Below are 57,671 nucleotides of genomic sequence, written 5' to 3' on the forward strand. Positions count from 1 at the left end.
CTCACGCGTTACTCACCCGTCCGCCACTAAAGTCCGAAGACTTCCGTTCGACTTGCATGTGTTAAGCATACCGCCAGCGTTCATCCTGAGCCAGGATCAAACTCTCCATTGTAATTAAACAAATTCGAGATTTGTTAGGCTCCCGGAACTTGACTTAGTCCCGGTTTTCTAATTTTGTCTACCTTAGAATCGAAACTCTAAAGCAAACTGATTGATTTAACGGGGTATAAGTGTTATTCTGACTTTCAAACTATTAGATTTTCAAGGTTCGGGGTCGAAGCCAGTGCCTTCCGTTTCCGTTTGGCTCTCTCTCGACCGCTTAACCAATATAACGAGACATCCAAGAAACTGTCAAGCATTTCTGGAAAGTTTTTCGGGAAACGCTGGAAGTGGTGATACCGCAAGGGCTCCAGCCCCTTGGAGGGGATTGAATTAGTTCAAAGACGTTGATTTTGAGATGGGACTGTAATTTTTTCTGAGTTACTTGGCGTTAGACGACGGTACATTAGGTTAGAGAAAACCTTGAGACGCTAGGGAAGCTAAACTTCGTGAATTTTCAATCGGTCATCGCTAAGCTGAGCGAGTTTTGGGGCGATCGCGGCTGTTTGATTGTCCAGCCCTACGATACGGAGAAGGGGGCGGGTACAATGAGTCCCCACACTTTCCTACGGGCAATTGGTCCTGAACCCTGGTCGGTTGCTTACGTTGAACCTTGCCGTCGTCCGACAGATGGGCGATATGGGGAGAACCCAAATCGTTATCAGCATTACTATCAATATCAAGTGCTGATCAAACCTTCGCCAGACAACATTCAAGAGCTCTATTTGGATTCTCTGCGAGCTTTAGGCATTCGTGCAGAGGATCACGATATTCGGTTTGTGGAGGATAACTGGGAATCTCCTACATTAGGAGCCTGGGGAGTTGGTTGGGAAGTTTGGCTGGATGGAATGGAGGTAACTCAATTTACCTATTTTCAACAGTGTGGGGGAATTGATTGCCGTCCAGTTTCAATCGAGATTACCTATGGCTTAGAGCGACTAACGATGTATCTGCAGGAAGTCAATGCTTTCACTGAGATTCAGTGGAATGAAGCGGTAACTTATGGAGATGTGCATTTTCAGGGAGAAATTGAGCATTCAACCTACAACTTTGAAGCATCTAATCCTGAGTTGCTGTTTACTCTGTTTGGACTGTATGAACAAGAGGCTGGACAGCTTATTGAGAAAGGGCTAGTCTTGCCAGCACTTGACTATGTGTTGAAGTGTTCACACAGTTTCAACTTGCTAGATGCTAGAGGTGTGATTTCGGTTACTGAGCGGACGCGCTACATTGGCAGAATTCGTGGGTTGGCACGGCAGGTTGCTTATCTCTATTTGAAGCAGCGAGAGGAGCTAGATTTTCCGTTGCTGAAAGCTAATAGGGCGGAAGCAGCTTAACTTAAAATTTCGGTCAGAGTTGTTAAATCAGGATGATTTTTGGCGTGAAAGTATTACTTTCACGCCTTACGAACTTTGGTTTTCTCCTTCATCTGAGGAGAGGGAAATGTTGGCTATTCTTTATGACAAATGTAGTCGTAGATTTCTATATAATCCTTGCCAGGGTAGTTCCATGAGTAGTCGTAGCTCATGCCCTGTTGGATCAGATTTTGAAACTCTTTGGGTTCTTGGTGCCACAAATCCATAGCCCGATCCATGGCGGATTCTAAGGCAGGAAAGTCTGATTGATGGAATACGTAACCGTTACGCTGTTCGGGTAGGTGGTCTTGATCAAAGTCCCGGTCAAAGACTGTGTTTACCAGCCCTCCTACACTTCGGACGATGGGTACGGTGCCGTATTTCAGTCCGATCATTTGGGTTAAGCCGCAGGGTTCGTAGTTGCTTGGGACTACGATCATGTCTGCTCCGGCGTAGATGAGATGGGATAGTTCTTCGTTGAAGCCCAGTTCGAGGTGAACGTCTGGGTTGTCGTTTAAGAAGCGTTTTTCGTGCTGGAAGTGGGTGTTGATGCTGGCTTCAGTTGCAGAGCCTAGAAGCACGAATTGTGCACCGCGGTACAAGGCATGGTAAATGGCGTGGTGTACGAGGTGAACGCCTTTTTGGTCGTCTAGGCGACCGATGTAACAGATGATGGGTTTGTTTTCTTGGCGCAGGAGGAGGCGATCGCGCAACGCCTTTTTATTCTCTGCTTTGCCCTCCAAATTCTCTTGGTTGAAATAGTGAGGAATGTAGCGATCAACTTCTGGGTTCCAGACGTTGTAGTCAATGCCGTTGAGGACTCCTCTAAATTTGTCCTGAAAAGCGTGTAGGGTATGACCTAGACCATAGCCGGTATCAGTAAAGCGAGCCTCCCAAGCGTGGTGGGGAGAAACAGTCGTGACAAAGTTTGAGTAAGTGATGCCCCCTTTCATGAAGTTGAGGGCAAAAGGACTGAAATTGTCTTGGAGGCGATCGTATTGGAAGTAGTAGGCTTCCTGGTTTAGTCCTGTTGCCTGAAGGGTTTCAACGCCACCCATACCTTGGTGCTTGAAATTATGGATGGTGTAGCAAACACGCTGGTTTGCCATTCCGTGATGCTTGTACATCTCGAAAAGCATGACTGGAACAAGTCCAGTTTGCCAGTCATGGCAGTGAAGTATGTCAGGGCGTTTGTTGCTTTGTAGCAGAAACTCTAATGCGGCTTTGCTAAAGAATGCAAACCGCATATTGTCGTCGGAGCAACCGTAATAGCAGCCTCGGTTGAAGAAGTTGTCGTTGTCATGCGGCTCGATGAAGAAGCAGAGCCGGCCGTGAACCCAACCGCAGTATACAGAGCAGTGGACAGCAGCATCGTACCAGGGTACCCACAGATCACGGTAGGACTCGTGAAGCCCCCAGATATGGTCGTACCTCATGCAGTCGTACTTGGGCAGAATAATTTCTACTGTGTTGCCCCGAGCCTCTAGTTCGCGACTAAGACCATAGACTACGTCTCCTAGACCGCCAGCTTTGATAACTGGAGCGCACTCAGAGGCAATCTGCACAATGTACATTTCTTATCCCCCGCTGGATACATACCAATTTTTTAACTTTACAAAAGTATATTATTTTGGATGGCTAGGCAACTTGACTATCAAAAGTCAATGTAACCAGCGCAAACGGGTCAGAAGCGTCACCCTTGCGAAAGGGATTGCTGCTAACTGGTTCAATTTATGAAGCAGGTTGATATGTCGTAGGGCGTATTTGTCTTAGCTTAGGGGTTTCCTAGCTCTAGCTGATGTTAGATAAGCCTTTGAGCCAACGGTTAGAGAGGTTTTTGAGCGATCGCCCCACCTGCTGCTTTAAGCGCCAGCGTTGAAATGCCTTTTCGTAGTCCTCTCCATCAGTCTGGTAAGTCTTCCAAGCATTGAGAGCAATGAACAGTCCCCAAATCAAAGCAATGTAGAGCGACCAGTTAAGTGGACTACTGGTGAGCAAATCGAGCATCACCAAAAATGTATTGACAATGCCGTACCTGGCTACGCTTCTACGCAACCTGCTTTGCCGATACATAGCGAAGGCACGTTGCTCTCGTGCTTCTCCTTGTTGCGTCAACCATTCTTGCTCTGCGGATTGAAATTCCTCTAGCGAGATTCCCAGTTCTGCTGCAATTTCCAGGAGTTGCAGTTTGGAAATTTCTCCACGCTCAATTTGACGAGTAAACGCAATTTTGAGGATTTCTTGTGCTTCCTCTTGCTCGTAGATATCTGTCATCTAAGTTGCCTTTTCAAGGTAGACCAGTCAGGCTGCTCTAGTTTGTCTGCTTAGATGGTGCTGCTTAATTTGGGTAATGCAGACCGCTCGCAGACTATTCCTAGTTTATCGTCACCCTAATGAAAGGAATCTCACTGCCACGGGATTTGCTCTAGTAGGCTATCCCTCGGTAGGTTCGTTGGTAGGGGGCATTTGGCAAAGCTTTGGTCTCTTGAGCAGGAAGTTGTTTGGGCAGAGATTGAGTTGGAAGGGGGCGATCGCGTTGAGTGCGCGAATCTCTCTGTTTGGCTGGAGCAGTAATTAACGTTAGTACCTGTTGCCAAAATTCTTCTGCTTGTTGAGGATCAGGAATTTTAGTGGCGAGTTCGTTAATTAAGCGATGGTAGGTAATTTGGGGGAACTTATCGAGGGTTTCCTGAACGTACACGCTGGCGATCGCTCCTACGTAGTAGGACAGAGCTTGCTGACAACGTTCTACAAACCAAGGCTCAATATCAGTCAGGTTTCTAACTGGAGGTTGGCTTGAAGGTAAGGATGGGTTGAGCCTCTTCGTTCCCAAACTTTGGTTGAGTTGGTCGTGAAAGGAGGTTTCTGTAACTTGAGAATTTAATTTATTTGGCTGATTACGGATGGGCTCCAGTAGCTTTTCAGTTTGCCAGACCGTAAATAAAGTTTCATCTTCAACCAGCAAACAAAATCTGCCAGCTTTAGATTCTCTTTCACAGTAGTCAGTTGCCACTTTGTGAAAAAGTTTTCGCAGAGACAAGACTCTTTTAAACTGCTTTTCTTCAAACGTTAATTCAGCAGCGGAACCATAACCAATGCCTCTAGAACGCAGTTCTTCGGCAGCAATCACCAACACTCTGGAACTTTCCTTCATCTTTCTGCAATTTCTAGAGAGAACACAGGATCACAGCTTCGGAACAGATGAAATATGGTGTGCCTTGGAAGAATTCCAATCAGCCAATCGGTCGTTCATGTTAAGTAGTAATAAGCCATACTACTGCCCCTTGATTCTTCATCCGGACGTTTTTGGTTAAACTCACCCTGTCAGGCGATGACAATGTTGTAAAAATGTCATATACGATACATTTCTAAGCTTTTGTCAGATTTTGTAGAAGGGTGGAGGCGCTAGGAGAAAGGTTAGTGAAATGAATATAGAAGCCGGGTTCAACGTCGTTAGACTGTCCTATGACTTTGGCGTAGAGATCGCCGGGAATAGTTGTACCCTCGTGCGGGTTGAGCAAATTGAGCTTGATGTCTCTGAAGAATGGCATTGGATGAGGCGATCGCACCTCTGCCCGCTTTCCTGAAAACTTGACTAAAGTGCCCGCAACCATTTGCCCAACTAGATTTCTGCCGTCAATTAGGGCGTATCGAATGGGTACTTCTGGAACTAAGGGGACGAGAACAGTGTGGGGATCAGGAAGCGACAGGCGATAGGCACCCCCGATGCCGCCAACTTCGTACAGCTTAACGGGTGTATGAAATCCCTTCACCTCAACCTCGGTTTGGCTGAAGATGCTGAGCAAGGGTTCAACTTCAGTAAAAGTTGCTTCAGAGATTAGCACTTGCCCACCTATGCTGGAAGACTCAATCCGAGATGCTAAATTGACCTGACTGCCGATTGCGGTGTACTTTGCCCGCCTTTGGGAGCCAATATTGCCGACAATTGCTTCTCCAGTATTGATTCCTATTCCCATTTCTAGGGTTGGCAGATTGAGCTGTTGGTTCTGCTGGTTGATCTCTGTTATCGCCAACTGCATTGCTACTGCACAGGCGATCGCTCTTGCTGCATCATCTGATCTTTGAGTGGGTGCACCAAACAGGACAACAATGCCGTCGCCAATCACCTCATTAATGTTGCCGTTATATTGACTAATGACGTGAGTCATTCGTTCTAAATAGAGGTTGAGCAGTGTGACGACTTGCTCTGGCGAAAGCTGTTCAGAGATGGCAGTAAAGCCTCTCAAATCAGAAATCAAAATTGTGATTTTACGGCGTTCGCCGCCTAATCTTAGACCTTCTGGAGTTTCTAGTAAATTTGCTACTATCTCTTCAGTTAAATAGCGGCTAAAGGTATTGCGGATGACTTCAGCAGATTGAGCGATGTAGGTCGTAGTGGCGATCGCTGCCCCACCTAATGCTAGAAATGCAGGAACGATAGGAACCCACCAATTTGCCAAAAATAAGAGGTAGCTAATACCCCATATTCCACCGCCTGCTAATCCCAAGCTGAGACTAATTTTGAGGCTTTGAATCAGGGTTGTGTTGTTTGAAGTCATGCCTCTGTCGCTCGCCGAAGCCGCAACTGAGGGGTGTCGTTGCTGCCAGACTAAAAACGCTCCCACGACTGACCAGCTTAGAATCCATAGCCATTCCAGCGGCTCAGACCAGGTTTGTAGGGGAGTGCGTCCGGTTAGAGCAGAGGTGAGCAACTGGTTCGTCAGGTTGGCATGGATTTCAACCCCTGGCGTAGGCGGTAGGATCTGTAGCAGTTCATTGTTGTAGGGAGTGTAGTAAAAGTCGCGCAGGCTTTCTGCGACTGCGCCGATCATGACGATGCGATCGCTCATTAAATCTGCTGGAACGCGGTTTTCTAGCACGTCCTGCACAGACACCACTTCAAAACTGCCCGTGCCGCCTCGAAAATCTACCAAAATCTGATATCCGTCTGCTGCCGTGCGAACGTAGCCGCCATCATTGGGTTCCAGGGGTGGAAATACGGCTTGTCCTAAACGGATGTATTCTTCATCGGTGAGTTCAGGATAAATTTCTTCTGGTTCTAGATAAAGAGCGGCTAGGGTGAAGGCAAATCCTAGTACGAGTTCGTTATTGCTGTTGGAGAGGGAAAGTAATCCTCGTCGAATCTTGCCATCGGCATCCAGAATCACGTCACTGGCGCTAATCTGCCCTAATTCGGCTAACACAGGTGGAGGCGCAACAGCTCCGGCGTTGGCTGTCCCGACTACTTTTTCAACCCCGATCAGGTTAGGCGTTGTCCTAAAAACTTCGACCAGATCGGCATATCCTGAATCGACTGGCACATCGCGATAAAGGTCTAACCCAATTGCTCGGGGCTGCTGTTGCTTAATCTGGTTTAAAAGCTGGGTCAAGGTAGCATCAGAAAGCGGCCAGCCATATTCCTGTAGGTCTGGTTCTGTAATGCCAACAATGATGATGCGGGAGGTATGGGGTTCTGACGGACGCAGCCGAAAAAACTGGTCGTAAGCCGCCCATTCCAATGTTTGTAGTAGACCAGTCAGCCGAAGCAAGATCACAGCAGCAGCAGTACAAGGGGCTGCGATCGCCACACCCCGCCAATGCCAGAGGATTGGCTTCAGCTTCGTCCACATAGTCAGGTCAGTAGTAAGTTGGGCAAGGTAGACGCTTCTTGAAGGAGCGTTTGCCTTGATGCTGTGGAATTAGGGGGCTAGACCTGGCTTAGTTTATCGAGGTGCAGCAGTTGATTAGGGGGGCTTGGGCGATCGCTGCGTCTAGTCCAACAGATTGCAATAGTGCTTGCCAGTCTGCGGTCAACATAGCATCTTGAGGCTGGGACTGGTGTAAATCTGCCAAGGCTTGTAGCGCATCATACCAAATTCCGGCTTCGGCGTAGAGCCGGGGTCGATCTTGCGGATTAGCCTGCTGCAAGCTGTTGAGTAAAGCCGCACTGGGTGCAACGGTTTCAACCCAGCCTGCTATGACTGCATTTCTGGAGCGATCGTCGTTGTCGCAAACGAGAGAAACGTACCAGCGATAAAGAGTTCCCTGAGCTAATGGGGTGGATGTGTAGTCAGCTAGATTGAATTGCACAATACCAGCAGCGCTCGGAGTTTCTAGGGGCTGTCGGTAGAGAACTTCTGTGCCGTCTTCGTTTTCTAAAGTGAGTTCTAACGATGTGGCGGAGGTTTCGGGGACGTACACCATTAGAACTGGCTCTTGAGAAATGGAAAGTCCTACGGTGCTGGAAGGAATCAATGCAGTCAGGGCATCGCTGCTAGAGGTGCAGTCGCCCCAATCGCCGCGACTTGCTGCTCCAGAAGTGACGGGAGGTGCGCCTCGGTTGGGCGGGCGAAAGGTAATTCTGCTAGTTCTAGAACGGGACTGCTGAGCTACAGGACGATTAGCAGATGGGTTGGAAGTCGTCTGAGCCAGCGTTGGAAGGGGGAATGACCAAATCGCGATCGCCCCCACTATAAAAGAGAGAGAAAGGAAAGGGTGATAAAAGCATTTCCAATTCATAGTGACGCTCCCGAATCAGGAATAAACAGACTAAAGATAAATTGGCGATGCACAAGGTTGAGATAAAGCGTTTACCAGGGACTCCCGACTAGTGTGAAGCCAGACCAGAAGTAGGGATGAGTCAGGTTGACGTTGTTGCTCTCTGCCAGTTCGGGTGGCAGTGGCAAAACGCCTTCAGGGTATTGAATTTGCCCGTTAACGATGCGAACCTCTCCTCGCAGCATGGCAAGTTGTGCTTGTTGAAGTGCTTCTGCTTTGATAGGAGTTGTTCTTAACTGTCGATAAAACTCCTGCATTAGAGTCAGCGTGCCTTCATCGCTAACTGACCAGAGGCTTGCCATTGCCGATTTTGCACCCGTCTGTACGGCGAATCCGGCAAAGCCTAGTTCTGCTTCCACATCTCCTAGTGCAGTACGACAAGCACTTAAGACGACTAACTCAACCGTTGGGTTTCTCCAACCCAATTGGCTCAACTGATCAAGCCGCAGTCGAGTATCCCAGAGTTGAATAAACGAGTTGCCAGGTGCGCCAGGACGGAATTCGGCATGGGTTGCCAGGTGAATAATGTCAAACGGCTGCTGCTGCCGTTGTTGGCTCAAGGTATCTAAAGTGAAAGCTTGATTTAGAAACGATCGCCCCTGCCAGAGTCCATTTAGGGGAACGGCTAAACCTACAGGAGCAGGCGAAGATGCGCTAGAGGGCACTACCGTTCCAGTAATAATGTTGTTGTCGTAGATTACAGTGCCTTGAGTGGGTTCGCGGTTATTGTCGCTGTTATTAGAATCTTCAGGCGCATTGGGAATCAGGGTGGGTCGTCCAGCGATCGCCGCTAACTCAACGGGTACGGCAGGCAGCGGTGGAAAGTCAGTAAACTCAGAAGCTCCCATTGCCAAGACTCGCGCCTGGGCAATGTTGGAATAGCGAGTATCGGTCAGGCTAAAGCTGGGGATCAGCGAGAGGCTGTACTGTTCAATCAAAAATTGCTGACCATCCTGAAGCACTGCCAGCGGCGTTGAACGCAAGCCAGCATCCACAGAAAATAGCAGCGTATCGACTTCTGCTGCTTGCAGATTGGACTGGATGGGAGCCGTTGTCCAGGTCTGAAGCTGCTGGGCAGCAGGCAGATAGCTGGTAGAGCGAAGTTTGGTGCGATCGGTGAGTTCTCGTCTGAGCGCAGTGGTGACTTGAAGTAGAGAGTCGCGATCGGCTGCCGCAACGCTGCGGTAAACAGGTGCGCCTGCCGCCGTTACCAGAATGACATCAAGCTGCTCTGGACGACTAAATAGATAAACCAAGGCAGGCGTTCTGCCAGTCTGAACGGCAAGCTCAGCCAGACGAGACTGAATCTCTGACAGCGTCAGATTTGGCGTTTCCTGTAAACCTAGATATTGCTGAAATTCTTGACTGTATAGTCGCTCAATTAGGGTAACCGCATCGGTGAGGTTGCCACTGTCTAGCGCATCGGCAATGTCTTGACGCAGGATGTCAGTCAAAACGGGATTTGTTGGGTAGAGTCCAGGCGGCTCTGCTGTCTCAGCGACATTGACATCTGGAGGCAGAGGCAACCCGTTAACGTCAGGGATGGATGGTGGCTCTCCCGGTGGTTCTGGCGGTTCTGGCGGTTCTGGCGGTTCTGGTGGCAGAATCGCCCCTTCGGTGTTGAACACTCCAGCAGTTCCGGTTGCCTGATTTTGGTCAAAATCGACGGTAACGGGCGTAGTGTAGTCGGAGTAGTCGAGGGTGTCGAATCCTGCTGCACCGTCAATGATGCCGCTGAGCGTTGCCCCATCACTAAAGACGAAAGTATCGGCTGCATCGCCGCCTGTCAGATTATCAATGTTGGAGAACTCAACTGCGTCGTTTACCGATCCGATATCTGTGCCTGTAAGCTGCCAGGTGTTGGTTGTGTTGTCGCCAATTAAGGTATTGCTTCCTGCTGCACCATCAATCTGGTCAACACGACCGCCATTAAGCCGGAAACTGTCGTTGAGAGTGCCGCCGCGCAAGATTTGAAATCCAGAAAACGTGGCACCGTTCAACGTGCCGCTATTGGTGCCTGTGACTGTCCAAGTGTTTGCTAGGTTTTGACCGACCAGGGTGTTCGTACCGCTGCCCGCCACGATTTCCTGGATATTTTCGGGTTGAATTGCTTCTAGGTCGAGGGTGAGGGAAGTGGCGATCGCCGAGTAATCCAACCGATTCGTGCCGCCGCCGCCATCGATCGCCCCTTCAAAGCTGGTATCGGGAAATTGGAAAATGTCGTTGCCGCTGCCGCCTTGCAGATTTTCGATATTGCTGAAGCTCAGCCCGTTAGCATATCCGCTGATTGTCCCCTGGTTAGCTCCGATTAGTTGCCACGTGGTGTTTTGGTCAGCGCCAATCAGGGTTGAACCTCCAGCGATCGCTACCGGATCGTTAAACGTAAACGGATTCAGGCTCACCGTGCCGCTGCCATTAGTTCTGCCAATCGTGATGCTGCTAAATCCTGGCTGCAAAAAATCTAGATCAGCTGCGGTCAAGTCCAGCGCAGCAGAGTCAGCTGCACCTGCGATCGCCACATCCTGAGCCGGATCAGTAGGCTGTAGCACCAGTTCTCCCGATCCCTGGACAGCTCCAGTGAAGTCGATCTCGCTAGCGGTGAGGGTTTGATTGCCGCTACCTGCTTGCCCTGTACTGTTGATGCTGCCTGCTTCCAGTCTATTAACTGCATCCAGGCTGACTGCCCCTGCATTCCCGGTTGAAGAGGTATTCAAATCCCCAATTTGGATGTTGTTTGCAGCATTGAGGGCGATCGCTCCCCCTGCGGTAGTTCCAGAGGTGGTTAGGTTTGCGCCAACAATATTTCCTGCGGTTGCGGTAATGCTAATTGAGCCGCTGGTTCCGCCCGTCAAGCTGTTAGTTTCAATATTAGTCAACCCGACGATAGCACCTGAAATAGTGATGTCACGCCCTCTGGCGATGATGGTGTTTGGCGTATCAAATCTACCAACGCCATCCTCATCTGAGTCTGCCGTCAGTCGAATCGAGCCGCCTGGGCCGTCGGCAAATACAAAATCGCCAAAAACATTGATGTTAATGTCTTCTGTGGCCTCTAGCACAACATTGGCAGTTGCGGGTAGCCCTTCCAGTGCCGTTCGTGAAATGGTGATGGGTTCCCCAACAAATTCGTCATCAAAAATGTCGGGCAGCGTTGCATCGACTCCAGGAGAGTTTGGTCCAAGGTCATCGATCAAGATATCAGTGGGGTCAAGCAGTAAGGTACCCAAGCGACCATCGGTTGCTGTAAGGTCGGCCGTTCCATCGAAAATCAGAGATTGACGACCCGATACTTCTGCAAAACCGCCGTTGCCAGTGCGATCGCCCCCCCTAGCGCTGATTTCCCCATAAAATGCGGTCGTATCGTCTGCCCAAACGATTACCCTGCCCCCATTACCTCCACCCAGTGCGTCTGCTCGAAAAGTCGAATTTTCATCGACCAGCGTTCGAGACGCAGCAGGCAATGTATCTCGTCCTCCAATATCTCCGCCAATTCGCACGGTACCACCGCCACCATTGCCTGAAGCATTCAGGTTGGCGTTAAGGATAGCAACGCGATCGCCCAGGATGTTGATTTGGGAGGTTGGGAACTGGGGGTTAGAGGTTGGGGATCGGCGGGAGGTGTTAAGGGTGCCGGAAGCGATCGCCGTTCCAGGTTGAGGAGAAATAGCAATCCCGGAGCCCGTCAGTTGCACAGAGCCATCTGACTCAACCGTTACCCCCGTTGCGCTGGTAATATTTCCTCCAGTCAAAAGAGCGGGCAAGGACAGCGGCGTAAATGGCACTAATCCCCGATTTCCATTCCCTAGTGCCCGTCTCCCAATCGCTTCCAGATCAAGGCTTAGCAGCCGTCCTTCCTGGCTAATTCGTACCCAGCTTTCTCCTGGAACAGCAGCAATTGTAATGTTGCCGCCTGGTGCAGTTAGGGTGCCTGTATTGATAACTGCGCCGCCGATCAGGAAGAGATTTTGCCCTTCTGAAACCGCTAGATTTCCGGCGTTGAAGACAGAACCAGGCTGGCTGTTGCTGAAGGCAAAGGCATCCGGATTGCCGACCAGGGAGGAGTAATCGTTTCTGCCGATCGCATTCAGCCAGCGATCGCCAAACCCGATTCCGCTGGCAGTCGTTGCCGTAAAAGAACCCGGCAAATCTAATCGGGCATTTGTACCCAACAAAATTCCGGCTGGGTTGAGTAGAAATAGATTAGAGTCGCCTCCGCTAACGCGCAGCAGTCCGTCAATATAAGACGCATCACCCCCAACTACACGACTAATGATGTTGCGGATCTGGTCATTTGAGAGAAAGTTGGCGATCTCGCCTGTACCTAAGCCAAATTCTTCAAAGCTGTGAAACAGGTTGGCTCCATCTTCAGAGAGAGTTCCGCCGCTAATGTTGGTGCGTCGTCCTTGTTCAGTAACCCGTGTGTTGGTACCGTCGGCTGCGGGAGTAATGTTTTGCGCGACAAGCTGTGGGCTTGTTGAGGTGGGTGCTGGAGAGGAAGCGATCGCCCTATCAACGTCCCCTGCAAACTGAACTGCAAACGTCTCTGGCGGAGTCGGGGTAGCTAAACCAGCCGGTAAACCAACAGCAGCAGTGCGATCGCTCTCCACACCGGCGATCGCCTCTCCCGCAGCCTCTAACGTCGGCACATAAGCCTGCGTCTGTTCTTCACCGAGTAAGCCAGCGATCGAAACAGAGACGAGCAACAGACCTGCTTTCTCAAAAAGGTTTGACATAAGGTAACTGCACCGAAAAGAGTAACAATCAGCAAAACAGCCATCTATGCAACAGCCAGATTAGCATTAGTAGTTTTGCTTGCTGAGACAGTCACCGATTCAAAGTGATAAATCTGTTTCACTATCCTGGATACTCCTCAATAGTTGCCAGCCCTAGACACCCAAGTTCAGCCTCTGCACCCTCTGAAGACTGATGCAGTTGGATAATTTCGAATTTTTTTTGATTACAAATTAGTCATCCTGGACATACATTCCAAACTGGGAAGGGTGATCCGGATAGGTTTAACCATTAAGTTGCTAGTTCTGACTCAAGGACAGCTTGCAAAATCCTCCTGTTCCCAGAATTTGAAGGATATTGACTGGTCTCGAGAATGTCTGAAGAGTCAGAGGATGTTGCATGAATTTTATTGATAGAAGCTATTCAAACTACCTTTTGAATATCAAGTGAGAAAACCGTAGATTGAATCCATCGACGAAAGAAGTTTTTCTCTTTATCCATCGTCACCCTACCAGGAAGCAATAAGCTATGAAATCTACACTTAATTTCTCCACTTCGAAGATATCTAATCTTGACCGTGGTCTGGCACAAAAGAACAGACGTGAATCTAAGTTTCTAGCTGGTTTAGGTCAGATTTTATCGTCCATTCTAAGTATATTGGCTGGCAATGAAGAACCACAAATTAGCCAAAAGCGCGATCGCTCTGGTGAAGTCTTCTGGCGGGTTTACGATCCGACCACTGGCGAATCTGCTCGCTTCAATTCTGAGTTAGAAGTTCGATTTTGGTTAGAGCAGCGCTATTACCGCTAAGCTATGCTTCAAAGTCTTTTGATCCTCCTTGCTCTTCTTGAAAAAGAGAAAGCTAATCTACTTAAAGTCTCCCTTAGCAAGGGAGACTTAGAGATTTTTAAGAGTACTTGGCTAATATGAAAGAATATTTGAAAGCAACTGAAGTAATTGATTGGCAACATCCTGAAGTCATTGAGCTTGCTAAACAAATTGCATCAGGTCATCAAACATCAACAGCGATCGCAAAGGCGTGTTTTGAGTGGGTGCGAGATCAAATTTGTCATAGCGTTGACTATCAGATGAATCCTGTCACTTGTCGCGCTTCTGATGTTCTCAAATACAAAACAGGTTATTGCTACGCTAAGAGCCATTTGCTGGCAGCATTGCTACGAGCAAATCAGATTCCAACAGGGTTCTGTTACCAGCGATTGAGCATTGATGATCAAGGTGCACCTTATAGTTTGCATGGTTTCAATGCCATTCATTTATCTGAAATAGGCTGGTATAGGGTTGATGCCAGGGGCAACAAAACCGGAATCAATGCTCAATTTACTCCGCCTCAGGAGCAGTTAGCATACGAGATACGGTTCCCCAAAGAGGCAGATTTTCAGACCATTTTTGCTGAACCGCTTCAAGTTGTGATAGAAGCGCTGCAAGCTCAAACCAAGTGGGATGCAATGCATCGCAATCTTCCGGATATTTGTTTAAATTCCGCGAAGGAACACGGTCTTATGAAAGATGCCAAGTATGTATAAGCTTTCTTCTCTAATAAATTGGTGAGCGACTCGACATACAGCTGCCGGGCAATGGACAGGTCACCTTTGCTAGAAAGACTAGTGTGACGGCAATCACCTATCACTTGCAGCAACCGACCCGGACGCGGATTAAGAGAAATACAAATCGTATGTTCTACCGAGTTTTGATATTTTTCGTAGCTTGCAGGCTGACAAAACTCTTCAACTAAATTTTGTCCCAGCCACAAGATTTGCTAGAAAAAGTTGGGGGTTGAAGACCCTTACTAAGCAGATAAACTATTTCTGAATCGGTAGACCGGTTGACTACTGTACTCATCTCATTGCCCAACTTTTGTACGCTAACTAATCCCTCAAATTGCTTGGGTAGAAGTGGGTTTGTAATTGCAGCGATCGCCAGAAAGTAGCAACTTCTATTCTGTAATCTTAAACACTAACCAATCACATTTATAGATTTTTCTTCAAAGCTTTCTTTAATTAAGCAACATGCATTTTAATTGAGCAAAAAGAAACCGTAAAGTCTCGACCCTAGTCGTATTATTAGTGACTTATCGCGACTATTACTAAAGTAAGGGGCAATGAGATTGAACTGTTCCTTTTCCCTGATTTTGAAGCTGGGCTAGCGCGTTATTCCTATCATCCGCAGCTTTTGTCAGGAAAGGATCTACAGGTAGTGTTGCGATCCGACTTTGAGATTTTGTCACGTTCATAGTTCTCAGAGGATGCCTGAGAAGTAAGAAAGTTTCTAACCTTCATCTCCTATCTTTCCAGTGAAGGGAGGCTAGTTCCTGGTTTCCTTTGCACTCGAAGATAACCAAAGTGAAGGGGATTCAAACTTCGGTTTCATACTTTTCCAACAACCTCTCACACGATAACTTTGTTGGTACTTTATGCTGCAAAAAATCCACACAATTTTTCCTAAGTCCTCAGTTGAGCGAGTTTACGCCGCAATCCTTTCCAGGCGAAGGCGAGAAGTAAACTCCCTCTCCGAAAAAGACAGCCAAATTGTCGATACCCTTCGCCATGAGGGAACTTGTATTACGTCTTTGAATGATCTGTCGTTTCCTGCTAACTCACGCTTACTAGACGCAACTAATCGCATTCTGACTAAAACCAAGTCAGAGAATGGTAAAACCTTTCCTTTACGAGTAGGCAAACGCCAAATTGTGACTGAATATCCTGAGATATTTCTATGGGGATTAGAAGAGCGGCTCCTATGCATCATTGAGAGTTACTTTGGCTACCCCGCAGCCTTTTTGGGGGTATCACATCGGGTAGAAGTGCCAGACGGGCAGCAAACTGGGACAAGACTATGGCACTTAGATGGTGAAGATCACTGCATGATTCGAGTTATTGTCTACCTGACTGATGTTGGGATAGAAGGTGGCCCGTTTGAGTACATTCCTCGCTCTATTCGTCCTACTCAAGCTCCTTTACATCGCCTTTATTGCCAAATTTTTGATCAGGAAAAGTTCGATCGCATCTACCGCAAAATCAGCGATGCAGACATGCAAAACATGGTGCCAAGTAAATATTGGATACCTTGCACAGGTGTGCAGGGCACAGTCGTGTTTACCGATACGGCGAACGTGTTTCATCGGGGTAAAGTGCCTCAACCCAACCATCCTGCTCGTTCGGCTTTGTTTTTTACCTACACTTCCAGGCACCCTAAGCGCCTTAAGCTTTCCAAGCAAGTGTTTCCTGAAGAACTATTGTTGCTGATGGCAGATCGTTTCACACAGCGGCAACGGGAATGCGTTTTGGACTGGCGGTAACCGGAACTAGCAGTAACAAGGCGCGCAACATTACCCTACTCCAAGGCGATACATTAGGTAGAGATAAATGAGACTTCACCCTGTAGTTGGTGCTTGTGAGCAAAATTCTTTTGATTGTGCATCAGGAAACGTCTGAGCCGGGTCTAGTTGGGCAAATATTGCAGGCTAGAGGCTATGAGCTAGATATTCGCTGTCTAGCTGGGGGCGATCGCCTCCCAACCGGAACCGATGAGCATCAGGGCACCATAATTTTTGGTGGACCTATGAGTGCAAACGACGACAACACTTTGCCTTTCATTCGAGCTGAGATGGATTGGATTTCCGTCGTTCTCAATGCAGGAAAACCATTTTTAGGAATTTGTTTAGGGGCACAGCTTTTAGCCCGAGTGTTGGGTGCTACAGTTGCTCCCCATCCTGATGGCATTGCTGAAATTGGTTATTTCCCGGTGCGACCAACATCAGTTGAGCAAACTGAATTGCCTCTACCTAACTACGTTTATCACTGGCATCGAGAGGGATTTGAATTGCCTCAAGGGGCAACTTTGCTAGCTCAGGGAGAAACGTTTACTAATCAAGCATTCTGTTATGGAAACGCCTACGGGCTACAGTTTCACCCAGAAATGACTCCGGAAATGATTGATAAGTGGACGACCTTGGGAGCCGAACAATTAACTCTGGTAGGTGCCCAAACCCGACAGCAGCAGCTTGAAAAATATCCTGTTTATACTCCTGCGATCGCCACCTGGTTAGAAAAATTCCTCTCTCAGTGGCTTGCTAGCTCAAATAATCGCTTCTAGCTACTCGTTTCTAACTGCTAGAAATACTGGTATTCTGCTGATCTTTGCACTTCTCTAGATTCTTGGTGGATGTGCCCTCTCATGGCGGCCTGCTGCAAATGAATGAAGGCGTTTAGGTCTTCCCAGTCGTATTGAGTCTTTTGGAGAAGGTGTCTTAGCTGGTCTTCTGCCGACACGCTCAGATATCCCGTCTCCAAGGCACAGTGGACAATTTCACGAATAGAAGTCATATCAGCACCTCTAGTAGAGCAACGGAACTACTGTCTAATTATCAACAAATCTTAAAGAATTTGAAAAAATATAAATATTTGACCAAGAGAATACTACTTCTAAAATCGAATGGGAATCCCCCTTCCAGGTGAGGATTTTCTACTTATAAATTTATTACTTAAACTCTTCCTCTAGGGGGATGACGAATTGCTAGTGTTATTGCAACTCTGGGCTCCAATAATAAAACCCGGCAGCGAGTGCCGGGTGTCGTGCTGAGTGCTGTCAGTGTGGGTACATCTTCACAGCATCTTGGAGTTAATTCATCTCTCGATAGGTAGGCCATCGCAAACTAAACTTTTCAAACGGATGAAGGAGCGATCGCCTGTTCGCTGAGAGTGGCGATCGCTTGCAGCAGTTCTGTTGCCTCAACGGGTTTAGAGACATGCATCTGAAAGCCTGCGGATAATACTTGCTTGCGGTCTTCTTCACGAGAATAGGCCGTCAGCGCTACCGCTGGAATAGACCCACCTTCCGCTGGCGACAGCCGCCTCACCTGCCGAATGAGACTATAACCATCTTCTCCGGGCATTCCGATATCACTGACCAACAGCTTAGGCTGCCAAGATTTCAGTAATTTTAGGGCTTCCTGGGCTGAAGCAGCCGTCGTCACCTCAATTCCAGATTCTGCTAACGTCACCGCGAGCACTTCCCGCGTGTCGGCTTCATCATCAACGACCAATACTTTGATGCCGTCAAAGGCATCAGGCAAGGATGAGGCATGAAGAATGAAGGATGAAGGATGAAGGTTTTCTTCTAAGGGGTCTGAAGCTAGGGCATGAGCTGAGTTGAGTGGTTTTGCGTGGTCCTCTTGCCCTTCGCTCTGGCGCAATAGGGGAATCTGAACGGTAAAGGAAGCTCCTCGCCCTTCACCCTCACTTGCTGCCTGCACGGTGCCGCTGTGTAGCTCAATGAGGTGACGGACGATTGCCAGCCCCAGTCCCAAACCGCTATGGGGACGGGTTGTAGTTCCGTCTGCCTGGCGAAAGCGATCAAACACATGAGGCAAAAATTCAGGCTCGATGCCAATTCCAGAATCTGTTACGCGTAGTTGGGCTTGCTCCTGCTGCTGGGTTAACTCCACCACGATGCGTCCTTGCTCTGGAGTAAATTTGATCGCGTTGGTTAGCAGATTCCAGACGATCTGCTGAAGTCGAGTTGGATCACCACAGACTGGGATTGCAGAGTTCGCCACGCTCATTTCTAGCTGAAGTGCCTTGGCTTCAATCAGGGGACGCACTGATTCGACCGCCTGCTCCACGACGGAAGCAAAATTAATGGGGCACAGGTTGAGCCGCAGCTTGCCTCGCACAATCAGCGAAACGTCAAGAATGTCTTCGATCAGTTGGGCTTGAGAGCGGGCATTGCGTTCAATTGTTTCCAAGGCACGAGCGGTGGTTTCTTCGTCAAACTTTTTGGTTCGCAATAGCCGTGCCCAGCCCATCATCGAGTTGAGCGGCGTTCTCAATTCGTGTGAGAGCACTGCCAAAAACTCATCTTTCATTCGGTTGGCAGCTTCGGCTTGCTGGCGGGCTGCCTGTTCGTGAATGATTTGGACGCGGGCAGCTTCGGCGTTTTTGCGTCCGGTGATATCTTCGACGGTGCCAACGTGCCCCATCAATTCACCGGTGTTAGAAAACATGGGTGATGAGCGAACGTGAGTCCAGCGGACTTCACCCGACCGAGTTTGAAACCGAAATTCATTAGAATATTCTCGAATTTCTCGCGTGTAGGCGAACCAGTCGGCTATGACCTGCTGCCGATCTTCAGGATGAACGGCTTGTAGCCATCCGTCCCCTAGCGCGTCAGGTAGCGTCAAGTCGCAGATTGCCTGAAATCGAGGGTTGGTGTAAGTGCAAGAACCATTCACATCGGTCAAAAAAATGCCGACCGGAGAGCAAGCGCTGAGCAACCGAAACCGTTCTTCACTTTCTCGCAGTTCGGTGTTGATGCTAGCAAGCTGCCTGGCCTGTCGTTTTACCTCTTCGGTTTTCTTGAATAGCTCGATAAATACGCCGACTTTTGAGGTGAGAATGTCGGCTTCAATGGGTTTAAGCAGATAGTCCACTGCGCCGAGGGAGTAGCCTCGAAATACTAAACTGTCGTTGGTGTTAAAAGCAGTCAGAAAAATGATCGGGGTGTGGCGCGATCGCTCTCGACTGCGGATCAACGTTGCGGTTTCAAACCCATCCATCCCTGGCATCTGCACGTCTAGTAAAATCACCGCAAAATCCTGATGCAGCAAGGATCGCAAAGCTTCTTCACCAGAATGAGCCTTGACCAAGTTTCCTCCCAATGGATCTAAGATGGCTTCCAGAGCCAGAAGATTTTCTGGATGGTCATCCACTAGGAGAATGTTAACGGTGAGTTCAGACAGCATGAGTTTACTTCCACATGGGCTGGCAAAGGTTGATCAAATGTGGGGCAATTTTTGGAAGCGGTAAAATCCAGTCTACGACAGCAGTGGCGATCGCTGCTGCTGGCATGGTCGCACTTTCGGCCGTTGCTGGTTCTTGAACGATCGTTGACCCACCCTGAGCCTTGATTGCAGCTAACCCTTTTGCCCCATCCTGGTTAGCGCCCGTCAAAATTATTCCGATGACAAACTCGCCATATACATCTGCCGCCGATTCAAACAATACATCAATAGACGGGCGAGCATAGGATACGGGTTCGTCAATAGAGAGCGTGAAATAGCCTACATCAACCAGCATGTGATAATCTGCTGGGGCGACATACACTGTTCCGGGCAGTAAGTCGTCTTTGTCCACTACTTCTCTAATGGGTAGGGTGACGTAAGGTTGTAAGAACGAACTCATCATATCTTCGGAGTCTTTGTGTCGGTGCTGTACGACGGCGATCGCTACGGGAAAATTGGAGGGTAGCCCAGATAGCAACACCTTTAGAGCTGATAGCCCGCCCAGCGAGGTACCGATGACAACCAGCTTGAACACCGCTAGTGAATCCTCCGATAAAGCTTTTCACTTCCTGCTAGCTCTTCATAGTAGGCTTCGTAGGGTGTAAATTTCAGCGTTTCCTGTCGCCCCAACCCTAGGATGCCAAACGGACACAGGCTGGCGTGAAATAGCTCATAAACTCGCTTTTGAAGAGCTTTATTGAAATAGATTAAAACGTTGCGGCAGAGAATTACGTTGAATTCGTTAAAGGAGCTATCTGTTGCCAAGTTGTGCTGCGAGAAGACAATATTCTCTTTTAGGGAAGTGCGAAAGATTGCACTATCGTAAGCTGCTGTATAGTATTCGGAAAACGAGCGTTTTCCCCCTGCCTTGAGATAGAGTTGCGTGTATTCTTGCATCAATTGCAGCGAAAAAATTCCGCCTTTTGCCTGTTTCAATACCATCTCGTTCATGTCGGTCGCGTAGATGCGGCAGCGCGGGTAAAGCCCCTCTTCTTCTAACAAGATTGCCATTGAATAAACCTCTTGCCCGGTTGAGCAGCCTGCGTGCCAAATCCGAATAAAGGGATAGGTCCGTAAAATTGGTACGACTTTTTCTCGAAACGCCAGGAAAAAGTTGGGGTTACGAAACATCGCGGTGACATTAACCGAAAGCCCCAGTAAAAAGCGATCGAGGCAAGCCGGATCGTGCAGCACTTTCTCTTGGAGTGCCGAAACGTTGGGCAATTTTTCAGAGCAAAGGATGTTCCAGATACGTCGTTTGAGGGAAGAGGGCGCATAGTTACGAAAATCAAAGCCGTAATAGCGATACACCCCTTCAAGGAGTAACTGAACTTCAATATCCTCCAGTTTGGGTCTTGCTAAAGTCATAATCGGTTAATCGCTACAGAACTGAGGACTGAGACAAAACTGAGAACTTCAGAGCTGGAGCAAGTTTTTTAAACAAATTGAATCGTCGTTCATAAATGAGGTCGCGATCGCACCCCTACAAGCGCTAAGGGTTGCAAACTCAACCTATACACTTGTTTACATGATGCCGTACGACGAGTCATTAGTCCTCAGTCTTAGGCTAGGAATAGACCTCAGGATAGATAGAGGGTTGGAGATGAAGGGGAAGATGCAGCTGTAGGGTTAGATCTCTTGAAGTTAAAAGCGATCGCTTTTGTTCCAGTTCCCCAGATTTCAAGTTTAAAAGGCAAAGTTTCAGGTTGAAATGACACAGTTGTGGGTTGAAACAGCAACGTTGTGCGTTGAAACACCAAAGTTCCGATCTGAAACGGCAACGTTGTAGGTTCAAACGACAACGTTCTAGTTTGAAACAGCAAAATTCTAGGTTCAAACAGCAACGTTCCAGTTTGAAACGACACAGTTCCGATCCGAAATGGCAATGTTCCAGGTTGAAACAGCAACGTTCCAGGTTGAAACAGCAACGTTCCAGGTTTAGGGGGCGATCGCTCCTACTCCAACCTAGAAAATTCTAATCGCGGTGGCGCGGCAGGTCTAAAGCGTTGGGTTTTGCTCTGCTCCACCCAACCTACAGTTCTACTATCCGTAATTTGTGTAGGTTGGGTGAAGTGCAACGGAACCCAACACCCCAAGCTTGAGATCCTAGTGGGACAGACAAAGCCAAGCGTGCCCATCTTTCATCCCTCATCCCTATTGATATAGCCAAACCCGCAGCAGGGAAAGCAATTGCTCGGTATCAATCGGTTTGCTGATGTAGTCAGAAGCTCCGGCTTCGATGCAGCGATCGCGATCGCCCTGCATTGCTTTTGCGGTGAGGGCGATGATCGGCAAATCTCGAAAGGCATCCTGTTCTCGAACTGCACGGGTTGCATCGTACCCATCCATTTCAGGCATCATCACGTCCATTAAGACGACATCAACATCAGAATGGGTTTGCAGAACCTCAAGTCCTTCTCGACCGTTTTCGGCATATAGCACTTCTATGTCGTAGCGCTCTAGTAGTCCGGTGAGGGCAAAGATATTTCGCACGTCGTCGTCTACAATCAGCACCTTTTTGCCTGCCAAAATTGGGTCACTTTGGTGAAGCTGTTCTAGTATTTGCTGCTTGGGCTGTGGCAGGTTTGCCTGAACGCGATGTAAGAAAAGGGCGGTTTCGTCGAGCAGGCGTTCTGGCGATCGCACATCTTTAATGATGATTGTTTCTGCCATTCGCTTGAGCTGAGTCTCTTCCTGCTTGGTCAACTCCTTGCCGGTGTAGACAATGATTGGCAAGTTTGCCAGGCTGTCTTGCTGTTTGATCTGCTCAATTAGCTCAAAGCCACTCATGTCAGGTAGTCCCAGGTCTAGCACGACGCATTCAAAGTGCCCTTGACGCAAAGTTTCCAGTGCTGCGGCTCCGGTGGCAACCGTTGTGGTTTGCACGTCGCCATTGCCGATTAGCTCTCGAATGCTTTCAGCCTGAGTGATGTCATCTTCAACGACGAGCAGGTTTCTCACCTGTCGTTCGACAAAGCCTTTGATGTCGGTGAGCGCCCGAGTCAGCGTTTCGGGGGAAACGGGCTTTTGCAGATAGGCGATCGCGCCCAGTTGCAGTCCACGCTGCTGGGACTCCTCCACTGAGAGCAGGTGAACCGGAATGTGGCGAGTGGTTGGGTCATGTTTCAGTCGGTCAAGCAGCGTCAACCCATCCATATCGGGCAGGTGAATGTCTAGCATAATCGCGTCAGGCTTAAACTCTCGCGCCATTGCCAACCCTGGATTGCTGCGGAGTGCCACTAATCCCTTAAAGCCTTGTTCTCGCGCCATTTCTAGCAGGATTCGAGCAAAGTTGATGTCGTCTTCGATGATTAGCAGGGTGCGATCGCCCGGTTGAAGGTTGTGGCGATCGTCGGGGAGGAGGGGGTTGGGGGTTGGAGAAGGGGCTGGGGGCTGGGGGCTGGGGGCTGGGGGTTCGGAAGTGGGATGGGATGGGAGAGTGGGTTTTGGAGTTTGGGTCTTGGAGATTGGAGTTTGGGCGACTGGAGCGGGAGCAGTTTGGGGCAGGTAGAGGGTGAAGGTGCTGCCTTGCTCGACTTGGCTGGTCAGGTGAATTTTGCCGCCTAGCAGTCGAGCGAGTTCGCGGCTGATCGAGAGCCCTAAGCCAGTGCCGCCATATTTGCGGCTAGTGGTACCGTCTGCTTGCTGGAAGGCTTCAAAAATGATTTGCTGTTTTTCGGGTGAGACGCCAATGCCTGTGTCGCTGACGGCAAAGGCGATCGCATCCACTGTTTTGCCATCCTCCTGCTTTAGTCCCTGGGCAATCGACGTGATTCGCAGTGTCACCCGTCCATGCTCAGTGAACTTCAACGCATTAGAGAGTAGGTTTTTGAGCACTTGTTGCAGGCGCTTTGAATCGGTGGCGATCGCTCCTGGCAGCGATTCATCCAGTTCAACGGTAAAGCCCAGTCCTTTACTCTCAGCAATTTGTTGGAAAGTTCGTTCAATGTAGCCTTTCAAATCATCAAACTGAACGGGCTCAAACTCTAGCGAAATCGTGCCCGACTCGATTTTTGCCAAGTCAAGAATGTCGTTGATTAACTCCAGCAAGTCCGTTCCGGCAGAGTGAATTGTTTTGGCGTACTCAACTTGTTTGCTGGTGAGGTTGCCATTGATGTTGTCCGTTAGCAGCCGCGCCAAAATTAGCAAACTGTTGAGCGGCGTTCGCAATTCGTGCGACATATTGGCCAAAAACTCGGACTTGTAGCGCGAACTTAAAGCCAGTTGCTCTGCCTTCTCCTCTAATTCTTGACGGGCGTATTCAATTTCCTGATTTTTGCGCTCTACCTCACGATTCTGAGAGGACAAAAGCTTAGCTTTTTCTTCCAGTTCCTCATTGAGTTGCTGCAATTCCTCGTTGGTTTGCTGCAATTCTTCCTGCTGTTGCTTCAGCATTATCTCTGATTCGCGCAAGGTCTCAGCCTGTTCTTCAAGCTGCTGGTTGCTGGCTTTTAGCTCCTCTTGCTGGTTCTGTAGCTCTTCGGTCAGGGTTTGTGATTGTTGCAGCAGTTTAGCCGTTCGCATATCAGCGGCGATCGTGTTTAATACAATTCCCAAGCCTTCTGTCACCTGGTCGAGCAACGTCAGGTGAATCGACCTAAATTGCTGAAAAGACGCTAGCTCAATTACTGCGATCACTTCCTGCTCAAACAGAACGGGCTGCACCAAAATATTCAGCGGCGGCGCTTGCCCCAGTCCAGAGCTAATGCGAATGTAGTCACTGGGAACCTCCGTCAGCAGAATTTTTTGCTTTTCCAAGGCACATTGCCCGACCAGCCCTTCACCCAGTCGAAACCGATTCGCCAGATGTTTTCGTTCCTGATAGGCATAGGTGCCCAATAGCTTTAGGGTCGGCTGCTCATCTTCGACCTGCATTAAATAAAACAGCGCTTGACTTGCCCCAACCAGCGGTGCCAGATCAGACAAAATCATTCTGGAAACCGTTGCCATGCTGCGCTGACCCTGCAACATGCGGGTGAACTCTGTCAGGTTAGATTTGAGCCAACTCTGTTCTTCGTTTTCGCGAGTGGTGTCTCGCAGGTTGGCGATCATCTGGTTAAAGGTCTGGGTCAGCACGCCGATTTCGTCGTGGCGATCGCTCTCTGGCAAACTAACCGCTAAATTTCCATCGGTCAGGTCCTCTGCTGCATCTGAAATTTGCTTCAGCGGTCGAGAAATATTTTTCGCCAGGAAAAAACCCAGTAACGCCAACAAAAGGGAATAGAGCGGAATGCCAAAAGCCACACCGTAGAGCATTTGCCGGGTGGCTAAATCTGCCTGGGCGGTGCGCTGGTCCAGCAGTTCTGTCTCTGTGGCTTCCATCTCTTCAATCAGGTCCCGAATCTCATTCATAACCTGCCTGCCCTGGTCAACCTGAACCACTTCCAAAGCGGTATCAAATCCCTGGGTACGCCGAATATCAATGACCCGCTGCATTACTTCAAGACGATTTGCTACCAGTGGCACAAGCCGATCAAGCTGTTGCTGCTGAACTGGATTGTCCTGCGTTAAGTCTCGAATCTGCTCAATTCTTCCATCCAGCGTGCTGATTGCCGCAGTGTAAGGCTCCAGATAACTCTCCTGCCCTGTGATGATGTAGCCTCGCTGTCCCGTTTCAGCATCTTTGATAGTAGAAATTAACCCCTCAAGCTCATTGAGAACCTGGTAAGTATGGCTTTCCATCCGAGAGGCTGTTCTAACCTGAAGCGCACCTCGATAGGAAAACCAACCCAATGCTGCAAAAATCGCTACACCTGTTGCAAAACTGATGCCTATCTTGGTGCCAATTCTTAACCTGTTCAGCATTTGTAGCGTTTACTCACCTGTATTCATGAACGATCTTGCCATCTTTAGCAAGACCTTTGCTGGGAATGGATGGAGAACTCACCTTCGGGCAGATGAGCAAATTCGAGTCCGAGTAGTGACACGTTTATTCACAATGCTTTACATTACATAACATCACCGTATCTGTAGGTAGCAAGCGCGATGGTAGGTTTCATCAAAGGGTTTTTCGGTTCTAAGAAAAAGAAGCAAAGTGAGGAACAGGTGGATTTAACTCCATCAGAAAAGGCTGCTAAGGCGCAAGCGTATTTTTTGGATGCGGACTCAGCAAAGACATTTGGCGATCTGGAGTATATGCGGACTGCTAAAGCTGTGAGACGCACGTTTCCTAAGACATTGGCTAATCCAAAAGGGTTTGAGAAGATCAACCAGATTTCCTCTATTGCACAACTAGAAGCAATGAAGGAAGTTGCTGCCTCTGTTGCACCAGAAGCGATCGCCAAAATTGATGCTCAAATCGAAGCCGTCAAGCAAGACAACGCTTCTCAAAACGGTCAGGCACCCAGCAGCCAAACCGGTTCTAGCGATCGCCGTAGTGCTGACACCAGCATGGATATTTTCCGCAACATGGCGCGTGATATCAAAAAGCCATGATTGCGTAATGTAACGTCGCAGAAAAACTTAAGAACTGGCAAGCAGGGCATCCATCTACGGGTAGATGTCGGAAGTAGTAGAGCAGAAATAAGACTGGGAGGATTATGCCCCCTATTCTCTCGCTACTGGAGCCTAGAAGATGAAAGCCCTGCTGCTCTATCCCCAGTTCCCAAAAACTTTTTGGTCATACGATCGCTTCATGGAAATGGCCAGCCTGAAGGCGACCATTCCTCCTCTAGGCATTCTTACCGTCGCTGCGCTGCTGCCTCAAGACTGGGAAATTCGGTTTCGCGATCGCAATGTTACTCCCGAAACGGATGCTGATTGGGAATGGTGCGACATCGTCATTCTGTCGGCCATGCTGGCGCAAAAGCCAGACTTTCACGCGATGATTTGCAAAGCGGTGCAGTTGGGCAAAAAGGTTGCGGTGGGCGGCCCATACCCAACCTCCGTGCCGCAGGACGCGCTGGACTCCGGAGCCGATTATCTGATTTTGGATGAGGGCGAAATTACGGTGCCGATGTTTTTGGAGGCGATCGCCCAAAACCAGTCCCACGGAGTTTTTCGCGCCACAGAGAAACCCGATGTCACCCTCAGTCCCATTCCCCGGTTTGACTTACTCCAGCGCGATCAATACCTGATGATGGCAATCCAGTTTTCGCGCGGCTGTCCGTTTAACTGCGAATTCTGCGACATCATCAGCCTCTACGGTCGCAAACCCCGCACCAAGTCCCCAGAGCAAACCCTGGCAGAGCTACAAACCCTCTATGACCTGGGCTGGCGCGGCTCCATCTTCGTTGTAGATGACAACTTCATTGGTAATCAGCGCAACGTCAAGCTCATGTTGCGGGAACTCATTCCCTGGATGCAGCAGCGGCAATATCCCTTCACTTTCCTCACTGAAGCCTCTGTCAACTTAGCCGAAGATGCCGAACTGCTGGACTTGATGGCAAAAGCAGGCTTTTATGGCGTGTTCCTGGGAATTGAAACGCCTGATCAAGACAGCCTCCAGGTGACTCGCAAAGTACAAAACACGCGCAATCCATTGGTTGAAGCCTGTCGCACGATTAACCGGGCAGGACTGATGATTTATGCCGGATTTATTCTTGGGTTCGATGGGGAACGGACGGGGGCGGGCGATCGCATCCAGGCATTTGTCGAAGCCACCAGCATTCCTCAGCCGATGCTAGGCATCCTTCAGGCACTTCCCAACACTGCCCTCTGGGATCGACTCAAGCAAGAACAGCGGCTATTCCAAAATCAAGGCGTCACCGAAGTAGGCGATCAAAACTGTCTGATGAACTTTACGCCAACTCGACCCTTAGCAGAAGTCGCCAAAGAATATGTCCAAGCACTCTGGACAATGTACGAACCCTCAAATTACCTCAAGCGCTGCTTCCAGCACTGTTTGAGCATCACCCCTAACCCTCAACTCCAGCAAAACGTATACTTCCCCCCTGGCAAAAGCTTCAAGCTGGTAGCGCGTTTACTCTGGCTACAAGGCATCAAGCGGGCTGGAAATCGAGTTCAGTTCTGGCAGCAACTCTGGACAATTTTTAGAACAAAACCTCAATTCCTCAACATGTACCTCGGCTTGTGTGCCGCTGGCGAACATTTTTTGGAATACCGCACCATTGCCCGCCAGCGAATTGTGCAACAGCTAGGCTATGACCCTCTGGTTACGACTCCTCCAGAGAAAGTATTGGTCATGAGTAATGGGTGATGGGGGTTAGGGGGTTAGGGGGTTAGGGGGTTAGGGATTGGGGGTTGAAGATTGAATGATAGATAATGAAGTATCCGATTTCATTCTCGTTTGAGGGGGAAGTTGGGGCGATCGCCCTCACCAGGATAAAACCCTTCTCCAAAACCTCCCGTCAAAACTCCTAAGCTAAAAGCAGACTTCCCTTCCCCCAACCCCCACCTCCCGCCATGCTATCTACCTCCCAATCCTCACCATCGCTGCAGCAGGGAATGTTGCGTCGAGTTCACCACATTGCCTTGAATGTCAAAGACATGCAGGCGTCTCGCTACTTTTATGGCACCATCTTGGGACTTCGTGAACTCCAGGGAGAGGAAGTTCCAGAAACGCTAAAGGCTTTGTTTGAAGCAGGTGAAGCAGCGAACTTCGTCACGCCTGACGGCACAGTGATAGACCTCTTTTGGAAGCCTCACCTAGAACCTCCTCACCCTGACCCCGACAAAACCTTTACTCGCACTGGACATCTAGCGTTCGACATTGAGCCACATCTATTTGACCAGGCAGTTGAAGTAATTCGCCAAAACCAGATTCCGATTGATCACGGACCAGTTAGCCGCCCCACAGGACGAGGAATTTACTTCTACGACCCAGACGGTTTGCTAGTTGAAATTCGTTGTGATCCAGTACTTTAAGTAAAAGGCTTCGATGTAGGGCAACAATGACAACTAATGAATCTTCTGTCTCTCTCTCTATTCCTGACGAATTGCAGCAGGCTTTAGAGAAATATCGGCAGGAAAACAGAATTGAATCTACTTCGGACGCAATCAGGGATGTGCTTCAAAAGTTTTTTGAAGGGAAGTCCAACATTCCAACCTATGCCTCTGTTAAACAGGTTGAAGCATTAGAAAACTGGGTGAAGAATCTAGCGGAGCAGGTTACTGCGATTAATCAATCAGTCAAGTATTTGTCTGTAACACGTTCTATAGCCAGTTCTGTTATTCCTTTAAATTCTGTTGATTTAGAGGAAGACGAGATTGAGGATGAGCCTGACGAAATCCTATTTGATTTTTTGCCTGATGCAGATAGGTATTGAGCAACAAGTTAGGGCTTTCCTGCATTCTCTAAATTTCCTAATCTAGTCGGACTGGCGATCGCCCCCTCCCTCACTACGCCTCAGACTTCAAATCCCGTTCCATCAGAGCTTCTACTGCTTGCCGAGGTGTAATTTTGCCGTTGAGTAAGCGATAAACTTGCAGCGAAACGGGAACTGGAATATTTTCTCGTCTAGCAATATCAATTAGAACATTAGCAGTATTCACGCCTTCGGCCGTGCCTTGCAGTTCTGCCAAAATTTGCTCTAGAGAATTGCCTTGAGACAGCCTGAAACCCACTTGATAGTTTCGGCTGAGTGGACTGCTACAGGTTGCTAGTAAATCGCCCAAACCTGATAAGCCAAAAAATGTTTCGGTTTGTCCACCAAGGTGAGTGCCGACACGAATAATTTCAGTTAAGGCGCGGGTAATTAGGGCAGATTTGGCGTTGGTGCCAAGCTGAAGCCCATCACATACTCCAACGGCGATCGCAATTACATTCTTTAGCGTTCCGCCCAGCTCAGTTCCAATCGGATCGGTGTTTGTGTAGACCCGAAAGCGATCGGACGAGAAAACAGTTTGCACCGTTTCGGCAGCAGCTTTGTTTGCGCTGGATACTACTGTGGCAGCAGGAAGCCCTTGCCCAATTTCTTTGGATAGATTTGGCCCAGACAGCACCACTACTGAGTTTTGTGGAAAACCTTCCTGCCAGATTTGCGAAGGGGTGCGACTGGTGGTAGCGTCCAACCCTTTTGTTGCAGTCACCAAAATTGTGTGAGCAGGAAGCTGACTAGCCTTGACCTGCTTCGCAACTTCTGACACCCCTTTCATGGAAATCGCAGAAATTACGATGTCTGCTTCTGTTAGACAATCTGCCAAAGATACCTCACCTTGACGCGTCCACAGATTCACCTGATGTTCCTTCTGACTGGCTAGCTTTGCCAGTATGGAACCCCAGGCACCCGCGCCCAGAACAGCAATTTGGTAGATGTGATGATTAGACAAGGGGAAAGGATGGGGAATAAGGAATGAAGCTAACTCGTAGGTTGGGTGAAGCAAAGCGGAACCCAGCAGGATCTTTGCAAATGTTGGGTTTCACGTTGTTCCACCCAACCTACAGCGGACGATGCCTCTGTCTCTCAGGGCGAGAGGGGTGAGGAGCTTGAAGCTGGTTGAACTAACGCAGGTTGAGAGCCATCAACCTCAGACAGATCAACCGGAGCAGGCAACATTTCGCCGCGAAAGTCAAGGAGTTGCACCATGACTAGGTAGGCGATGCCCAGGAGGAGGGCGATCGCCCCCGTAATCACAGCCACAATCTTTGAGCGGTCCATAGTCCTGACATCCTCAATGGGTGATTTCAAACGCTATTTGAGATGTTGTTCCAGGAAGGCAGTCGTGCGCTCCCAGGCGTCTTCAGCCGCTTCTGGGTCATAGTTCATGCCAGAGGGGTTAGCAAAAGCATGGTCTGCACCAGGATAGACATAAATCTCAACCGACTTGTCCAGAGACTTGAGAGCAGACTCAAACTCACGCACGGTTTCAACGGGTGGGTTGTCATCGAGTGCGCCAAAAACTCCCAAAATAGGCATTTGTAGGCTGCTGAGACGAGCCGGATCAGTTTCTAGCTGTCCACCATAGTAAATGACTGCGGCATCGAGTTGATCAGGCAAAAGCAGTGCTGTGTTGAGCGACCAACTTCCCCCAAAACACCAGCCAAGGCTGGCGATCGCCGTTGCTGACTGCTCATCCAAATACTGGTAAGCCTGACGCAGATTTTCCTGAGCCAGTTGAGGATTTTGGGCAACTGCATCTACCAAACGGCGTGCGGTCTGAGGATCTTCTGCAAATTCCCCGTTGTATAGATCGACTGCCAGCGCTGTGTAGCCTTCACCAGCCAAACGCTCGGTCATCATTCTAATGTTGTCGTTTAGCCCCCACCATTCGTGGATCACAATCAGTGCAGGCAGCGGCTCGGTTGCATCAGCCGGACGAGCCAGATAGCCCGTTACAGGGGTGCCATTAATGGTGGCATAGGTGACTTCTTCAGTTTCAACGGCGGTCGCGGGAGCTTGAGCCACAGCATCCGAAGCAATGGGTAAGTCAGCCCGGTGAGACTCCATCAGCCGGCTAGCGTAATCCCGGTTTGACTCTTGGGCAACTGAAAGGCGATCGCTAAGGGGATTAAACAGCGCCCATAGCAACACCAAAAACATCGTTATGATGGCAATTCCGAATAGTTTACGCGGTTTACGCATGATAGCTCTGCTAATTCCTTCAATTTCAAGCTGCTAGTGAGACTTTGTAAACTTTTGCCTCAATCTTTAACCTAACATTGACTGCGCTGGTGTTGCTGACTGGTAGTGATTTGCGAAATGGGGACTACTATACTCAGTTAGTTACTATCAACGTGACTGCGACGATTCAATAGCTTTGCATCTCATGGATACTGCCTCTCAACCCACAGCCGAATCTGCGATTGCCAAACGTCTGGCTGTGGTGCAGATTGCCGAATTGCGAAAGGTCTATCGCACTGGTTTTTGGCTCAATCAGAAAGTGGTGCCGCTGAAAAGCTGTTCGCTTGAAGTCTTTCAAGGCGAAACGTTTGGCTTACTTGGACCGAATGGAGCAGGCAAGACGACAATACTCAAGATTCTGCTAGGAATTGTCCGACCGACTCAGGGGAAAGCCTCTCTACTGGGAAAACCATTGGGCGATCGCACCGTCAAACAGCGAGTCGGCTACCTGCCCGAAAATCCCTACTTCTACGACTACCTGACGGGTTGGGAATTCTTGCAGTACGCTGCCGGATTATTTCAAATTCCTGCCTCAGTTCAACGAAAGCGAATCCCAGAACTCTTGGAACTAGTTGGGTTAGCGCAGTCTGCCGCCCGCAAAAAACAACTGCGGCAATATTCTAAAGGCATGTTGCAGCGAATTGGACTGGCTCAGGCACTAATCAACGATCCAGAACTGGTGTTTTTGGACGAGCCAATGTCTGGACTTGACCCACTGGGACGTTACCAAATTCGCGAGATCATTCTGTCGCTCAAGGCTCAGGGCAAAACGATTTTCTTTAACAGCCACGTCTTATCGGATGTCGAAAAGATTTGCGATCGCGTCGCAATTTTGGCCCAAGGCGAACTAATCTGCATCGGTTCACTCACCGAGTTGTTGGGCACTCCCGAAATCTATCACGTCAAGGTCAATGGCGGCAGTTCAGAAGTGTTGAAGCAATGGATTTCTGACCTGGAGCTTCAGGATGGCTACTGGCAAGGGCACCTCAAAGGACATCCCCAAGACTTCATGGCAAGTCTACGTCTGATGAATGCTCAACTGGTTTCAATGAACCTGTCTCGCCCTTCGCTAGAAGAATTTTTTGTCAACCAGCTTCGGCAACGCGGCATTCACACTAGTAGCTGAAATGTAGCAGATGTCCATGTAAGGGAGTAGCATTCGGCAGGAAGTCCCTGAAATAGACCCAAAATTATTGCCCGAATGCTACGCCCCTACAAGACCTTCGGGTTACAGGTCAGTAAAAGTAGAACCGTAGGTTGGGTGGTTTGGCGAACCCAACGCCTTGAGTTCACCAAACCACTACGACTCTTGCCATCATCGTTCTAAAGAAACAACGCAATCATCAGCAATGACATAAGCGGTTGAATTGCGTTTAAATGCAACCTCGTAAGCGCCTGTAAATTCTCCAAAAGAGGGCAGAACTAAAAGATTTTGAGTGCGATCGAGATAAAAACAGGGCAGCCGTAATTGGTCTAATTTCTCCTTGAGATTGACACAAGGATGGATATGACCACAGATATTTAGGAATCTAGGCTGAGGAGAAGGCTCATGGCTCAACAGCAAGTTACCGACTTCAATAGCATGAGTTAAATATTGAATTGAAGTGTTCTTTAAGGTTTGAATTAAGCGGCGATCGTGGTTGCCAACAATCAATACAACCTCTGCATCTACAGCGGCTTGAAATCGTGACCAGCTATCTAAAACTTCATTTACCAGCGCATATTTAGAATGAAACAGATCGCCTAAGATAAACAGCTTTTGAGGTTTAAATTTAAAGCAAAGCTGTTGCAGCCGATCCAGAGTTGTTTGATTCACTCGATTCGGAATTGGGATTCCCAGGGATTGAAAAGTTTCTGATTTGCCTAAATGAATATCAGCAACTAAAAGAATTTGATCGCTTTCCAGGTAAACTGCCTTTTCTGCAAGGAGCTGAAGCCGCACTCCAAGCACGTCGATTTCTTTCATTTATTCATCCACTGCTGTTTCAAGCGCTCAATTCTATCTAACAAACTTTCGTTAGACATGCGCGAGTTAAGCCGTTCCACTAATAAAGGAAAGGCAAAGGGTGAAGGGCGCTTTGTTTCTTTCCAAACTACATTTAATTGACTCAGGCGATCGAGCGTCTTAGTTAATCGATGGGTTTCTAGCTGATCACGTAACACTTCCTGTTCAGCCTGTTTCAGCAGCAGGTTGTCTGGCTCATACTTTGAGAAAACGTCGTAGAGCAACGAAGAACTGACCTGCAATTGATTGGCATCTTTTCGAGCCGAAGGATACCCCTTAAAAACTAAGCCCGCAACTTGAGCAATGCTGCGAAATTTCCGTTGAGTTAATTCAGAAATATTTAAGCCTGATTTGATATTTTCGTAGAGATTTTCTAGATCGAAGAAGCGATCGCCAAACAACTGCTTAAACGGATAATCTTTCGGCGCTAAAATTTCAAATCCGTAATCATTCACTGAAATAGTAAAAGTCGCTTTCTGCTGACTGGCAAAGCGATAGCCCCACAAAAAACCTAACCCCTCATGCACAAATCGCCCTTCAAATGGAAAAACGTATAGATGCTGTCCTTCTCTTGTCTTACAAACTTCAATTAACAGTTCATCTGATGCAGGTAAATGAGAGATTCTTTTTTGAGTAGAGGCGATCGGCAACATGCACTCTAACTCTTGATTCAACTTCTGCTTTGAGCTTGCATCATTTTGGAATCTCTCAATTTCAGATCGCAGATGCATACTCAACGAATCTGATATGGCTAAATTTCCTCCTCCCCAGGTTGGCGTAACGGTCGATTTTTGAGTGGTATTTTTGACATAAACCACCATGTCTTTCATCATGAAAAACTCTAGCTGCCGACCTGCAAAGAAAAACACATCGCCTTTTTTTAATCTCGATACGAAATTTTCTTCAACCGTGCCAATCCTTCTCCGATTCGTATAGACAATTTGCACTGCCTGATTCGATGTAATCGTGCCAATACTCATCCGATGCATTCGCGCAATCTTCTGGTCAGTTACCTGATAAAGCCCTTCCGTTTGAACTACCTTTTGATAACGAGGATAGGCACCCAAACATTTCCCACCCTTCTCAATAAAGTTGAGTGTCCAATCAAATTCCTCATCGGTTAGCTGGCAGTAAGTCACCGTTTGCCGAATCGTTTCCAAGCATTCCTCAGCCTTAAATCCATCTCCACAGGCTAACGTCACCAAGTGCTGAGCCAGCACATCATAAGGTTTTTCCAATGGTCGTCTAGTTTCGACATCTCCCACTGTTAAACCGCTACGAAAGGCTGAAATCTCAAGTAGTTCTAAAGCATTCGTGGGGAGAAACAAAATTTCTGAGGTACCTTCAGGAACATGAGCCGATCGCCCTGCTCTTTGCAATAACCTTGCCAGATTTTTCGCACTTCCAATCTGCACAACTCGCTCAACAGGTTGAAAATCTACGCCCAAGTCCAGCGATGACGTACACACCACCCATTTAATGTGTCCCACTTTAACACCTGCCTCGATCGCCTCCCGTTCCTGCACATCAATCGAGCCGTGATGTAGCGCAATCCGGTCAAGATATTCTGGCACTGCAAATGAAAGTGCTTGAAACCATCGCTCTGCCTGAGCGCGGGTGTTGGTGAAAATCAGCGTCGAACGATTGATGTCCAACGCATCCACCAACTCTTGAAACATTCTTAGTCCTAAGTGTCCTGCCCAAGGAAAACTATCCACAGAGGCAGGCAAAATGCTTTTGATGATCGTTTGCCGCTGCAAGTTGGACTGGACGATTAAAGGTTCACACCCGATTCCCACCGCAGCCTGTGCCGCTTCTTTCACATTGCCCAATGTCGCTGAAACTGCCCAAGTTTTAAGCTGGGGCTGAAGCTGCCGCAGATAAGACAGACACAGTTCTGTCTGAGTGCCGCGCTTAGAACTGAGCAACTCATGCCATTCATCTAAAATGACTGCCCGTAATGACTGAAACCGCTCCTTCGCGCCTTTGTAGGACAGCATCACTGCCAAAGATTCGGGCGTTGTGATCAGGATATCGGGCATGTTCTTGAGCTGTTTGCTCTTTTGGGAAGAACTGGTGTCTCCCGTGCGTGACTCTACCCGCAAATTCCAGCCCATTTCCTGAATCGGACGCAAAATGGATTGCTGAATGTCTCGTGATAGTGCCCGCAGTGGCGTAATGTAGAGCAACTTTAGCCCAGGGTTGGGAGCTTGCAGCATTTCTAGAATGGCTCCCATCACGGCGGCATAGGTTTTGCCGGAACCCGTCGGCACCTGAATCATGCCGCTTTTGCCATCCAGGTAAGCTTGCCATGTTTCTAGCTGAAAGGGCAGCGGTTGCCATCCCTGTTGCTCAAACCATTCCAGAGCGGGTTTTAGGCGATCGCCATCAGCCACAAATCAGCACTCCCAGCAAAAGACACAGCTTACAGATATTGTAAGCTCAGCCCTCTGGCGCAGTTTGGGTTATCAAGTGCGGGCTTTGGGCGATCGCTTCTTTGTCACGCCCATGATGATGTAGTAGTAAATCGTGAAAACTACACTCATGAAGATTTGGCTGCCCCAGGAACCGTGCCAGAAGTCAAACCAGTATTGTCCCCAATAAACAGACGCGAGGGTAACCAGCGTAATGCGTGGAATGTTGAGAATCAGCGCTAAACCCGCGCCAAACGCCATGATCAGGAGTACCTTTTGCCAACTTTGCTTGAGCAACAACCCCATCACCAAACCAGCCATTGCAATATTCACCGCCATGCTGAAGCCGTTACAGCCCCAGCCCACTTCTACGGCTCCCTGCGGCAAAGAGACGAACGCCCCTTGCACTTCAACGGTTTGACCGATTGCTTTTAACGTCAGGCTACCTGCCCAAGCCATGAAATGATCTAGCGCTCGATAAGGAGTCACCAGTTCCCACAGCAAACGGGTGGTTTCCCCCGGTCTAGGATAGACGCTCAACGCCATGAGCAGAGTAGGAATCGTGTACTTGCGAAAGAAACTAATTCCCCAAGAGCTACACGCAATGCCGATTAGAACGATCAGCCAGATTAGAGACTGTGACCAGATGGCGGTGCGGTAAAACGGGAAGAAAATTACTCCGCTGACAATCAAAATGTGTCCCAACAGTCGATCTTCATCAGCAACCGTTTCCTTCGCAAGCTGAGTCCGTTTCTTCCAAAGCTCATGCAGCGCCAGACCCACGACTCCCAGCATCAGCGGCAAACCTGGTGAACCCTGAAAGGCTCTCTCAATCAAAACGCCTAACCACATTGGGAAATAGCACAGCCCCACCAGCAGACCAGACAAGACGATCCGACCGTGAGTTGTTTTCAGGCTCTCCTGCAAAAAGCTCTGAAGCACTTTGCCTATTTTTTGCTGTCGTTTCTTTTGCTCAGATACTGGCATTGGCAAGTTCAGCTTTGACCGCTGTGGACTGTGATCAGGGATAGGACTCAAACACCTATCAACACTGCAGTTATTCAGTCGCTTGCTTGAAAAGACAGGACGCATCCCCCGGAATTCACAGCTTTTTTACACACTAGACTTCTTGCATGAATACTGTTCTGGAAACGTGAATCGTTGCGCGGCGGAGCCGCGCAACGATTCACGCAGGAGGTCAACTACTGCGCTTGCTCTAATGCTTCGAGTAGATGTAGGTTGGGTGGAGCAAAGCGTAGCTGAACTCCTGCCTCGGTTCTGTTGGGTTCCGCAATGCTTTACCCAACCTACGAGATATCAGTAGTTTTAGGAGTTTTGTCAGTCAACCAGCACAGCGGGTGTTCCTACACAAAAATGCATCCTAGAGTGTGTGCTTAGTGCTACGCCCTACTGGGGATATCTCATTTGAATGGGAACAGTGGTGTTATTTCCTAAGAAAAAGACAGCATCTTCAAACCGCGCAGGCCCCGTTACAGCAGGTGCATCATTGGAAAATCCATAGCCCTCTACAGGGATTCCCAATGCGCCCCGATTGAGCTGTTCGTCCCCGTTGCTGTCGTGGTAGATAGCAACCCCATAGCTACCCGCTTCTAAATCCTCAAAGGTGTAGGCAAACGGAGCTTCAGGGTCTTCGGGTAAATTGTCGGCGATCGCCACACACGCCCGCGTCACTGCACTATCGTTATCGTTGGGGAAACCCGGACTGCCAGAAAAAACCTTGAAGCAAACATTTCCTTCCTGGCTCTGCAAACCGCTCACTTCTACGGTCAGATTGCCTGTAAACTGTGCCCTGGCATTGCCTGAAAACCAGAAACTTCCTGCTGCCAGCAGCGCTACCATGCCCCATTTCTCAACCATAGAACTCCTGTGTAATACGGTCTGTAGTTTAGCGGGCGATCGCTTCGTATCACGATAGCCTGATAAAAAAATCGGAAGCGCAGCATCGCCACACTTCCGTCTTGAAGATTGAAATTAAGGAATTTCCCTAGTAAGTTTCTACGTGCCAGCGTTCCTTGATGGATTTCTGGTAAGCCTTCCATTCCACGCCGTCCTTGGCAGCAGCAGCAGTCATTGCTTCATCAATGCCGCCTTCCATGCCCTTCAGACCACAAATGTAAGTATGGGTCTTCTCATTTTGGACAAGCTTCCAGAGTTCGTCAGCATATTCAGCAACTCGGTGCTGAATATACATTCTGCCGCCTTCAGAGTTCTTCTGCTCACGACTGATTGCGTAGGTGAGGCGGAAGTTATCAGGATATTTCTCCTGGATCGCTTCCAACTCCTCCTTATAAAGAATGTTAGGCGTAGTCGGAATTCCAAAGATCAGCCAGGCAAAGCCCTTAAACGGATAATCAGTATTGAGCTTTTGCTCACCTTCCTGGAACATTCGCCACAGGTAAGCCCGGAAAGGCGCAATTCCAGTACCCGTCGCTAGCATAATAATGTTTGCTTCGGGGTCGTCAGGAAGCAGCATCTCCTTGCCCACAGGACCAGTAATCTTAACATCTGCTCCTGGGTCCAGATGGCACAGGAAGGTAGAGCACACCCCATAAACCATTTCACCCGTTTCAGGATGCTTGTACTCTAGCTGCCGGACGCAAAGTGAAACGGTCTTGTCGTCCAGATTGTCACCATGCCGGGTAGAGGCAATAGAGTACAGCCTGAGCTTATGAGGCTTACCATTCTTGTCAGTGCCGTCAGGAATGATGCCGATACTTTGACCTTCTACGTAACGTAGATCACCCTCAGAAAGGTCGAAAATGAGGTGACGAACGGTGCCAATGCCGCCCTCGCCAACCAGTTCCTCGTTAGAGAGGCACTTACCCACAAACGGAGCATTGGGGCGGTAAGTGTTGACGGGAACGTCCTTTTTTTCTTTCTTAGGCTTTGGTTGAGCTTGTTCTGCTTGGGTCACGGGTTTACTCTCCTCTGCTGATGTCTGAGATACAGTACCCGATGAGGAGGTCTTGCCGTTTGCTACGCCGTTGATGGTTGCAGGGCGGATGCTGACGATTTTGCCACCCAGTCGGGTGATTCGCTGCATTTCCTGATTCATCCGGCTATAGGGCACTATGATAGACACAGTGCCACTTCGACGAATTGGATAGTCAGTCTTGTCGGTTTCTTCGTTTTGACGAAGCCCTTCAACTTCATAGACAAAGAGGCGGCTACCGTAGGCTGTGTTGGCAGCGCCACCCGCTGCGCTTGGATTATACATCGCTAATCAATAAATCCTGAACCCAACTGAGACACACAGAAGTCGCGTGCCATTGATCACGCCCCAGCCAAACTACGGATTTTAGTCCGAAGGTTAGAGCTAGTCTGTATTAGCGTAGCATTGCAAGACGACACTCACTCATCAAAGGCAGCAAGTTTGGCATAAAATCCTGCACTTGCCACTGTTCTACGATAACGAGCAATTCTTTGAGAGAATGTCAAGGTCGAGCAATTTCATTATTTCTAAATGCACAATTGCATTTAGCATGGTGATATTAACGGTGCTATTGAGCAGCAAGATTCAATTCAGGCGAACCTTGTAGGGAGGATCGCATTCTGGTAGGATCTAGTGTATCCGGTAGTACTAAATACTTACCAAAATAAAGCATGGGTCTTCTTCCGCTAGGCGGTACCTGAGTTCGTGCGCCCCTTCGTCGTTGTCTTCGTACTTTGACTGAAGGTTTAAGGCAGCAAGGAAACGCTTGACGGTCTATAGGGAGAGTCTCACTTCAAATTGGCGAGAAATTGGCGGGACGGCCCTAACTTGTGGGTTTAGTCGGCTCGGGTTTCAGTTTATTGAATTGTTTTAACTTCGTTAGAGGGTACCTATGACCATTAAGCCAGACCGTGTGGTTCTAATTGGCGTAGCCGGAGACTCCGGATGCGGTAAATCGACTTTCCTACGCCGATTGGCAGACCTGTTTGGGGAAGAGCTGATGACTGTCATTTGCCTGGATGACTACCACCGTCTGGACCGGAAGCAACGGAAAGAGGCTGGGGTAACGGCGCTAAATCCAGAGGCAAACGACTTTGACCTGATGTATGAGCAAATCAAGGCGCTCAAAGAAGGTCATCCCATTGACAAGCCTATTTATAACCACGAAACGGGGATGATTGACCCCCCCGAACGGGTGAATCCAAACCGGATTGTGGTTATTGAAGGGTTGCATCCGATGTATGACGAGCGGGTGCGATCGCTGCTTGACTTCAGCGTTTATCTCGATCTAGATGACGAGGTTAAAATTGCTTGGAAGATTCAGCGAGACATGGCAGAGCGTGGGCATCGCTATGAAGACATATTGGCTTCGATTAACTCTCGCCGCCCTGACTTTGATGCCTACATTGATCCGCAAAAGCAGTACGCTGACGTAGTCATTCAAATCCTACCAACGCGCCTGATCAAAGACGACACGGAGCGTAAAGTGCTGCGCGTCCGCCTGATTCAAAAAGATGATGTAGAGGGAATGGAACCCGTCTATCTGTTTGATGAAGGTTCTACGATCGACTGGATTCCTTGTGGTCGTAAGCTGACCTGCTCTTATCCTGGCATTCGGATGTTCTACGGACCGGATGAGTACTACGGCAACAGCGTCTCTGTGCTGGAAGTCGATGGTCAGTTTGATCGGCTGGAAGAGGTAATTTACCTTGAAAGCCACCTCAGCAACACATCCACCAAGTTCTATGGTGAAATGACTGAGCTGCTGCTCAAGCACCGCGAATATCCTGGTTCAACGAATGGTACAGGTTTGTTCCAAGTGCTGGTTGGCTTAAAGATGCGCGCAACCTACGAACGTCTGATTTCCGCTGCTGAGGCACCTCTGGCAGCGAAAGTGGCTGCAAACTAGTTGCACTCAGGTTAGATTCAAAATTCAGGAGTCAGAATTTAGCAGTGATATGATGCTTCTGCTAAAGTCTGGCTCCTAATTTTATTGATATTTCATTGCTTTAGAGATTGTTATGACTCTTGCAGAAGACCTGTGGCAGGCAAATCAAGATTTGGCGATCGCTTCTCTCACCAATCCTTTCGTCCAAGGCATTAGTAATGGGACGCTAGCTAAGTCTAAATTTGCCTACTACGTCGGTCAAGATGCCTTTTTTCTGGAAGCCTTTGCCCGTGCCTACAGCATTGCTGCCGCTAAAGCTCCTGATTGGGAAGGGTTCGGTACTTTTCACAATCTGGCAGCCGGGGTCTTACAAGAACTTCAGCTCCATCAAAGCTATGCGGCTCAGTGGGGAGTCAACCTTCAGGCTATTGAGCCTGGGGCGGCAACTCGTCGCTATACCGATTTTTTGCTAGCTACCGCCTGGAGCCAGGAAGCGGGTGTGACTACAGCGGCAATGCTGCCCTGTATGCGGCTGTATGCTTTTATCGGTCAAAAGCTAGCCCAGCCACAAATTCCAGATCATGCCTATTCAGACTGGATTCGCACTTACAGCAGTTCTGAATTTGAGCCTTTAGCAGATCAGCTTGCTCAACTCGCTAACCGATATGCTGCAATGACTGAAATAGTACGGTCAACTTATCGCTACGCCATGCAGTGTGAACGCGACTTTTTTCAGGCAGCATGGGAAGTTGAGCACTATTAGCGACTGGTTGTAAAGCTAGGAGGCTGGCGATCGCCCCTCCCATACTTTCCCAAAACAAACTCCAGGATTGCTATAAAATACATCCTGCACAGCATGGGGTTAGGGAACGTATGGATTATCGAGCGGCAGGGGTAGACGTTGAGGCGGGTCGGGCATTTGTGCAGCAGATTCGCAGCCTGGTAAATAGCACCCGTCGCCCGGAGGTTTTGGGTGGGTTGGGGGGCTTTAGTGGGTTGTTTCAGCTTCCGACTGGGTATCGAGAACCTGTGTTGGTGTCGGGCACCGATGGGGTAGGGACTAAGCTGAAACTGGCGCAGAATGGCGATCGCCACGACACTGTCGGAATTGACCTGGTTGCCATGTGCGTTAACGATGTTCTCACTTGTGGGGCAGAGCCGCTGTTTTTTCTCGATTATCTGGCGACAGGCAAGCTAGAGCCTGACCAACTGACTCAAGTCGTTGCCGGAATTACAGAAGGATGTCGGCAGTCAGGCTGTGCCTTGCTGGGTGGAGAAACGGCTGAAATGCCCGGATTTTATCAGCCTGGGGAATATGATTTGGCAGGCTTTTGTGTGGGCATTGTGGAGAAGAGCCAGATTTTAGATGGTTCTCAGGTTGAAGTTGGGGATGTGGCGATCGGGCTAGCGAGTCAGGGTGTTCACAGCAATGGGTTTAGTTTGGTGAGAAAGATTATTGAGACGGCAGGTGTGAATGTGGGCGATCGCCCCTCCCTGCTGGGTAAGACTCTGCTTGAAGAATTGCTGACCCCAACCCGTATCTACGTCAAACCGATTTTGACCGCCCGTCAGTCTGAACTCGCGATTCATGGAATGGCACACATTACGGGGGGTGGTTTACCCGAAAACTTGCCTCGCTGTTTGGGAGAAAATCAGTCGATTCAAATTAATTCGCAAAGTTGGACAATTCCCCCCATTTTTGAATGGCTAGCTGCTACGGGTTCTGTTGATCGGGCTGAGATGTTTAACACCTTTAATATGGGAATTGGCTTTGTGCTGCTGGTTCCCCCGGCTCAGGTTGAGCAAACGATTCAATGGTTTAAAGCTGAGAATTTACCTGCATGGGCGATCGGTGAGGTGATCGAAGGAAATGGTGAGTTGAGCTTTTCGGCTTGAAATAAGTTCACCCTACGAGAATGGCGGCGCAGCAAAGCCACACCGCCAGTTCAATTATTTCCGTGAGATAAAGCGTAGATTAGAACCGTCTGGCTTTATCGATCTCTTCTTACTGTATTGGATGCGCGATTCCAGGCATCCTGGACGGCATACTTTGCTTTGTCCCAGGCTAAGCCAGCACCGCCGTGTCGCTGCTCATAGTCGCGCCGCAATTCAGGTTCAACCTGATCAAACGTTCTACCACTCGTAGAATAGCGACCGTAGCTGTCATAGCCCATCTCGTAGGCAGGCTGATAGGTTTCGTAGGTTGTTCCCTGGCTGTAGTAAGGGCGGGAGGTGTAGTTGCTCCGCCAGTAATCGTCTTCACCGACATACCGTGTGTTGCGATCTGCCCGATCCCAGGCATCGCGGGTTGCATGGCGAGCATCATCCCAACGCAAGCGTGAGTTGCTGTAGTTGGTTTCGTAGTCGCGTCGCAGATCTGGCTCGACCTGATCAAAGGTGGTGTTGCGATCGCGATAGCGAGTGTATCCTTCATAACCCGTCCGGTAGGCAGGGTGGTAGTCATCGTAGGTGTGACTAGACTTGGCATAAGGGCGGGAAGTGTAGTTCTGACGCCAATAGTCATCTTCGACCGTTGGATTGACTGCTTCAGCAGCACTCTTACCCACTAAGCCACCGACCACACTGCCGATCGCAGCTCCAATAACCGATCCAACTGGGCCGCCGACTGCACCGACCGCAGCTCCGACTGCACCTGCACTTGCTGCTCCAATTCCAGTTCCAACCGGATGTGCCCCTGGCTCACCCGTAATCGGGTCACGGTTTGCATCTGCGTCCGCTGGATCGTGGTTTCTTTTGTCCATTGGGTCGTGGTTCTTTCTATCCATAATTACCTCGTTGTTATGGTCGGGTTCTTAAACGGTCGACCACTCCAAAGTAGTTTTATTAGAGAATATGTTCTTCTCTCGGGGGTTATAAGTATGAGTTCTATTCCTTTCGGAGGTTAACTGTAGCTAAAGGTAGAATTATTTAGTTTGTTAAATACTTTTTTTGACTGCTTAAGCTGTTGCAAATTGCTCTAAGAATAGGAGCAGCTAAGCAAAGTTTCGCTAAAAAAAACATCCCCAGGTTTTGCCTGAGGATGAAGTTAATTGATGTTAGGTCAAAGGGGGCGCTTCCAAATTTCAAGGGAATTTTAGAGCGGATCAAGCACAACTTTGATGCAGTTATCTTTCTTCTGCTTGAAGATTTCGTAGCCCTTAGGTGCGTCTTCTAACTTCATCCGGTGAGTGATGATGTAGGAGGGATCAATGTCACCCTTTTGAATGTGTTCCAACAAAGGACTGAGATAACGGTGAACGTGAGTTTGTCCCATTTTGAAGTTCAAGCCTTTATTGAAAGCGGCTCCAAAGGGAATCTTGTCGAGCAGTCCGCCATAAACTCCCGGGATCGAGACGGTGCCGCCTTTGCGACAGGCAACGATAACCTGGCGTAAGGCTGTAGGGCGATCGGTTTCCAAACGCACGGCTTGTTTCACCCGGTCATAGATGGCGACAGCATCGGTGCCGTGCGCTTCCATGCCCACTGCGTCAATGCAGGCATCGGGACCGCGTCCACCCGTCATTTCTTTCACCGCTTCGCCTGCGTCTACTTCTTCGTAGTTAATAACCTCGGCTTTGCCGAACTCTTTTGCCAATTGCAGGCGTTCTGGAACCCGATCGATGCCAATGACCCGGTCTGCTCCCAACATGTAGGCACTCTTAATCGCAAATATTCCAACTGGACCACAGCCCCAAACGGCTACGGTGTCGCCAGGTTGAATGTTGCAGTTTTCAGCAGCCATGTAGCCCGTGGGGAAAATGTCTGTGAGAAACAGGACTTGCTCATCAGTTAAGCCGTCTGGGATTTTGAACAAACCGACATCTGCAAAGGGAACGCGGGCATACTGTGCCTGCCCTCCAGCATATCCACCAAAGATGTGAGAGTAGCCAAATAGCCCAGCGGCTGAGTGTCCGTAGAGTTTCTCGGCGATCGCCGCGTTCGGATTCGAGTTATCGCACAGCGACCACAGATCTCGCTGACAGAAGAAGCAATTGCCGCAAGAGATGGTGAACGGAACAACGACGCGATCGCCAATCTTAACCCGTTTAACGTCACTACCGACTTCAACCACCTCGCCCATAAATTCATGACCGAGAATGTCACCTGACTGCATCGACGGAATAAATCCATCGTAAAGGTGCAAATCCGAGCCACAAATTGCAGTTAGCGTAATTTTGATAATGGCATCATGCGGATTGATAATTTTGGGGTCGGGTACGTTATCTACTCGAACATCTGTTGCGCCATGCCAGCAAACAGCTTTCATTCAATTCTCCTTATCTTCCTACGGCTCTTTCTGCGCCTTCGACTGTGTCTTCAACCTTGTCTTTTACGTCGTTGATAAACTCTTTTGTGCCTGGATAAATTGGCTGATCAAGGTTGAGTTTTTCACGGACATTATCGGCAATACCCTTCAACCCTTCTTGCGTTTCCACCTGGGGGCTATTTTCGATGGCAGCACCCGGACTAGTGTTTCTGCCACTATAGTCAGCCTGTCTTCTGGTACCCGGTTCGCTAATTTCGTTGTTGTAATTGCCCCGGTCGTAGGTGGTTGCCTGTGGTTTTTCAATCGGGTTGGCGATCGCTTCACTTCCACCAAATGCACCAAAGCTAGCCGTCAGAAATAGAATTCCGGTTAGAAAAACAAAGACGACTTGTTTCAATCCGTTCAACACCTGTTTCATGTTCTCGTTCCTTCTTGTTTTCAAATTTCAAACTTCGATAAACCTTTTCCAGGGTCTCTTAACTGCGGCCGCTGGGTTGCCCTTCAGTCGTTGCAATCTCGCCCGCTTCCATGAGTTGCTTGAAGCGGCTCAGTTCTGCCCCGATTTGTTGTTCTGGTTCTTCGCCAAATAGCTTCGCTAAGGCTCCGGTCAAGGCTCCACCCGGTGGGTTGTATTCCAGCACGACTTTGACTTCAGTGCCGCGTCCTTGGGGAGCAGGTTGAAAGCGAACGAAGCCAGAGTTATCTACATCAGCGCCTTCTACTGAAGCCCAAGCAATTAGGCGATCGGGCTGGTCGCTGACGATTTCTGCATCCCATTCCACTGATGCTCCCAGAGGCGCGGTTGCGATCCAGTGAGAGCGTTTGTCGTCGTGCACTTTGACGGACTTGAGATGCTGCATGAAGGTCGGCAGATTCTCAAGGTCGTGCCAAAAGTTGTACAGGTCAGAGGCTGAGCGATTGATGGTGACGGTCTTTTCAACGCGAATGCTCTTGTTGATGCCGGTAGCATCTGCGATGGTGGCAGGTAGGCTCTTTTCACTCTTTGCCCCGTGCAATGCTAAGCTGCCGCCTGCAACTGCCATCAGTGCGCCCCGCAAAGAGCGCTGTTGCAGACCCATTAACACCATTGCGCTGCCACCAATAATCGAAGCCCAGCGCTCGTTCTCACCTTTGCTGTCCGATGCTGATTGGCTTTGCAGATTCGACTGATTTGTTACTTCTTCCATAGTGTTTGTTTAGGTTTTCCGCTTTGGATTCCTTGATGATTAAAGTGATTAGAAATGCCCCAAATTGATCAAAATCACTCTCTCTAAAGTATTTTCATTTCACATTTCAATAGACCAACCCAAATACTCAGAGATTAAACTTGAGCCTCAATTCCTGGCGAAATGAATGATTGAAATAGCATAGCTATCTGTGACAGCTATTTTGCAATAGCTATTTGTGGCTATTTATGGCTGTTAACCTACCGTCAGATGCTTTTTAGAGTGCTTTTTAGGCAATTCCTAACTCATTGCTGGTGACTTCAGCTTAGGAATGTGAGCGAAAGAAATTCTTCATTCTAAAGGGATAGATCAGGGGACAAACTTTTTCTCTCAATTGCTTTTCAGCCCATTTGAAGATTTTGAATTTCTCTGGTTTTTCGTAGGACTTCCTCAGCCAAAAGAAGGATGTTGTTAGCGGTCTAATTTTGCCTACTGAGAAAAGAGATTCAATTAACTTTTTTGAAGGGAAATAAGAGATGCAATTAAAGCCAATTCATCAGCAGGTGGTTGCCGTTGTGGGGGCTTCAAGCGGCATCGGTCGTGAGACAGCGCTACGGTTTGCCCAACGGGGGGCAAAAGTCACGGTTGCGGCCCGCAGTGAGGTCGGGCTACAAACCCTAGTTGATCAAATCAAGAGTGCAGGCGGAGATGCACTGGCGATTGTTGCGGATGTAGCCGAATTTGAACAGGTGAAGGCGATCGCCGATAAAACTGTTGAAACCTACGGACGGCTCGATACCTGGGTTCATGCAGCGGCGACGGGCGTTTTAGCACCGTTTGAAAAGATTACGCCAGAAGAATTTCAACGCGTCGTCGATGTCACGCTGATGGGGCAGGTACATGGTGCTATGGCAGCACTGCCCCACCTCAAGCGCGAAGGCAGAGGGGCACTGATTCACATTTCCTCGGTAGAGGCACGGCGTGGTATACCGCTACAAAGCCCCTATTCTGCTTCAAAGCATGGAGTAGAAGGGTTTCTGGAAGCGCTGCGGGTAGAGCTACAGCACGACAACATTCCCATTAGTGTGACTAATATCTTGCCAGCAGTAATTAATACGCCCTACTACAACAAGGCGATGACCAAGTTGGGCGTGAAGCCAACTGGAATTCCGCCTTACTATGAACCGAGTTTGGTCGCGGATGCGATTTTGCACACCGCGGAGCATCCAACTCGCGACTTTATCGTGGGGGATGTAGGCAAGATTGTGGACGTGCTGCAACGGTTGTCGCCACAGTTGGTGGATGTGCTGCTGTCGGCGATCGCTTTCCCACTCCAGCGAACCGATGAACCAAAATCTGAAGATGATCCCAACAACCTGTTTGCTCCGGCTGATCCAGCAGCAGGTTATGACCGAGTAGAAGGCGATTTTGGCAATCTCACTATTCCTAGTGTCAGCGATTGGTTTGACCGCAATCCGACCGTGAAATGGGGAGCGATTGCCAGTGTCGCAGCCCTTGCTTTACTAGCAACTCAGGCATTCACAGGCAGTTCAACCCCAGGAGAGCTGTAAAGTGACTTATCCTCAAGCACCTTGGACGCTTCAAGGCTACTCCATCCAAAGCCTTCAACCCATCGACGTTGAACAAGTTCGTTCACTGATTCCGGCTGAGCTAGAAATTATTTCAGTCTTTCCGGGTAAAACTCTGGGCGGTGTTTATGTGGCCTCCTATAGCACAGGATCAACATTGCTCTACAACGAGCTAATCGTGGTGGGCGCGTTGACTCGCTATGAGAACCAGGTTGGCAGTTGGGTGTCGCACATTTATGTAGACAATCCTGATTCTGTTGCCGGGGGGCGAGAAATTTGGGGACTGCCCAAGCAACTAGCTCAATTTACCTGGGAGCAGGGCACCCAAAAACGGGTATCGGTCTATCAGGAAAATCAGTTGCTCTGTCGGTTTGAATACAGTTGGCAGATTCCAGCATGGCGACAGCCTCTCAAGGCGATAAGCTTTAGTACGCTGGATGCCGATTTACTCTCATTTGAAGCAGAAGCATCAGCCAACTTTAGTTTGGTAGGCGCTGACTTGCAGGTGCCAAGCGGTAGCCCTTTTCACCATCTTTGCCTTGATCAACCTCGGTTGGTTTTCTATGCTGACCAGTTGCGTCTGTCAATTAGCAGTCCTCAGCACCTAATAACCCGTGTAAAATTCTAGGCATCTATTCTGTAATGTCCGTTTTCGAGTTGGATAGAGCAAAGCGGAACTAAGATTTGATGAACGTGCAAAGACGTATCGCCCGCATTGCGGGCGATACGTCTTTGCACCGTTTCAACTACATTCTGTGTGGTTGAAATGGTGCTATTGAATTTACCCAGGTTTAGGAACTGGACTTTTCAGCGACAGCTTCTTCACTGGCTGATTCCACAGTTTGCGTTGGTGCTTCGGAAGCAGGTTCAGATGTAGAAGCAGGTTCAGGGGTTTCTTCCACAGCTACTTCAGTTTCCACAGCTACTTCAGTCGGTTCTGATGCTACTTCGGCTACTGATTCTGTTTCTACGGCAACTGCTTCGGCGGATTCAGTTGCCGCTTCGACAACTGGCTCAGTTGGTTCTGGGGTTTCAGGCGCTACTTCAGCCGCAGAAGTGGCTTCCGTTGATTCTTCAGCCGCTACTTCAGTTGTTTCCGCTGATGCCTCCAAGGTTTCTTCTGGAGTTTCTTCTGGAACCTCTTCGACGGGTGGCTTGGGTTGGGTGGGTCTAGGCCCACGCATCAAAGCAAGATTTGCGGGTGCAGGACGTTCGTCTCTGTCGCGATCGCCCTTCCCTTTCCCTTTCCCCTTCGAGCGATCTTTGTCTCTGTCTCTACTCCGACCTTCTTTGCCTTCCGATGAACGCAGGGCATTCCGTTCTTCGGGCGATCGCTTCACCGGAGCGGGAGCGCGTTTTGCCGGAGCCGCCTCAGACGGAGACTCGACTATAGCCTCAATCGCCACTTCATTAGATTCAACAGTCTGAGACTCGACTGCCTGACGCTCAGACTTCTTAATAGGACGTTCTACCATGATTCAGCATTTTTGTTTACCTGTTATCCTATCTCGAACCCAGGGGGCATTGCTGGTTTGAGGGTGGAATTTGAATAAGGATTTTAGGCGATAGAGAAACAATCTCTGCCACCCAAAATCCTGTTCTATTTTGATCTCAGGCGATTTGCTGAATGCTATACGCCAGGGAAACTAGTTTTGGCTGTTGCCCGACCTCATCATCGAAAGGACGCGCCCGTTTTTGACAAAGCGTTCAGATAGCACCTGACGATAAACCGCTTCATAGCCATCAGTCATGCGCTGCACACTAAAGTGAGTCAAAACATGTTCTCGGCAGGCATAGCGGTCAATTTCGGGGAGACGGGCGATCGCCTCCGCGCATTCCTCAAGGTTATGGCACAAAAAGCCTGTCTTGCCGTGAACGATCACTTCAGACGTAGACCCTAGCTCCATTGCGATTACAGGAGTGCCAGCCGCCATCGACTCGATCATCACTAGCCCAAACGGTTCACGCCAGGTAATGGGAAACAGCATTCCAACCGCATTGCCCAAAAGTGCGTTTTTCTGGAAGTGGTTTGCCTCACCCAAATACTGGATTTGCTCACCATCGACCAGCGGCTTGATTTCCTGTTCAAAGTAGTCCACATCCACCACATCAACCTTGCCTGCCATCTTCAGCTTCCAGCCTGTTTGCTTGGCAATGGCGATCGCCAGGTGCGCTCCCTTCTCAGGTGATATCCGCCCCAAGAATGCCAAATAAGGCTCTTCATCTGGTTGAGGATAAAACTGATGGCTATCGGGATCAATGCCGTTGTAAACCGTTGCGACGCAGTTTAGGTCTAACCGTGGCTCCCGTTGAGCGTCAGAGATGCTGACGTAGGGTTGTTTTTTGGCGTAGCCAAACATCTTCTCGTTGTCAGGCGTGAAGATGCCGTGAAGTGTGTGAATTGTTGGGGTTTTAACCAGATTTGCAAAGGGCAGTACAGAGCAACCCATGTGAGAGTGAATGATGTCAAATTCCTGCGCCCGTTCGTATACCTGGCTCAATTGCAGCATTTCGTAGATGCCGTACTCCTTCACATTAGGAGCTAGACGCAGTGCTTGAGGACAAACAGATTCAAGCTTAGCCAGACTAATGGAATCGCCCGATGCAAATAGCGTCACCTCATGTCCCCGCCGAACCAGTTCATCGGTCAGCAGTCCAACAACCAGTTCAACGCCGCCATAAGCCGGAGGGGGAACTCTCTCCCATAACGGGGCGATTTGAGCAATCCGCATTACAAACCTCCTTAAGGAATATAAGACTTGAGCTAAATTGACCAGCCCTTCGTCTACGGAGTGCTTTCAAGCGACTCATTTGCTTGAGAGCTTATACATTAAAGATCGTTAAGCAAGTTTAATAAACGCTAAAACTTGTGACGAAGTGTCTGAAGTGTATGAATGATTTACTTTTTTTGACAATAGGTATATTTACCCTTAAGTATGCGGGAAATCCACACTTTTTGAGCGCGTCAATTAATACAAAAACGTTGCCTGGTAAGGCACTTAAGGCGATCGCTCGTAAATCCCAAGATCCCTCTCTAGGAAGAGTTTCAGCAGCAGCAAGATGGGCGAGAAACTACGACTTCGGGGTGAGGTTCTCCTGACTCGCGTTGAGCAGGAGATTGGGTGAATATAAATCTGTAAGCAAAAGCGGTTACGAACCGCACTGCTCTAAAAACTGTTCAAGATCCAAGAATTGTTGAAGGATTATTGTAGAGGTGACACTATGATGATTCGCTACTGGCAACCTTTCCGTGAGATCGAAACTCTGCGTCGTCAGCTTGATCACGTGTTTGACGAAATTACCAATTCTCAAAGCGATTCACCCGCCGCTTGGGGTCCTGCAATCGAGATGCAGGACGATAGCGACAACCTGATTCTTAGAGTGCAGCTACCCGGTATTGAAGGCAAGGATTTGGATGTTCAGGTGACTCGTGATGCAGTCGCCATTGCAGGCGATCGCCCACAACCCCAAGAGGCAAATTATCTGCACTCTGAATTCCGCTATGGCAAGTTTCAGCGTGTAGTCAACCTACCCGTAGCCGTACAAAACGATCAGGTGAGTGCAAACTTTACCAACGGCATTTTGACGCTGACCTTACCCAAGGTGACAGAGGCACGTAACCGAGTCGTTAAAGTCAATCTGGGTGAACTATCAGGTGCATCAACCCCAACGCTAGAAGCTAGCACCAACTCCGTTGCAGAGAACAGCAACAACTAATTGGTAATTAGCTAGACCTATAGGGTGGGCATTGCCCACCCTTTTTGTGTATCTGCACTGGCTGCTCCTTAAAGGGTTCACAAGCTTGTTGCTTCGTAAACTTGCGTAAAGTAGAGATAGGATCGTACTTTGCGCCTGAACTAGCCACTAATTCGCTAACAATGGATATTCCCGTTCTCTCCTCTACTGTTTTGCTGACGCTGTTGCTTTCGGTTGGGCTGTTTTTCTTTATTCGGGCTTCAACTAAAGACCGAATCCAAGTTGCCAAACTAGTTACAGAGCAACCTGAAGAATCTTTGCTAGAGCAGCTACAGGCGTACTTTATACAGCGGGCTTATCGAATTGCAGCAGTAGACGCAGCTAAGAATCAGGTGACGTTTGAAGGATTTGTTCGCCCCAGCGTGTTTCTAGCTGTTTTCCTGACGCTGCTAGCGGCGGTCGGTTTGCTTTGCTTGGCGTTGGTTTTGGCGCTGCTGTTACCCGATTGGGCAAACATCTTGCCGATTTTAGTTGTGTTTTCGCCGATCGCAGGCATCTTTTACTGGCGTAAGTCTGCCCGTCCTGAGCAGGTTCGGCTACAGGTCGCAAAGTTGCAAGGAGATGAGTCTGTGCAAAACCTGGTGACGGTCACAGCCCATCGGGACGAACTAGCAGAGCTACAGCGAAGCCTGAATTTGAAACCTTTAGAGGAAAGCTGAGTATGGGCTGGATGCAGAGTCTTTTAGCTCAAGCCGTACAAATTCTGCTTAAATTCTGGTAGATTTGCTTGCAGTGAAGGGTCTAACCCCCTTAAAGATATAGTTGAGACAGCCTTGAATTTTAAGGAAATGGGTGGTGGGGCGATCGCCCTTTCCCCGCCCTTTTTCCTCTCCTCCTCGCGCTACAAGAGGTGTGGTGATCAGCAAAGCAAAACTGGCTGTACTCAGGACGTGGCTCGACCAACTTAGCCGGGAACAGTCGACTGACCCGGCATATAAGGCTTGGCGAAAACGGTTTCTGCAACAGCGCTTGCAGCTAGGGTTACAGCTTGCTGTTGCAGCTTACCTGAGTTTCATTTTGCTAGAACTGGTGCTGACTGCCGCTCAGATCAAAGTGTGGGACCCGGGCTGGCTAGTCATGGCCAGTGTCGCGGAGCTAGGACTGATTGCCTGTCTGGTGGGAGTGCGATCGCCTCAAGGCAAGCACCGATTGGGACTACTCTTTTTGGGGGGTTCCTGGTCAATCACGCTAGTGGAGCAGGTTTGGGCAACGCTTAACGGGTTTGCCTTTCCGGGGCTTTTTGCCTGGACTTTGGTGTTGTTGACTCAGGCGACTCTGGTACCTGTCCGCTGGTATTTACACCTGATCTCTCAGGTTGGTTTACTGTCCTACTACTTCGGCGTAAACACCATTCTGAATCTTTACCCCAACGACGGTCAGCCCCTTTGGGACCCGATCCAGGTGCTTTACTTGCTCTGGTTTTGTGGCATCTGTGATCTGGCTGTTTTTTTGTATGAGCGACTGCAAAGAACTGAGTTTCAGACGCGACGTGAGTTAGAGGCTGAACAGGAGAAGTCAGAGCGGCTGTTGCTCAACATTTTGCCAGAAGCGATCGCCCAACAGCTTAAACAGGACCATCGCACGATCGCAGAAAGCTTTGCCGAAGCAACGGTTTTGTTTGCTGATATCGTTGGCTTTACCCAAATTTCAGCCGGAATTCCGCCGCGTGAACTGGTGACGCTGCTCAACCAAATTTTTTCCACTTTTGATCAACTGGCAGAACAACACAATTTAGAAAAAATTAAGACGATTGGGGATGCCTACATGGTGGTCGGGGGGTTGCCCATTGAGCGAGGCGACCATGTGGAATCGATTGCTAGCATGGCACTAGATATGCAAGCGGCGATCGCCCAATTCAAAACTCGGCAAGACCAGCCTTTCCGCATTCGCATTGGAATCAACACCGGTCCCGTTGTAGCAGGCGTAATTGGCAGAAAGAAATTTATCTATGACCTTTGGGGCGATACCGTAAATATTGCCAGTCGGATGGAATCTCAAGGATTACCGGGCTGCATTCAGGTGACAAAATCCGTCTATGAGCGGCTGCAAGACAAATTCTTGTTTGAAGAGCGCGGCATCTTGGAGATCAAAGGAAAAGGCAAAATGCAGGTTTACTTATTACGAGATAGATTGTTGTAGGACAGACAGTAGGTTTGCTCCTGCTGACTATTCAAATGCGGAGTTTTTGGCTAACGCATACCCACAGTAAAAACAGGTACTGCGTTTTGAACTGACTTTCCTGCCGCAGTTAGAACAAATCAAAACCTGTGGACCCAGTTTGCCATCTAGCTTGCCGTCCCGCAGGTCAATCTCAGTCATCTTCACAAACAGTTCTTCTTCTGTTAGATCTGTATTGTCTTTAATTAACTCCCACATTGCCTGACAGCTCAAAGAAAGTTTCTCAACCTTCTGCCGTAGGGAATGCATCTCATCATCCAAATTTTCTATTTTGTTGGCTACTCTGTGAACTTTAGAGTCTGTCTCTACTCTCACCGCTTCTTGTCGTCGCTCCAGGTTGCTAAAATCCATAGCTACAAGAAGTCCTTACTGATGGTCCCACCTTTATTCTAGGATCTGCTTAGGGGAGCGTTAAGGTGAAATTGGGGTATCTGAAGAAGGCGATCGCCTCCGCTAGACCATCCGAATCAATTTCTGATACCAATTTAATTTGAAGATGTTGCAAATGTGGGTAGGGGCGCGTCGCGATGTGCCCTTACAGAAGTTGATAAATCGCAAAATCCATTTAATATCGGTACAAAATTCTAATCAGCGATAATGGAGTGCTGGGTGCTTGTAGCTTTTGATTCGCTTATTAGAGGGATCTAACAGAATGTAAAGGTGATAAATTTTTAAGGCGGAAGGACTTGGTTTCGTAGAGCGTGTACGCAAAACGAAACATTAGGGGAAAGTGTTATAAAAAAGCGTTACATGAAAACAGCGTTACGTGAAAGCAGTATAGAAGTTGAAGAGAGTGAGGTTACGATGTCGGAGGCAGAAAAGCCCCTGACAGTGCCTAAAGAATTGCTAGGTGCGCCAGGTGACTTTAACCCCACGCTGCTGATGTTTCTAGCAGCAGTTGTGATGGTTGTGATCTCAACGTTGGGATATTGGCGCTGGCATTGGGTGGACTGGTGCTGTTTTGTGATTAACGTGATTGCCTTACACATGGTAGGGACGGTGATTCACGATGCCTCGCATCATGTGGCGCACCGCGATCGCATCGTCAACGCTGTGCTGGGACACGGTAGCGCTTTAATGTTGGGGTTTTCCTTCCCGGTGTTTACGCGAGTTCACATGCAGCATCACGCGAACGTAAACGATCCCGATAATGACCCCGATCATTTCGTTTCAACGGGCGGTCCGCTATGGCTAATTGCAGCCCGGTTTTTTTACCACGAAATTTTCTTCTTTAAACGCAAGCTCTGGCGCAAATATGAGCTGCTGGAGTGGTTTTTGGCGCGTTTGGTTGTTATTTCAATTGTTTATGTCTCTGTTCAACACCATTTCCTGGGCTACGTTCTCAATTTTTGGTTCTCCCCAGCAGCAGTGGTAGGGCTGGCGTTAGGGCTATTTTTTGACTACTTGCCCCATCGCCCGTTTCAAGAACGCGATCGCTGGAAGAATGCCCGAGTCTATCCCAGTTCCATTCTCAATTTGCTGATCATGGGGCAAAACTATCATCTGATTCACCATCTTTGGCCCTCAATTCCCTGGTACAGCTATCAGCCTGCCTACCGCGCAACTCAGCCTTTGCTCGATGAAAAGGGCTGTCACCAGTCGTTAGGTCTGCTCCAGGGCAAAGACTTTCTTAGCTTCCTTTACGACATTTTCCTGGGAATTCGCTTTCACGGTCATAAACCGAAGCCTCAAGTGGAACATGAGGTTCCTTGAAGCTATTCCAATAAATCTATAACGGTGTAGCAATCTAATACCAATTCCACAAATTAGGGCTACAGATGGAAGGGCACCTCGCTCCGCGAGGTGCCCTTCCATCTGAGAGATAACGTTATAGCTAGTCGTGTTGCGACACCGTCATAGATTTATTTTTACTCCTCGATAGCCCATCTCTGCTTTTTGCATTTCTTCCACCATTTGTTTGCTGCGGCGAATATAGGTGACAAACAGCAGAATCGAGAAGCCAATGACGAGCAGCCCTAAAACGTTGCCCGCAAACGTGTTGTAAAAACCATGCAAGGCAGCAGCGATCGCCACGCCGATGAAGATAATGGCGCTGCGCCGTGAAGGGTTGATTGCTGCCAGTCCCATAAAATAGCCGACAATTCCGGCGAGAATAGCATGAAAGAGCGGCAGGGAAACAAAGCGAATCGTATTTGCGATGACGTAGGAGCCAAAGTCTAAATCTCCTCTGGTCAAGCTAAAGCGATAGAGCAATGAGTAGGTTGCTCCTTCAGCCATCGCAAACCCTAATCCTGATGCTGCCCCATAGAAGGCAGAGGTAAGCGGGTCTTGCAGCTTTCCTGGACGCAGCAAAAACAGGTATACGGGTAAGGCTTTGCACAATTCTTCTAAAACCCCTACCCCTAACACGAAACCAATCATCCGGGGAATCATCCCTGCCCCAATCACGGCGTAGAAGGCGTTAAACGGCGGCACCTGCTGAAAAAACAGCAACATTGGAATGCCGACAAAGGCAGTAAACAAAACACACTTCAATGTATCGCGCCAGGAAAATTGAGGTGGCTTGATCAAGTTGTATAGCACCACGCCCCAGATTGAGGCGTAGTAGATTCCTAGCATCCAGGCTGTTTGCTGAAGGCTGGCTTTGTCGGGTGTCACCAGATCCACAACTAGAGGAAATAAGCCAAAAAACAACAAAATTTTGACTAAGTGGTTTTGGTACAGCCCTAGACTGATCACGTCTCGATAGGGAAAAACGGCCGCAAATTGAAACGTTCTTAGCGTTGCCAAAAAATCGTTGGTTTCGGGGCGGGGTTTTTCTAGCTCTGCTAGCTCTAGTTCTGACAAAAGTTCGGATGAATCATCAAACAGGGGTACAAATTCTGCGTACCAAGTAGGTACATCTTCGCCGATCTGCTGCCCATAAACTTTGACTAATTGAATCGACTTGGCTCCATAGTCGCTAATCTGACGGTTGAGGAAGGAGACAAAAGTTTGCTGCGCAAGCGGACGAGTTGATGAAAGCAAGACTTGCAGACAGCTATCCATCAACAAGACTTTTGCCATCACCCCTCTGGGCTGTAAGGCTTGATTGAGCAGCGTGGCGATCGCCCCAGGATCACCCTGCTGGGCAAGTTCGACAAGACTAAATTGGGTCATGACCGACGAGTCCGCTGGGTCAAAGGGGGGTTAATTCAAAATATCTCATGCCTGGTAGAGCTGGTAGGGACACAAAGCCATTCTAATTAGAGCCAGCTGAGTTGGGGCTAGCGGGCGGACTGGCTGCCGGGCGAGTGGGACTAGCTTGGGGGCTAGTGGTTGGACTGCCTGCCGGGCGAGTAGGACTAGCTTGGGGGCTGGTGGTTGGACTGGCTGCTGGGCGAGTAGGGCTAGCTTGCGGGCGGGCTGGGCGAGTTCCTGAGCTTGGACGATCTAGCGTGACAGGGGCTTCGATCCGCTGAGGTTCTGAAGCTCCTTCTGGTGTCCAAAATACGGCTTCCACATTGACGGTTGTAACGTCTGGGTTAATAGTAAACGAGCTTCTAAAGGGTACCGTTTCTCCTGGCTCTAGGGCAGCAACGCCCAGACTACTATAACCACCTTGAAACAAGTTGGGATTTTCAGCGGAGCCACCTCGGTAGGAAACCGACACGTCACTAACGGTCTGGTCGCTATGATTGGTAACGCATCCGACTACAAAATTACCGCCGTTTTCAGACGCTTCAGGATCAAACTGCACATTCGTCAACTGAACGGGGTCAGACTCAGGAGTAGACTCCACCTCACGGCAAGTCACCTGATTGGAGACGGTGATGCTTGATGTGGGTGCCGACGCGTTAGTGTTAGCAGGAAGATTGGCGGCTTGCTGTTGAGCAGCGGCTAGACTCTGCTGATAGGCAGGCAAGCGGTTTCGGGCTGTGGCATAGTCTGGGCTATCGGCGGGTACTGCTTGCAAGAGGGCGATCGCCTGCTCCCACTGGCTGACGACCAAATCCCAATCATCGGCAGATCGGGCTGTTTCTGCCAGCGTTTCTGCCTGTTCTGCCCGACTGGCTGCATTTTCTAACGGATTTTCTGAGAGGGGTTGCTCAATTTCATCTTCGTCGGCATCTAGTTCGGCTGCGGGATCAGGCGCAATCTCAGATGCCGAAGGCTGCAAGGACCTTTCCTGGCGCGAATACCAAATTGAGAAGCCAACAATCGCAGCAATCCAGCTTGCTACGACCAACAAAATTAGGTAAAACCAGGGCGATCGCCCCGTCCTCGTCGGACGCTCTGGTACAGGTGCGTCTACCGCGTGTTCCACCCCATCTGCATCCGTCCAGGTCAGTTGTTCTGCAGGAGCGGTAGGTTCAGCGTCAACAGGTGGAATATTAGGTTCTTCGTAGGCAACATATTCCAACGATTCGTCTGGGGTGAAGTTAACCTCA

Annotated in this window: 48 protein-coding genes and 1 rRNA gene (1 of these 49 running past the window's edge); 19 read left to right on the top strand and 30 right to left on the bottom strand. The window is 49.0% G+C overall.

From position 1 onward, the window contains the following. A 16S ribosomal RNA gene (locus H6F88_RS29360) occupies positions 1–112 on the bottom strand; the annotation flags it as partial. A 436-nt stretch (positions 113–548) separates the two neighbouring features. Between H6F88_RS29360 and glyQ the strand changes: the two genes are divergently transcribed. Next, positions 549–1,436 (top strand): glycine--tRNA ligase subunit alpha, encoded by an 888-nt coding sequence (glyQ, locus tag H6F88_RS29365; protein WP_190646365.1) that lies wholly within the window; start codon positions 549–551, stop codon positions 1,434–1,436. Positions 1,437–1,549: 113 nt separating this feature from the next. On the opposite strand, the gene glgA is transcribed toward glyQ, so the two are convergent. The 6 genes from glgA to H6F88_RS29395 form a co-directional block, all read right to left on the bottom strand. Continuing rightward, positions 1,550–3,028 carry a glycogen synthase GlgA gene (gene glgA, locus H6F88_RS29370; protein ID WP_190646366.1) on the bottom strand — a complete coding sequence of 493 codons (1,479 nt, stop codon included), beginning with the start codon at positions 3,026–3,028 and terminating at the stop codon, positions 1,550–1,552. 217 nt (positions 3,029–3,245) lie between these two features. Beyond that, complete coding sequence (locus H6F88_RS29375; protein ID WP_190646367.1) at positions 3,246–3,728, bottom strand: 2TM domain-containing protein; 483 nt, start codon at positions 3,726–3,728, stop codon at positions 3,246–3,248. 151 nt (positions 3,729–3,879) lie between these two features. Then, a complete protein-coding gene (locus H6F88_RS29380; RefSeq protein WP_190646368.1) occupies positions 3,880–4,608 on the bottom strand; it encodes a hypothetical protein in 729 nt (242 codons plus the stop codon). A 214-nt stretch (positions 4,609–4,822) separates the two neighbouring features. Next, positions 4,823–7,084 carry an adenylate/guanylate cyclase domain-containing protein gene (locus tag H6F88_RS29385; protein WP_190646369.1) on the bottom strand — a complete coding sequence of 754 codons (2,262 nt, stop codon included), beginning with the start codon at positions 7,082–7,084 and terminating at the stop codon, positions 4,823–4,825. 88 nt (positions 7,085–7,172) lie between these two features. Further along, positions 7,173–7,973, bottom strand: a complete 801-nt coding sequence (locus H6F88_RS29390) for a DUF928 domain-containing protein (protein ID WP_190646370.1) — start codon at positions 7,971–7,973, stop codon at positions 7,173–7,175. A gap of 71 nt (positions 7,974–8,044) precedes the next feature. Further along, entirely contained in the window at positions 8,045–12,745 is a 4,701-nt protein-coding gene (locus H6F88_RS29395) for a CHAT domain-containing protein (protein ID WP_190646371.1), read from the bottom strand. A gap of 526 nt (positions 12,746–13,271) precedes the next feature. Between H6F88_RS29395 and H6F88_RS29400 the strand changes: the two genes are divergently transcribed. From H6F88_RS29400 to H6F88_RS29415, 4 genes are all read left to right on the top strand, one after another. Continuing rightward, entirely contained in the window at positions 13,272–13,553 is a 282-nt protein-coding gene (locus H6F88_RS29400; RefSeq protein WP_190646372.1) for a hypothetical protein, read from the top strand. 116 nt (positions 13,554–13,669) lie between these two features. Beyond that, positions 13,670–14,287: a transglutaminase family protein gene (locus H6F88_RS29405; protein ID WP_190646373.1), complete on the top strand. Its 618-nt coding sequence runs from the start codon at positions 13,670–13,672 to the stop codon at positions 14,285–14,287. Positions 14,288–15,174: 887 nt separating this feature from the next. Continuing rightward, complete coding sequence (locus H6F88_RS29410; RefSeq protein ID WP_190646374.1) at positions 15,175–16,059, top strand: 2OG-Fe(II) oxygenase; 885 nt, start codon at positions 15,175–15,177, stop codon at positions 16,057–16,059. A 95-nt stretch (positions 16,060–16,154) separates the two neighbouring features. Continuing rightward, positions 16,155–16,856, top strand: coding sequence for a glutamine amidotransferase (locus H6F88_RS29415; RefSeq protein WP_190646375.1), 702 nt, complete (start codon positions 16,155–16,157; stop codon positions 16,854–16,856). 17 nt (positions 16,857–16,873) lie between these two features. On the opposite strand, the gene H6F88_RS29420 is transcribed toward H6F88_RS29415, so the two are convergent. From H6F88_RS29420 to H6F88_RS29445, 6 genes are all read right to left on the bottom strand, one after another. Next, positions 16,874–17,086, bottom strand: coding sequence for a hypothetical protein (locus H6F88_RS29420; RefSeq protein ID WP_190646376.1), 213 nt, complete (start codon positions 17,084–17,086; stop codon positions 16,874–16,876). Between the two features lie 338 nt (positions 17,087–17,424). Then, a complete protein-coding gene (locus tag H6F88_RS29425) occupies positions 17,425–19,503 on the bottom strand; it encodes a response regulator (protein ID WP_190646377.1) in 2,079 nt (692 codons plus the stop codon). Between the two features lie 4 nt (positions 19,504–19,507). Beyond that, complete coding sequence (locus H6F88_RS29430) at positions 19,508–20,077, bottom strand: chemotaxis protein CheB (protein ID WP_190646378.1); 570 nt, start codon at positions 20,075–20,077, stop codon at positions 19,508–19,510. Positions 20,078–20,079: 2 nt separating this feature from the next. Then, a complete protein-coding gene (locus H6F88_RS29435) occupies positions 20,080–20,910 on the bottom strand; it encodes a protein-glutamate O-methyltransferase CheR (protein ID WP_190646379.1) in 831 nt (276 codons plus the stop codon). A gap of 212 nt (positions 20,911–21,122) precedes the next feature. After that, a complete protein-coding gene (locus H6F88_RS29440) occupies positions 21,123–21,470 on the bottom strand; it encodes a hypothetical protein (protein ID WP_190646380.1) in 348 nt (115 codons plus the stop codon). 226 nt (positions 21,471–21,696) lie between these two features. Further along, positions 21,697–25,347, bottom strand: coding sequence for a response regulator (locus tag H6F88_RS29445; RefSeq protein ID WP_190646381.1), 3,651 nt, complete (start codon positions 25,345–25,347; stop codon positions 21,697–21,699). A gap of 180 nt (positions 25,348–25,527) precedes the next feature. Between H6F88_RS29445 and H6F88_RS29450 the strand changes: the two genes are divergently transcribed. From H6F88_RS29450 to H6F88_RS29465, 4 genes are all read left to right on the top strand, one after another. Continuing rightward, positions 25,528–25,977: a hypothetical protein gene (locus H6F88_RS29450; protein ID WP_190646382.1), complete on the top strand. Its 450-nt coding sequence runs from the start codon at positions 25,528–25,530 to the stop codon at positions 25,975–25,977. 139 nt (positions 25,978–26,116) lie between these two features. Further along, entirely contained in the window at positions 26,117–27,700 is a 1,584-nt protein-coding gene (locus H6F88_RS29455; RefSeq protein ID WP_190646383.1) for a B12-binding domain-containing radical SAM protein, read from the top strand. A gap of 206 nt (positions 27,701–27,906) precedes the next feature. Next, positions 27,907–28,368 (top strand): VOC family protein, encoded by a 462-nt coding sequence (locus H6F88_RS29460; protein WP_190646384.1) that lies wholly within the window; start codon positions 27,907–27,909, stop codon positions 28,366–28,368. Positions 28,369–28,394: 26 nt separating this feature from the next. Beyond that, positions 28,395–28,769, top strand: a complete 375-nt coding sequence (locus H6F88_RS29465) for a ribbon-helix-helix domain-containing protein (protein ID WP_190646385.1) — start codon at positions 28,395–28,397, stop codon at positions 28,767–28,769. Between the two features lie 73 nt (positions 28,770–28,842). Here H6F88_RS29465 and H6F88_RS29470 read toward each other — a convergent pair whose 3' ends face one another. The 3 genes from H6F88_RS29470 to H6F88_RS29480 form a co-directional block, all read right to left on the bottom strand. Further along, positions 28,843–29,772, bottom strand: coding sequence for an NAD(P)H-dependent glycerol-3-phosphate dehydrogenase (locus tag H6F88_RS29470; protein WP_199333857.1), 930 nt, complete (start codon positions 29,770–29,772; stop codon positions 28,843–28,845). A 134-nt stretch (positions 29,773–29,906) separates the two neighbouring features. Beyond that, on the bottom strand, positions 29,907–30,101 hold the full coding sequence (locus H6F88_RS29475; protein ID WP_190646386.1) for a hypothetical protein: 195 nt from the start codon (positions 30,099–30,101) through the stop codon (positions 29,907–29,909). A 33-nt stretch (positions 30,102–30,134) separates the two neighbouring features. Next, complete coding sequence (locus H6F88_RS29480; RefSeq protein ID WP_190646387.1) at positions 30,135–31,025, bottom strand: dienelactone hydrolase family protein; 891 nt, start codon at positions 31,023–31,025, stop codon at positions 30,135–30,137. A gap of 184 nt (positions 31,026–31,209) precedes the next feature. On the opposite strand from H6F88_RS29480, the gene H6F88_RS29485 reads away from it, so the two are divergent. Next, a complete protein-coding gene (locus H6F88_RS29485; RefSeq protein ID WP_190646388.1) occupies positions 31,210–32,190 on the top strand; it encodes an ABC transporter ATP-binding protein in 981 nt (326 codons plus the stop codon). A gap of 189 nt (positions 32,191–32,379) precedes the next feature. Here H6F88_RS29485 and pdeM read toward each other — a convergent pair whose 3' ends face one another. From pdeM to petH, 5 genes are all read right to left on the bottom strand, one after another. Next, positions 32,380–33,030 carry a ligase-associated DNA damage response endonuclease PdeM gene (gene pdeM, locus H6F88_RS29490; protein ID WP_190646389.1) on the bottom strand — a complete coding sequence of 217 codons (651 nt, stop codon included), beginning with the start codon at positions 33,028–33,030 and terminating at the stop codon, positions 32,380–32,382. Beyond that, positions 33,027–35,465 (bottom strand): ligase-associated DNA damage response DEXH box helicase, encoded by a 2,439-nt coding sequence (locus tag H6F88_RS29495; protein WP_190646390.1) that lies wholly within the window; start codon positions 35,463–35,465, stop codon positions 33,027–33,029. Before H6F88_RS29495 ends, pdeM begins: the two co-directional genes overlap by 4 nt. 72 nt (positions 35,466–35,537) lie before the next feature. After that, positions 35,538–36,470 (bottom strand): cyanoexosortase C, encoded by a 933-nt coding sequence (crtC, locus tag H6F88_RS29500; RefSeq protein ID WP_190646391.1) that lies wholly within the window; start codon positions 36,468–36,470, stop codon positions 35,538–35,540. A gap of 420 nt (positions 36,471–36,890) precedes the next feature. Further along, positions 36,891–37,361, bottom strand: a complete 471-nt coding sequence (locus H6F88_RS29505; protein ID WP_190646392.1) for a DUF2141 domain-containing protein — start codon at positions 37,359–37,361, stop codon at positions 36,891–36,893. Positions 37,362–37,488: 127 nt separating this feature from the next. Next, positions 37,489–38,721, bottom strand: a complete 1,233-nt coding sequence (petH, locus tag H6F88_RS29510; protein ID WP_190646393.1) for a ferredoxin--NADP reductase — start codon at positions 38,719–38,721, stop codon at positions 37,489–37,491. A gap of 607 nt (positions 38,722–39,328) precedes the next feature. Here petH and H6F88_RS29515 point away from each other — a divergent pair. From H6F88_RS29515 to purM, 3 genes are all read left to right on the top strand, one after another. Continuing rightward, complete coding sequence (locus H6F88_RS29515; RefSeq protein WP_190646394.1) at positions 39,329–40,345, top strand: phosphoribulokinase; 1,017 nt, start codon at positions 39,329–39,331, stop codon at positions 40,343–40,345. Between the two features lie 112 nt (positions 40,346–40,457). Continuing rightward, positions 40,458–41,087: a TenA family protein gene (locus H6F88_RS29520; protein WP_190646395.1), complete on the top strand. Its 630-nt coding sequence runs from the start codon at positions 40,458–40,460 to the stop codon at positions 41,085–41,087. A 110-nt stretch (positions 41,088–41,197) separates the two neighbouring features. Continuing rightward, on the top strand, positions 41,198–42,220 hold the full coding sequence (gene purM / locus H6F88_RS29525) for a phosphoribosylformylglycinamidine cyclo-ligase (RefSeq protein WP_190646396.1): 1,023 nt from the start codon (positions 41,198–41,200) through the stop codon (positions 42,218–42,220). A 95-nt stretch (positions 42,221–42,315) separates the two neighbouring features. On the opposite strand, the gene H6F88_RS29530 is transcribed toward purM, so the two are convergent. The 4 genes from H6F88_RS29530 to H6F88_RS29545 form a co-directional block, all read right to left on the bottom strand. After that, positions 42,316–43,110, bottom strand: a complete 795-nt coding sequence (locus H6F88_RS29530; protein WP_242042557.1) for a glycine zipper family protein — start codon at positions 43,108–43,110, stop codon at positions 42,316–42,318. A gap of 308 nt (positions 43,111–43,418) precedes the next feature. Continuing rightward, positions 43,419–44,591: a zinc-dependent alcohol dehydrogenase gene (locus H6F88_RS29535; protein WP_190646397.1), complete on the bottom strand. Its 1,173-nt coding sequence runs from the start codon at positions 44,589–44,591 to the stop codon at positions 43,419–43,421. A 10-nt stretch (positions 44,592–44,601) separates the two neighbouring features. Further along, complete coding sequence (locus H6F88_RS29540) at positions 44,602–45,009, bottom strand: hypothetical protein (RefSeq protein ID WP_190646398.1); 408 nt, start codon at positions 45,007–45,009, stop codon at positions 44,602–44,604. A gap of 58 nt (positions 45,010–45,067) precedes the next feature. After that, positions 45,068–45,778, bottom strand: coding sequence for an SRPBCC family protein (locus H6F88_RS29545; protein WP_190646399.1), 711 nt, complete (start codon positions 45,776–45,778; stop codon positions 45,068–45,070). A gap of 515 nt (positions 45,779–46,293) precedes the next feature. Between H6F88_RS29545 and H6F88_RS29550 the strand changes: the two genes are divergently transcribed. Next, positions 46,294–47,328, top strand: a complete 1,035-nt coding sequence (locus H6F88_RS29550) for an SDR family oxidoreductase (RefSeq protein WP_190646400.1) — start codon at positions 46,294–46,296, stop codon at positions 47,326–47,328. A 1-nt stretch (position 47,329) separates the two neighbouring features. After that, entirely contained in the window at positions 47,330–47,974 is a 645-nt protein-coding gene (locus tag H6F88_RS29555; RefSeq protein ID WP_190646401.1) for an acetoacetate decarboxylase family protein, read from the top strand. Positions 47,975–48,137: 163 nt separating this feature from the next. Here H6F88_RS29555 and H6F88_RS29560 read toward each other — a convergent pair whose 3' ends face one another. Together H6F88_RS29560 and H6F88_RS29565 are read right to left on the bottom strand one after the other, a co-directional pair. Next, positions 48,138–48,821 carry a hypothetical protein gene (locus H6F88_RS29560; RefSeq protein WP_190646402.1) on the bottom strand — a complete coding sequence of 228 codons (684 nt, stop codon included), beginning with the start codon at positions 48,819–48,821 and terminating at the stop codon, positions 48,138–48,140. Between the two features lie 171 nt (positions 48,822–48,992). Further along, a complete protein-coding gene (locus H6F88_RS29565) occupies positions 48,993–50,078 on the bottom strand; it encodes a glycosyltransferase family 4 protein (protein ID WP_190646403.1) in 1,086 nt (361 codons plus the stop codon). A gap of 490 nt (positions 50,079–50,568) precedes the next feature. On the opposite strand from H6F88_RS29565, the gene H6F88_RS29570 reads away from it, so the two are divergent. From H6F88_RS29570 to H6F88_RS29580, 3 genes are all read left to right on the top strand, one after another. After that, complete coding sequence (locus tag H6F88_RS29570; RefSeq protein WP_190646404.1) at positions 50,569–51,063, top strand: Hsp20/alpha crystallin family protein; 495 nt, start codon at positions 50,569–50,571, stop codon at positions 51,061–51,063. 161 nt (positions 51,064–51,224) lie between these two features. After that, complete coding sequence (locus H6F88_RS29575; RefSeq protein ID WP_190646405.1) at positions 51,225–51,761, top strand: cofactor assembly of complex C subunit B; 537 nt, start codon at positions 51,225–51,227, stop codon at positions 51,759–51,761. A gap of 136 nt (positions 51,762–51,897) precedes the next feature. Continuing rightward, on the top strand, positions 51,898–53,241 hold the full coding sequence (locus tag H6F88_RS29580; RefSeq protein ID WP_190646406.1) for an adenylate/guanylate cyclase domain-containing protein: 1,344 nt from the start codon (positions 51,898–51,900) through the stop codon (positions 53,239–53,241). 27 nt (positions 53,242–53,268) lie between these two features. Here H6F88_RS29580 and H6F88_RS29585 read toward each other — a convergent pair whose 3' ends face one another. Further along, positions 53,269–53,631 carry a zinc-ribbon domain-containing protein gene (locus tag H6F88_RS29585; protein ID WP_190646407.1) on the bottom strand — a complete coding sequence of 121 codons (363 nt, stop codon included), beginning with the start codon at positions 53,629–53,631 and terminating at the stop codon, positions 53,269–53,271. A 453-nt stretch (positions 53,632–54,084) separates the two neighbouring features. On the opposite strand from H6F88_RS29585, the gene crtR reads away from it, so the two are divergent. Next, complete coding sequence (gene crtR, locus H6F88_RS29590) at positions 54,085–54,993, top strand: beta-carotene hydroxylase (RefSeq protein ID WP_190646499.1); 909 nt, start codon at positions 54,085–54,087, stop codon at positions 54,991–54,993. A gap of 141 nt (positions 54,994–55,134) precedes the next feature. On the opposite strand, the gene H6F88_RS29595 is transcribed toward crtR, so the two are convergent. Both H6F88_RS29595 and H6F88_RS29600 read right to left on the bottom strand, forming a co-directional pair. Then, on the bottom strand, positions 55,135–56,400 hold the full coding sequence (locus H6F88_RS29595; protein WP_190646408.1) for a PrsW family glutamic-type intramembrane protease: 1,266 nt from the start codon (positions 56,398–56,400) through the stop codon (positions 55,135–55,137). A gap of 82 nt (positions 56,401–56,482) precedes the next feature. Continuing rightward, positions 56,483–57,671, bottom strand: partial view of a hypothetical protein gene (locus H6F88_RS29600; RefSeq protein ID WP_190646409.1) — the 3' portion only. The gene runs 686 nt beyond the window's last position; 1,189 of the gene's 1,875 nt are visible here — the last part of the coding sequence; the start codon falls outside the window, past its right edge; its stop codon occupies positions 56,483–56,485.

Origin of the sequence: Oculatella sp. FACHB-28 (assembly GCF_014696015.1) — a bacterium.
In the GTDB taxonomy this organism is placed as follows: domain Bacteria; phylum Cyanobacteriota; class Cyanobacteriia; order Elainellales; family Elainellaceae; genus JAAUTN01.

Coding starts and splice junctions, on each gene's coding strand:
- glgA (WP_190646366.1), bottom strand. CDS start 3,028: ATGTACATTGTGCAGATTGCCTCTGAGTGCGCTCCAGTTATCAAAGCT.
- H6F88_RS29375 (WP_190646367.1), bottom strand. CDS start 3,728: ATGACAGATATCTACGAGCAAGAGGAAGCACAAGAAATCCTCAAAATT.
- H6F88_RS29380 (WP_190646368.1), bottom strand. CDS start 4,608: ATGAAGGAAAGTTCCAGAGTGTTGGTGATTGCTGCCGAAGAACTGCGT.
- H6F88_RS29385 (WP_190646369.1), bottom strand. CDS start 7,084: ATGTGGACGAAGCTGAAGCCAATCCTCTGGCATTGGCGGGGTGTGGCG.
- H6F88_RS29390 (WP_190646370.1), bottom strand. CDS start 7,973: ATGAATTGGAAATGCTTTTATCACCCTTTCCTTTCTCTCTCTTTTATA.
- H6F88_RS29395 (WP_190646371.1), bottom strand. CDS start 12,745: ATGTCAAACCTTTTTGAGAAAGCAGGTCTGTTGCTCGTCTCTGTTTCG.
- H6F88_RS29400 (WP_190646372.1), top strand. CDS start 13,272: ATGAAATCTACACTTAATTTCTCCACTTCGAAGATATCTAATCTTGAC.
- H6F88_RS29405 (WP_190646373.1), top strand. CDS start 13,670: ATGAAAGAATATTTGAAAGCAACTGAAGTAATTGATTGGCAACATCCT.
- H6F88_RS29410 (WP_190646374.1), top strand. CDS start 15,175: ATGCTGCAAAAAATCCACACAATTTTTCCTAAGTCCTCAGTTGAGCGA.
- H6F88_RS29420 (WP_190646376.1), bottom strand. CDS start 17,086: ATGACTTCTATTCGTGAAATTGTCCACTGTGCCTTGGAGACGGGATAT.
- H6F88_RS29425 (WP_190646377.1), bottom strand. CDS start 19,503: ATGCTGTCTGAACTCACCGTTAACATTCTCCTAGTGGATGACCATCCA.
- H6F88_RS29435 (WP_190646379.1), bottom strand. CDS start 20,910: ATGACTTTAGCAAGACCCAAACTGGAGGATATTGAAGTTCAGTTACTC.
- H6F88_RS29445 (WP_190646381.1), bottom strand. CDS start 25,347: ATGCTGAACAGGTTAAGAATTGGCACCAAGATAGGCATCAGTTTTGCA.
- H6F88_RS29450 (WP_190646382.1), top strand. CDS start 25,528: ATGGTAGGTTTCATCAAAGGGTTTTTCGGTTCTAAGAAAAAGAAGCAA.
- H6F88_RS29455 (WP_190646383.1), top strand. CDS start 26,117: ATGAAAGCCCTGCTGCTCTATCCCCAGTTCCCAAAAACTTTTTGGTCA.
- H6F88_RS29460 (WP_190646384.1), top strand. CDS start 27,907: ATGCTATCTACCTCCCAATCCTCACCATCGCTGCAGCAGGGAATGTTG.
- H6F88_RS29465 (WP_190646385.1), top strand. CDS start 28,395: ATGACAACTAATGAATCTTCTGTCTCTCTCTCTATTCCTGACGAATTG.
- H6F88_RS29475 (WP_190646386.1), bottom strand. CDS start 30,101: ATGGACCGCTCAAAGATTGTGGCTGTGATTACGGGGGCGATCGCCCTC.
- H6F88_RS29480 (WP_190646387.1), bottom strand. CDS start 31,025: ATGCGTAAACCGCGTAAACTATTCGGAATTGCCATCATAACGATGTTT.
- H6F88_RS29485 (WP_190646388.1), top strand. CDS start 31,210: ATGGATACTGCCTCTCAACCCACAGCCGAATCTGCGATTGCCAAACGT.
- pdeM (WP_190646389.1), bottom strand. CDS start 33,030: ATGAAAGAAATCGACGTGCTTGGAGTGCGGCTTCAGCTCCTTGCAGAA.
- crtC (WP_190646391.1), bottom strand. CDS start 36,470: ATGCCAGTATCTGAGCAAAAGAAACGACAGCAAAAAATAGGCAAAGTG.
- H6F88_RS29505 (WP_190646392.1), bottom strand. CDS start 37,361: ATGGTTGAGAAATGGGGCATGGTAGCGCTGCTGGCAGCAGGAAGTTTC.
- petH (WP_190646393.1), bottom strand. CDS start 38,721: ATGTATAATCCAAGCGCAGCGGGTGGCGCTGCCAACACAGCCTACGGT.
- H6F88_RS29515 (WP_190646394.1), top strand. CDS start 39,329: ATGACCATTAAGCCAGACCGTGTGGTTCTAATTGGCGTAGCCGGAGAC.
- H6F88_RS29520 (WP_190646395.1), top strand. CDS start 40,458: ATGACTCTTGCAGAAGACCTGTGGCAGGCAAATCAAGATTTGGCGATC.
- purM (WP_190646396.1), top strand. CDS start 41,198: ATGGATTATCGAGCGGCAGGGGTAGACGTTGAGGCGGGTCGGGCATTT.
- H6F88_RS29530 (WP_242042557.1), bottom strand. CDS start 43,110: ATGGATAGAAAGAACCACGACCCAATGGACAAAAGAAACCACGATCCA.
- H6F88_RS29535 (WP_190646397.1), bottom strand. CDS start 44,591: ATGAAAGCTGTTTGCTGGCATGGCGCAACAGATGTTCGAGTAGATAAC.
- H6F88_RS29540 (WP_190646398.1), bottom strand. CDS start 45,009: ATGAAACAGGTGTTGAACGGATTGAAACAAGTCGTCTTTGTTTTTCTA.
- H6F88_RS29545 (WP_190646399.1), bottom strand. CDS start 45,778: ATGGAAGAAGTAACAAATCAGTCGAATCTGCAAAGCCAATCAGCATCG.
- H6F88_RS29550 (WP_190646400.1), top strand. CDS start 46,294: ATGCAATTAAAGCCAATTCATCAGCAGGTGGTTGCCGTTGTGGGGGCT.
- H6F88_RS29560 (WP_190646402.1), bottom strand. CDS start 48,821: ATGGTAGAACGTCCTATTAAGAAGTCTGAGCGTCAGGCAGTCGAGTCT.
- H6F88_RS29565 (WP_190646403.1), bottom strand. CDS start 50,078: ATGCGGATTGCTCAAATCGCCCCGTTATGGGAGAGAGTTCCCCCTCCG.
- H6F88_RS29570 (WP_190646404.1), top strand. CDS start 50,569: ATGATGATTCGCTACTGGCAACCTTTCCGTGAGATCGAAACTCTGCGT.
- H6F88_RS29575 (WP_190646405.1), top strand. CDS start 51,225: ATGGATATTCCCGTTCTCTCCTCTACTGTTTTGCTGACGCTGTTGCTT.
- H6F88_RS29585 (WP_190646407.1), bottom strand. CDS start 53,631: ATGGATTTTAGCAACCTGGAGCGACGACAAGAAGCGGTGAGAGTAGAG.
- crtR (WP_190646499.1), top strand. CDS start 54,085: ATGTCGGAGGCAGAAAAGCCCCTGACAGTGCCTAAAGAATTGCTAGGT.
- H6F88_RS29595 (WP_190646408.1), bottom strand. CDS start 56,400: ATGACCCAATTTAGTCTTGTCGAACTTGCCCAGCAGGGTGATCCTGGG.